Origin of the sequence: Nocardia sp. NBC_01388, from assembly GCF_045040085.1 — a bacterium.
Lineage (GTDB): Bacteria > Actinomycetota > Actinomycetes > Mycobacteriales > Mycobacteriaceae > Nocardia.
The window spans coordinates 3,924,930-3,981,022 of sequence record NZ_CP109553.1 but is presented as its reverse complement, the minus strand read 5'-3'; the positions used below and the strand labels follow the sequence as shown (position 1 = coordinate 3,981,022).

Genomic DNA, 56,093 nt, shown 5'->3' with positions numbered 1-56,093 from the left:
GGCCCGACGGTCACCCGGTACGAGGTCGAGCTCGGCCCCGGCGTGAAGGTCGAGAAGATCACCGCGCTGGCCCGCAATATCGCGTATGCGGTCGCCACCGAGAATGTGCGCCTGCTCGCCCCGATCCCGGGCAAGTCGGCGGTCGGCATCGAAGTCCCCAATGCCGACCGGGAATTGGTGCGCCTGGCCGATGTGCTCAAGGCGCCCACCACCCGCGCCGACCACCATCCGCTGGTCATCGGCCTCGGCAAGAATATCGAGGGCGAGTTCGTCTCGGCGAACCTGGCGAAGATGCCGCACCTGCTGGTCGCCGGTTCCACCGGTTCCGGTAAGTCGAGTTTCGTGAACTCCATGCTGGTTTCGCTGCTGCACCGGGCGACGCCGGAAGAAGTGCGCATGATCCTCATCGACCCCAAGATGGTGGAACTCACGCCCTACGAAGGCATTCCGCATCTGATCACGCCCATCATCACCCAGCCGAAGAAGGCGGCCGCCGCGCTGACCTGGCTGGTGGAGGAGATGGAACAGCGGTATATGGACATGCAGGCCAATAAGGTTCGCCATGTCGACGATTTCAACCGCAAGGTGAAGTCCGGCCAGATCACCGCACCCCTGGGCAGTGAACGCGTCTACCGCCCCTACCCGTACATCCTCGCCATCGTCGACGAGCTCGCCGACCTCATGATGACCGCTCCCCGCGACGTCGAGGACGCCATCGTCCGCATCACCCAGAAGGCCCGTGCCGCAGGCATTCACCTGGTCCTGGCCACCCAGCGCCCCTCGGTGGACGTGGTCACCGGCCTGATCAAGACCAATGTCCCGTCCCGCCTGGCCTTCGCCACCTCCTCGCTGACCGACTCCCGAGTCATCCTCGATCAGCCCGGCGCCGAAAAGCTCATCGGCATGGGTGACGCCCTCTTCCTCCCCATGGGCGCCAGCAAGCCCACCCGCCTGCAGGGCGCATTCATCTCCGACGAAGAGATCTCCGCCGTAGTCGAATTCGCCAAGACCCAGGCCGAACCCGAATACCAGGAAGGCGTCACCGCCGCCAAGGCGGGGGAGAAGAAGGAGGTGGACGCCGATATCGGCGACGACCTCGAACTGCTGGTCCAGGCAATCGAACTGGTCGTCACCTCCCAATTCGGTTCCACCTCAATGCTGCAGCGCAAACTCCGCGTTGGTTTCGCCAAGGCCGGCCGCCTCATGGACCTCATGGAAACCCGCGGCGTAGTGGGCCCCAGCGAAGGCTCCAAGGCCCGCGACGTCCTCATCAAGTCCGACGAACTCGACGGCCTGCTGTGGACCATCCGCGGCGGCGGGGGAGAGCCTCCGGCGGACGACGAAGCCCCGGAAGAAGAGTGAGCTGAAACGCCAGGATTCGCCGCAGAGGCTGTGCGGGTCCCGCCCGCCTGGTCAGGCGATATCGCGAATATTGTGTTGCCGCAACTCAGGTGCATGGCGAGAGACCGTGGCGTAGTCGTTGTCGTCGTGGAGAACAGTCAATCCGTGATGGGCCGCAGTCGCGGCGATGATGAGGTCGATTGCCGATGCGCTGCGGTGCTCGCCCGCGCGCGACATCCGGTATTGCGTTGCCGCGACCCAACGATCGGCGTGTTTCGGAACGCCGACATCGGGATACAGGTCCGAGAACATGTCGGCGATTTCGTCGTACTCGGCTCGATTGCGGGCGCTGAAGAGAAATTCGGCTCGCTGTGGGAAACACGAGCCGATCGACTCTGCGTCGATGGCATCGAACCACGCACGCTGCAGCTTCTCCTCCGACAGCAGCCGGACCAGGGCTGAGGTATCGAGCAGATAGATCATCGTGTCTTTTCGGCCTCGTGCCTGCGTTCGGCGTCACCGACCGCACCCCAGTGCCGTGCTCGGTCGAAATGCTGGGCGATTCGGGCAGCGCGCTCCTGCTTCTCGGCGTAGAACCGCAGTGCGAGGTTGACCGCTTCCTTCTTCGTCTTGGCATTGGACAGCGTCATAGCCCGCTGTAGTGCGTCGTCGTCGAGGTCGATTTGCGTGACGGTCATGGAAACCTCCGTGCATGTTGGTGATGTACAAGCAACTATACATTACCAACATTAAGGCCGTCTGAATACTATCGTCACTCCGTCTCCGACGTCGACGGGGTGACGAAGCAACCTACGAAGGAGGTGTCGCTCCAAGGATCTCGACGAGACGATCGCGGATGCGTATTCTGCGTTGCTGGAAGAAGGACGTTGCTGGAAGAAGGAAGTGAAGTCCGCTGAGCCCAGTGGCAGACCGTCCAGATCATTGTCGTGGAGATAGGTGTTGCGCTTGTTCTCGAGCGGAAACGCAGTCACGATCCAGTCGGTCGGCAGTGCATCCTGCTTCTCGATGTTTGCCGTGCCGGGTATGAGTTGGAGGTTGGGAAGCAGATCGAAGACCGCCATGTAGTGGTCGATCTTGTCAGCGGCGATCCCGGCTGCGGCGAGCTTCTTCTTGGTGAAGCGGGACTTGGGAAAGATGTGATCCTCGTGGAACTTCTTGCTGAAATCCAAGCCCGGTTAGAGCACGGACAGCACTGAGAAGGTGCGCTGCCCTGCGTATTTGAGGTTGAGCAGTTCGTCGATCTCCGCGGCGTCGAACGACAGGCTCTTGCCGACTGCCGCCACGGCGGCCTCGATCTCGACTGCGGGGAAGCTGCCGATCGTGTTGCCGGTCAGCACCTCGCGCAGCCGGGTGAGCGTGGTATCGAGGCCGGAACCCCAGATACCTCGTTTGATCAGCGAGCGAGTAACCCATCCTTGAAGGACTGATCGATCAGCCGCGTCTGCACTGGAGTTCAGGTAAGAGTCCGTCGCACCGCGAAGGTGAAGGTAGTGGGCGACGGGGATGATGACGCTGTTGGCGGTGAGGTTGCGGTCGGTGAAGCCGAACTGCTGCAGAAGAGTCGCAGCTTGTAGCAGTGCTCCCTTGATCTGAGGCCAAGCTGCCTCGACCTTCGCCATGTTCCCCTGGGTGAAGTTGGTGACTTTGAACCGGACATCGACGTCGGCAATTGCCAGTGCAGTCTTCAGCACAACATCTTTGGAGAAGGAGAACTGTCGACCGGCGTTGCTGTTCAGTTCCGTGACCAGTGAGCGGACCTCCTCACGTGCGTCGAGTTCCTTCCACTGATTCGTCGCCATCGACAGCAACAGGTCAGAATAGGACAGGGTGGTGCCACCACTGTTTACTCGGACGAAAATCTCCAGCACCTTGTCGGGATCCTGATCATCGACAAGGAAGTAATTCATCGGCTTGGGCACACGCACCGCTTCGTACAGCCTGTAGAGCCGACCGAAGGCATCACTACTGTTGCTGATGATGCCTCGCCGCTCGAGTTCCTTCATGATCGCGGGACCCGCGTCCGCGAGGTCCAGCACGGCACCGATGCGAAACCACATGTCTTCGGCGTTCTGATCGGGCGCGGCTTCCTCCTTGGTGAGGAATCTCAGGTCGTATCTCAGACCGAGTTCCTCGTCCGCGGGGTCTTCGGCGAGGTAGTGGTCGACCGAGCTGATGGGCGAATACTTCTGAGCTGCTGTGGGTTTGGCCGTACTTCTATGAAATGACCTGGGAGCCCAGGTAGTTCAGGAGTATCTGGGCGTCGTCGCCGTAGTCCACGTGAGCGTTCGAGGCGTAGAACTTGGCCATGGCAATGCCCTGGCGGCTCAGTTGCACCAGGTCGTTGATGCATTGGGGGCCACCGATATTGAGCAGGGCGCGCACGGCTACCCGGAGGTCGCCGCGCACTGCGGTGGCGAACGGGCCGACGACGGCGCCGGCCAGATCCAGTCCGGCCGGGGCCAGGGTAGCGACGTCCGCGGCGGCGGTGAATGAGTCGCCCCGGGTGAGGGATTCAACTGCGCGCCAGAGGGTTTCCTGCATCTGGCCGACGTCTCCGGCGATGCGCATGATGTCGATCCGGGTCAGGACGTCGGCGATGACACTTTCGGCGGCGGTCCACCCCGAGGGGTCGACGGTGCCGGCCGCGCGGATGACCGAGGCGATGAGGGGCAGGTCCACGCCCGCCGCCGCCTGGACCATCGGGGCCAGATCGGCATTGAGGTCGCTCGCGATCTGATGCGCACCGCGGATATCGCCGGATTCGATCGCCGCCGGGAGGCCGGTGAGGCCGTCGAGAATGGTGGGCAGCTTCGCCGCGGTCGCCGTCCAGCCCGCGCCCATCTTCACGGCCTGCGCGATGAGCGTGCCGGGGTCGGTGGTGGCCGGGATCAGCGAGGCGATGGGTGCGGGATCGCCGCTGAGCACCCGGCCGAGCGCCGCGAGGAACGGCGAGGCGGTGGCATTGAGCGAGCAGTACAGATCACCGTCGGCGCACAGGGTGCGCACCCGGTCGGTCAGCGCACCGAAATCCCGACTGCGGGTTCCGGCGATACCGTGACCGGGTTGCGGATCACCCAGTGAGAGTGTGGTATTCGGGTTGCGGTGCGGATCGGCCAGCAGCCCGACGCCGACCACCCGATCGGCTCGGATGGGGCCTTCGCCATTGCCGATTTCGGTGGCGACATCGCCGATGCCGTCCGCGCCCTGGCTGTACCCGGCGAGAATGATCCGCGTCGAGCCGCACAGGCCGCTGATCATGATGTGCAATCGATTTTCCAGGGTGCTCAGCGATTGCGCATAGCTCAATCCCTGATCGAAAGCGCTTGCGGCATACGGGGCGTAGAGCACGGTGATATCGCTGCCGAATTGCCGCTGCAGACCGTCACCGATCGGTCTGAGCATGCCGACCGGCACGGTGGGATCCGCGTCGGAACGCGTCTCCCAGGTCCCCGGGGCGAAAATCGCGGTGTAGGGAGTGCAGTGCTGCGCGCCGCGCGTCTGCGCGCGCGCCTCGCCGGCCACCACGGTCCCGACCAGGACGGCCACGGCGACCAGGGTCGCCGCGCACGAGGTCGCCAGCCTGCTCATCGTTGAATTCCTCTGTTGCCGATGGAGATTCGGTCCTGCGCGGCAGGTGTTCGGTCCCGCCACACAGTCATGGCCAATTGTCGCCACTCGGCGTCGAATCCGCAGGGTTTTCAGACACATATCCGTTTCAGAATTTGCTAAGTGAAACTTATAAGTTAGCCTTAGTGGATGGATGATCTGGACCCCGCCGAGGTCGCCGCCGTGCTGCTGGCAAGTGTCAGCGTGCTGGTGCGACGGATTCGCCAGGTGCCGACGCCGGGTGAGCTCACGATGCCCGAGCGCGCCGCGCTCTCGCACCTGGATCGCTCCGGCCCCACCACCTCCGCGGCGCTCGCCCGGGCGATGCAGATCACCGCCCAGTCCATGGGGGCGACGATCGGCGCACTGCGCGGGCGGGGTCTGGTCGAACGCCGGCCCGACCCGGACGACGGCAGGCGCGTCGTGCTGACAGTCACCGACGCCGGCCTCCAGGCGCTGCAGAACAAGCGCGACGCACGCACCGAACTCATCGCACACGCCCTGACCAGCGGCACATTCACTCCGACGGAGCTGGAGCAACTCGCCTCGGCCGCAGCGCTTCTCGAGCGACTGGCCCAGAACATCTGAACGGAACCATGAGCACCAACCTGATGACGGAGACTCCCGCTCCACCCCGCGTGACCGGTGACCGGTACAAGTGGACGGCACTGACGAATACCACCGCCGCCGTCTTCATGTCCGCGCTGGACGGTTCCATCGTGCTGATCGCCCTGCCGGCGATCTTCCAGGGCATCCACCTGGACCCGCTGGCGCCGGGCAATATCGCCTACCTGCTGTGGATGATCATGGGATACCGGCTGGTCCAAGCCGTTCTGGTGGTCACGGTCGGCCGGCTGGGCGATATGTACGGCCGGGTCCGCATCTACAACTCCGGGTTCGCGGTCTTCACCTTCGCCTCGATCCTGCTGTCCTTCGATCCGCTGGACGGCGGCCACGCGGCGATGTGGCTGATCGGGTGGCGGGTGCTGCAGGCCGTCGGCGGATCGATGCTGACCGCGAACTCGGCCGCGATCCTGACCGATGCCTTTCCCGAGGAGCAGCGTGGCTTCGCCCTCGGTGTCAACCAGGTCGCCGCCCTGGCCGGGATGTTCATCGGCCTGGTTGCCGGCGGGCTGCTGGCGGCCTGGGACTGGCGGGCGGTGTTCTGGGTGAATGTGCCTGTCGGACTGTTCTTTACGGTGTGGGCCTACCGGACGCTGCGCGAGACCGGCAAGCGTGACGGCGGCCGAATCGACTGGTGGGGCAATATCACCTTCGCGGTAGGTCTGAGCTCGATCCTGATCGCGGTCACCTTCGGCCTGCAGCCCTACGGCGGGCACACCATGGGCTGGACCAACCCGCTGGTCGACGGATTGATCATCGGCGGGCTCGCGTTGCTGGCGGCCTTTGTCGTCATCGAGAACCGGGTCAGCGCGCCGATGATCCAGATGAGCCTGTTTCGCCTGCGCGCCTTCACTTTCGGCAATCTGGCGGGTCTGGCCATCTCGATCGGGCGCGGCGGCATGCAGTTCGTGCTGATCATCTGGCTACAGGGCATCTGGCTGCCCTTGCACGGCTACGACTTCGAGAGCACACCGCTGTGGGCGGGCATCTTCATGCTGCCGCTGACCGCCGGATTCCTTGCGGCAGGACCGGTTTCCGGATATCTGTCCGATCGCCTCGGCTCCCGGGGCCTGGCCACCGGCGGTGCGCTGCTGTTCGGCGCCAGCTTCCTGGGCTTGATGGTGCTGCCGATCGACTTCAGCTACTGGGTCTTCGCATTGCTGATCGCGCTCAATGGAATTGCCAGCGGCATGTTCGCCTCCCCGAATTCCTCCTCGATCATGGGCAGCGTGCCGGCACGGGCCCGCGGTGTCGCCTCCGGTATGCGGGCCACCTTCCAGAACTCCGGCACCGCCGTCTCCATCGGAGTGTTCTTCTCCCTCATGATCGCCGGGCTGGCCAGCAGCCTTCCGCACACCCTCACCAGCGGTCTGCAACAGCAGGGCGTGCCGGCCGGCGTCGCCGCCCAGGTCGGCAACCTGCCCCCGGTGTCGTCCCTGTTCGCCGCGCAATTGGGTGTCAATCCGATCCAGAATCTGCTGCAGCCCAGCGGTGCGCTGACCCATCTGACGGCGGCGCAGCAACAGACCCTGACCGGACGTGAGTTCTTCCCGACCCTGATCTCCGGTCCGTTCCACTCGGGTCTGGTCATCGTGTTCGGCTTCGGCGCCGTCCTCGCGGTTCTTGCCGCGATCGCCTCCATGCTGCGCGGAACCACTTCCGCTCCGACCTCCCCAGGAGAAGCAAATATGACACTGACAACGATCGACTCCACCTCCGCGCTGATCGTGATCGACCTGCAGCAGGGCATCGTCTCCGCCCAGAGCGACCCCGCGGTCACCGATGTCGTCGAACAGGCGACGCAGCTGACCGCCGAGTTCCGCCGGCACAACCTGCCCGTGGTGCTGGTCAATGTCACCGGGCGTGCTCCGGGACGCACCGAGGCCGGACGGCCCGGGGGACTGGGCGCACTGCCGCCCGGCTGGGCCGACCTCATCGACGAACTCGATGTGCAGCCGACCGACCACCTCATCACCAAGCGGCGGCGCAGCGCATTCCACGACACCGGGCTCGACACCCTGCTGCGGGATCTGGGCGTCACCCAGATCGTGCTCGCCGGTATCTCGACCAGCGCGGGCGTCGAATCGACCGCGCGCTCGGGCGCCGACTACGGGTACCACGTCGTCCTGGCCACCGACGCAATGCTCGATCCGGATGCCGATTCGCACCGGCACAGCATCGACCGCGTCTTCCCCAAGCTCGGCGAAACCGCCACCACCGCAGAGGTTATCGGCATGGTCGGGGCTACCCGATGACCCTGATCGGCCGACTCCTGCACAATCGCAGAGCAGGCGATACCCACACGGCATGGAACCTGCCCAATCTGCACGGCCCCGAGCTGCTGACGCTGACCAGCGAGCATTTCGCCCACGGTGCCGCCATACCGCTGCAGCAGTGCGCGAAGGCCATCGGCGGAGACGACCTGTCGCCCCACTTGGCCTGGACCCCACCGCCTCCGGGTACCGCGCAACTTCTCCTGGTCGTCGAGGACATCGATGTCCCGATCGCCAAGCCCGCCGTGCACTGCGCCGCCCTGATCGACCCGTCCCTCGCACACCTGGACCCCGGCGCCCTCAGCGCCAAGCGGCCAGCCGCCGGAGTGCAGCTGCTGCGGTCCACCATCGGACGCGGCTACCACGGTCCCGCACCCCTCAAAGGCCATGGGCCGCACCACTACATCTTCCAGCTCTTCGCCCTGTCCGACCCCGTGGGCAGCGCCACCGACGCACCGCACCGAGCACGGCCCCGCGTCCTCCTGCCTCGCATCACCGCGCCCGTCCTCGACCGCGCCCGGCTGACCGGAATCGTCGAACGGTGAACGAGCGGAATACCAGCTTCGCCAACGCAGACTCCGACGTGAACTGCGTACAGCTGGAGAGGGTGTTCCCGACCCAGTCCGACGTGATCGACTCCGCCGCTTTCATCCAGAGTCTCAACCCATAACCGCGGCCGGACACCCTCCGAGTCGACGGTGATGCCACGAGATATGCAGCGAGACAGAGTATTTCGGTGCGGTGGGCCTACCGGGACAGCGCCGCCCGCAGCTTGGCCAGAAATCGGGGGAGATGCGGGTCGGTTTCGGAGGTCGAGAAATCGTCGATGCTCCACCAGCGCTGGTCGCTGAATTCCCTGGGATCGAGTTGGTAGGGGTGTGTTCGGTCGCCTCTGATCACGTACCAGAGGGAGACGTCCTCGTGGCAGGCGCCGATGCCCACCGTGGTGGTGATGGTCAGGAAGAGCGGTTCCGGGCCGACGACGGAGAATTCGGCCGTGATACCGATCTCCTCCGCGGCCTCGCGCCCGGCGGTCGCGAAGGGATGCTCGCCGGGGTCGGCATGGCCACCCGTGGGCAGCCACAAACCCGCTTTCCGGTGGTGGCCCAACAGAATTGCGCGCGCGTCGGGATCGATCAACACCACGTAGCTGACCAGGTGGCGGGCGGGCGTGGCGGGCTTGGCGCGGCGGAAGATGTCGTCGGTCTGCCCGAGCCAGCGCAGCGTCTCGTCGAGGTGCCGGCGTTCGAGGTCGTCGAGTGAAGCGACATTCCGGACGATCTCGGCGATCACGGCCGTGGCAGCTTCCATGGCCGGGCACCCTAATCCTGTGCACCGACAACCGATTCGCGCACTCGAGTGCGCGTCGCCTTGTGCATCGACCAGGAACTGGCGGCGGCGGTTTGTCGCGTTATGCCGCCACCAGTTCCTGGTGATCTTGTCGCTGGACTTCTGTGCGAGCGATAGCCTGCGCGGCTCGGGGCGGTCATGGTGAAAGGATGTGCGGGTGCGAGTGCTTGTGACTGGGGCGGGCGGCTATCTGGGGCGGGCTGTGGTGGCGGCGCTGGGCGCGGCCGGGCATGAGCCGATCGCGATGGTGAGTGCTCGCGGGGGCGCCGTTCCCGGCGCGAGCGAGGTGCGGACAGCCGATCTCCTCGATCCCGGGGCGCTGCGGCGCGCAGTGGCCGGTGTCGAGGTGGTGTGCCATCTGGCCGGACTCGGCCGGGCGCGCGAATCTGTGCGGGATCCCCTGCCGTTCTTCCGGGTGAATACCGCAGGGACCGTCGCGCTGCTCGAGGCGATGGCCGCCGAGGGGGTGTCGCGGATCGTGTTCTCCTCGACCGGAGCGATCTACGGATCGCCGGAGCGTCAGCCGATGAGCGAGGACCTACCCGATTTCCCGCCGCATCCGTACGCGGCCAGCAAGCTCGCCGCCGAACTCGCCATCGAAGCGCAAGCCCGAGCGGGGAACCTCGGCGCGGTGATCGTGCGCCTGCTGAACGTCGCCGGTGGAGCGGACCCGGACCCCACCCGCCTCATTCCCCGCGTAATTGCCGCAGCGGCAGGCGAAAGCGTGCTGCACATCAATGGCGACGGTGCAGCGGTACGTGACTACCTCCACGTCGACGACGCGGCCGCAGCCTTCGTATCCTGCATCGAACAGGTCCCAGCACCGGGCGCCCACACCCGCTACAACATCGGAAGCGGCTGCGGAACAAGCATTCTCGACGTAGTCGCCGCGGTCGAACGGGTAACCGGCCGAACCGTCGCCCGCCTCCACGGCCCCGCCGCCCCCGAACCCGCCGCTTTGATCAGCAATCCGGCGAAGGCCCAGACCGAACTCGGTTGGTCACCAAAGCATTCCGGCATCGATGAGATCGTCACCGCCACCTGGCAGGCTGTGGTGCGAAGCTGATGACGGGCAGTCCGCCGCGCAGGCTGACGGTTGACAGGCCGCCGTGCACGGCTGACGGCCTGCGGGACGGTCGCGTACGGCTGACGGGGCAGTCACGCACAGCTTTTCAGTATCGAATAGTCAAGCCGTCCAGGACAATTCGCAGGTTGCGGTTCCATTGGTCGTCGTCGGCGCGCAGCCCGATGGTGTGGGGGTCGGTGGCCACGCCGGCGAGGGCGAATGCGACGTCTTGCCAGGTGACATCGGTGCGCAGGGAGCCGCTGGATTGGGCTCGTTCGACCAAGGTGCGGAGACCTTCTCGGAGGGTGGTGATGGTGGCGTCGAGGTCGCAGGCGCCGGTGCCGCCCAGAGCCTCGTTGACGCCGCAGCTTTCGGCGCGCAGGCGGACGTAGGTGGCGGCGAAGTCGCGGAAACCGTTCCAGGGGTCGGGATCTGCGAGGGCGCGGTCGGCGGCGGCGATGCCTTCTTCGAGTACTTCTTCGAGGACTGCCTGCAGGAGCGCCTCGAGCGAGGGGACTCGGCGGTAGAAGGTGCCTTTGCCGACGCCTGCGCGCTGGGCGATCTCCTGAGCGGTCACCGCGACGCCGGTGTCCGCGATGGCCGAGCGGGCCGCGACGACCAGGCGCTCCAGATTGCGGCGGGCATCCGCGCGGGGAGCCGGTCCCGATTCGCGGGTCAGCAGGCGATCTACGGCGGTCATGAGTCCGATCCTAACAAAAGTGGACTCATAGAGTCCGTTTAGCTACCGTGGTAAACGGACTGAGCGAGTCCGTTTATGGATGGGAGCGGCACATGTCGGACAGGATTCGAGTCGGAATCATCGGCGCCAGCCCGGATCGAGGCTGGGCGGCGCGGGCGCATATCCCGGCCCTGCGGGCACTGCCCGACTTCGAGCTCACCGCGGTCGGGACCAGTCGGCAGGAGAGCGCGGACGCGGCGGCCCGGCTGTTCGGCGCCGCGCATGCCTTCACCGATGCGCGGCGGCTGGCCGAGCATCCGGACGTCGATCTGGTGGCGATCACGGTGAAAGTCCCCGCGCACGCCGAACTGATCGAGGCGGCGCTGGCCGCGGGCAAGCACGTCTACTCGGAGTGGCCGCTGACCAGAACGACCGAGGAAGCCGAATCTGTGATCGCGCTCGGCGGTGACGGTCATCGAGTGGTCGGGCTGCAAGCCCGATTCTCACCGGCCATCCATAAGGCCAAGCGCCTGATCGCCGAAGGCTATGTGGGGCAGGTGGTTTCAGCGACCGTGTACGCCGCCCGGGGGAAGGGCGCGGGCGGGCTGATCCCGGAATGGGCGGCCTACACCCTGGACCGCCGCAGTGGCGCAGGCTTACTGGAGGTCGCGGGCGGGCACACACTGGACCCGCTCGAACATCTGCTCGGCGAGATCGCCGAACTCTCCGCAGACCTGGCGATCCGTAACTCGCACAACGCGATTGCGGAAACAGGAGAACGCATCACGGTGACCAGCCCGGACCACCTGCTGCTCAATGCCACATTGACGAGCGGCACAGTCATCTCGGCCCACATCCACGACGCCAAGCTCACCGATGGCCGCACCCGCATCGAAATCGCGGGTACCGAAGGCGATTTGGCGATCATCTCCGCAGGCCCGCACGGCCCCGGCGGTATTCAGATGAGCGAACTGCGCCTGCTGGGCGCACAGGGCGCAGGAGGCGTCTGGCAGGACCTCACCGAATCCGATGGGCAGCCCATCTCCGAGCTGCCCGTCGAATCCGAGAACGTGGCCCGGCTGTATCGGCAACTGGCTGAAGACATCCGCACCGGCACGCACACCGCCCCCACCTTCGAGAGCGGCCTGCACCTGCACCGCCTGCTCGACACCATCCGCCGATCGGCCGAGACCGGCACGCGGGTGCGAACCCGCTGACCGCTTACGCCGCGCCGGGGAACCCGTCCGTCGGCAGCCACTCCACGATCCGGGTGTCGTCGATGAGGTTCGCCAGCGCGAACGGATCGTCGGCCAGCAGCTTCGATACCGCGCCGGCATCGTCGGCCTGGAAGATGAGCAGCGCACCGGACCCGTCCGGGTACGGCCCGCGCGCGAGGATGATGCCCTGCTCGGACAGGCCGCCCAGGTAGGCGCGGTGCACGGGGCGGACCTCGTCGCGACCGGGAACGGTGGCGTCGGAGTAGGTGTAGTGGACGGCGAAGATCGGCACGGTTCCGCTTTCTGGGTTCGAAGGAGGGGGTCGAATGAATCAGAGTGTCAACAGCATTCGGGTATTGCCGAGCGTATTCGGCTTCACATAGCTGAGGTCGAGGAACTCGGCGACGCCGGTGTCGTAGGACCGGCACATCTCGGCGTACACCTCGGCGGTGACCGGCGTCCCCTCGATCTCGACGAAGCCGTGCCGGGAGAAGAAGTCCACCTCGAAGGTCAGCACGAAGACCCGTCCCAGCGCCAACTCGTGCGCGACGGTGATCAATTGCTGCACCAGCAGGTGTCCCGCGCCGGTGCCCTTGATTTCCGGATGCACCGCAACGGTGCGCACCTCACCGAGGTCGGCCCACAGCACATGCAGTGCCCCGCAGCCGACGAGTTCCCCATCGCGTTCGGCGACCCAGAACTCCTGGATCGACTCGTACAGCGTGACCAGGTTCTTTTCCAGCAGGATCTTGCCGGCGTAGTAGTCGATGAGTCGTTTTATCCCGGGTACATCAGAGGTTCGGGCACGGCGGATGGTCGGTTGTGTCCCCGACTCGCCGCCGACCGAACCGCTGTGAGGCACCCGTGTTGTCATGGGGTGCACAGTAGTCGGCCCCGGTACCGATAGGCTTGAGGTGTGTCGTACATCCAGCCTCCCCGCATACCGGAATGGTCCGGAAACCCTCGCGGGTTTCGCGGCCGGTGGGGGCGCTGGTGACGGTGCAGCGCGATGAGGTGGAAGGTCGCTGGGCCGATGCCGGTCCAGCGCGATCGGGATTCGTGCCCAATCCCGGCGTAGTGGAACCGGCGGCGGTGCCGCTGATGAATATCGCCAATATCCTGACGATCCTGCGGATTCTGATCGTTCCGATTTTCCTGGCCGCCCTGTTCGCCGCCGACGGCCACAATGCCCATTGGCGCTGGGGCGCCGCGGCGCTGTTCGGCGTCGCCGCCATCACCGATCGCATCGACGGTCAGCTGGCCCGCAAATACGGCCTGGTCACCGACTTCGGCAAGCTCGCGGATCCGATCGCGGACAAGGCGCTCATCGGCGCCGCCCTGATCGGGCTGTCCATGCTGGGTGATCTGCCGTGGTGGATGACCATTGTGATCGTGGCCCGCGAACTCGGCGTGACCCTGCTGCGGCTGGCTGTCGTCCGCCGCGGCGTGATCCCGGCCGGACGCGGCGGCAAGCTCAAGACCCTGGTGCAGTCGGTTGCGATTGCGGTTATTTTGCTACCCCTTTCCGGCGGATTCGCCAGTGCCGGAATGGCATTGATGTATGTGGCCGTGGTGCTCACCGTGGTGACCGGCCTCGACTATGTGGTGCAGGCGGCCCGGTTGTGGTTCGGCTCGCCCGGCGGCAGTCGTGCCGTCTGAGTCGGCGCCCGCCGCGCTCGATTCGGACCCGGTGCCCGTACCGGGAGATCCACTCACCTCGCTCGTCCCCGCCGCGGACCTGGTCGCTGCCCTGAAGTCCGCCGGGCAGACAGTCGCGACCGCGGAATCGCTGACCGCCGGTCTGCTGGCCGCCACCATCGCGGGAATTCCGGGCGCGAGCACGGTGTTGCGGGGTGGACTGATCGTCTACGCCACCGAGCTCAAACACGATCTGGCCGGTGTGAGCGCGGACACTCTCGCTACCGACGGACCGGTTGCCGCGAGCACCGCCGAGCAGCTTGCTGTGGGAGCGCGGTCGCGCTGCGGAGCGGACTGGGGAATCGGCCTGACCGGTGTCGCCGGACCCGATCCGCAGGACGGACGTGAGGTCGGCACCGTGTTCCTCGGCATCGCCGGTGCGGAGGGCACGGAGGTCATCCGGTTGAAACTGTCGGGCGACCGGTGGACTATCAGGGTGGGCGCGGTCCGCGCCGCGGTCGCAGAGCTCGTCCGGAGTGTTCGAAACGGGTGAAGCGGCCGGGAACGCGCGGCCGACGCCGGACGTTGTCCAGTCAAACGCTGGGTCCGGCGAGACGAGTGTGAGGAGAACGGGATGACGCTGCTGCGAGAAGCGATCGGGGACAGTTTGCGGCGCGCTCGGGTCGCTCAGAGCCGGACGCTGCGTGAGGTTTCGACCTCGGCGCGGGTCAGTCTCGGGTATCTGTCCGAAGTGGAACGCGGTCGTAAGGAGGCTTCCAGCGAGCTGCTGGCGGCCATCTGCACGGCCCTGGACGTGCCACTGGCGCAGGTGCTCTTCGATGTCAGTTCGGCCCTGGCCGATGCCGACCGGGCTACCATCAAAAAGTCTGTGGCCACGGCGAATGCCTCGCTCGCGACCGCCGGTGCGGGTGTCCGCCCGCGTGGCGGCGACGGCGATACGCCGCGGTCCGGGGAGGCCGGTTTCGGCCCCCGCATCGTCATTCCGGCACCCAAGTCGGATCGCCTGGTTTTGGTGGCCGCCAAGTGATCGCTGTGCACAGGACTCGAAAGGGATAAATTCTCTGTAGGCTTTGAGCCGGAGGCGCCATACAGGTGCGGGTTTTTCCGGTTCTCTGCCGCGCAGTGGAGGATAGGGACAACCGGGTGCGTGACGGTCGCGCACTATGTCGCGCGATGGCGCGTGGCACGTCAGATGGAGGCGGGATCAATCGATGGCTAATCCGTTCGTGAAGGCCTGGAAGTACCTGATGGCCCTCTTCGATTCGAAGATCGAAGAGCATGCGGATCCGAAGGTCCAGATCCAGCAGGCCATCGAAGAGGCCCAGCGGCAGCACCAGGCGCTGTCGCAGCAGGCGGCGTCGGTGATCGGCAACCAGCGTCAGCTGGAGATGAAGCTGAACCGCCAGCTCGACGAGGTCGAGAAGCTCAATGCCAATGCGCGCCAGGCGGTCATGCTGGCCGATCAGGCGGGCACCGCGGGGGATACCGAGAAGGCGATCCAGTACACCAATGCCGCTGAGGCTTTCGCCGCTCAGCTGGTGACCGCCGAGCAGGCGGTGGAGGACCTGAAGGTACTGCACGACCAGTCGCTGCAGGCCGCATCGCAGGCCAAGAAGGCCGTCGAGCAGAACGCCATGCTGCTGCAGCAGAAGGTCGCCGAGCGCACCAAGCTGCTGTCCCAGCTGGAGCAGGCCAAGATGCAGGAGCAGGTTTCGGCCTCGCTGCAGCAGATGGACTCCACACTTTCCGCGCCGGGCACCACCCCGAGCCTGGATGCGGTGCGCGAGAAGATCGAACGCCGCTACGCCAATGCACTCGGTTCGGCCGAGCTGGCTCAGAACACCGTCCAGGGTCGAATGATGGAGGTGCAGCAGGCCAGCGTCCAGATGGCCGGCCACAGCCGCCTCGAGCAGATCCGCGCCTCCATGCGCGGTGACGCGCTGCCCGCCGGCGGAAACAACCAGCCGCAGGCCGTCCCGAATCCTGCGGCCGCGCCGCAGATCAACACCAACAAGGGCCAGGCCGCCCAGCAGTAGTGCTGGTCCCTTGGAACGAAGGCGATTGCTGATGGGGAGTTCGCGGGCGCAAGACAACCCCGCGACCTCCCCTGCCCGTTTCCGCCGCCGCTCCCGCACCAAGGAAGCCGCCCCCATCCCCGGCTTCCCCTCGCCCTTCGGCCCCGCCGCCGACAGCGCGTCACCCCAACCCGATTCACCCGCCCCCGAAACCGGTCATTCGGCACCGGGTCCCGTCTCGGCAGCCGGATCGGCCCCCTCATCCGAGGCAAAGCCATCCGGTGTCGGCCCACGGCCTGAATCCGGCTATCCGGCACCGAATTTCATCCCGGCGACGGGATGGTCTTCCGCGAGTACAGCCCCGGGCGGTACCGCGCCTCGGCCCGAATCCAGGGCGTCCGGACCGGCCGCTGCCGAAGCGGTCAGCGGCGGGCAGTCACCGGATACGCAGCCGCAGTACGGGTTCGGTGCCCCGGTGGCTGGGCCCGGTCAGAACACCGCGTCGCGAGAGCGGCGCGCAACGACTTCACCGCGTGCGGCGTCGCAGCCGGGCGCGAATTCCAGGGGTAGTGCCGCAACGCACCGGACTGGTGACTTTCCAGGACGATCCGAATCGGGCGCGCCCTGGCCGACGGCCGTGAATTCCGCGGGCGGCTGGGTGCCGCCCGCGGCGGATGCGCGGCCGCAGTACGGGTTCGGCGGTCCGGCAGGCGGATTCGATCCCGGCTGGGCGCAGACTGTGCCGGATGGGCAGGGCCGGTTTGCCGGTCCGGCGGCTGGATCCGAGCAGTGGCGGACAGCGGATGCTGCTGCCGGGAAGGGCTCGTCGAGACGCGGTAAGCGCGCACGGGCCGCCCAGGCGGCGCGGGAGATGTTGGCCCCCACCGGGATCGGTCCGGAAGAACTGGCACAGCGGTTGCCCGACACTCTGCGAGGGGTGGGGGAGCAGGCGCTGGTCGCGGTGCGGAAGTGGGCGGATCCGCGGGAGCGGGAGTTGCGCAAGCGGCGCCGGACTCGGCGGCGGAGTTTGCGACTGGGCACGGCGTCGGGGCTGACCACCGCGGGAACGGTTGGGCTGGTGCTGATTTCGGCGCCTGCCTGGGCGGTGATCGTGGTCGGTGGCGGTGCCGTCGCACTGGTGACCGGTACTGCCGTCACGGCCAAGCGCTATTTGCAGCTGCGCCGGGAACCCTTGCCGCAGGCGACATTCGTGCCCCGGCGGCTACCACCGCTCCGTTCAGCGGCGCGAGCCTCGATCGCCAGATTGGTCCGCGCGGAACGGGCGTTGCACGGCCTGGGCGCGCAGATCGCCAGATCCGGTCGACTACCCGCCGACGATCTGACCGACATGATGGAAACAGCTTCCTCAGGCGCCGCGGCCCTGCACGCACTCTCCACCGACGTGGTCGCCATGGAGCAGGCCGCCGGCGCCCTCGGCCCCCGCAATTCCCCACTGGCCGAACATGTCCGCTCGGTCTCGATCCGCCTAGACGTCGGTGTGGTCGAATTCGAAGGCATGGTAGCCGCCGCCGCCCGCGTCCTCGCCGTCCCGGAAAGCGCCGCCATAACCGACGACCTCGGCTGGGCCATGGTGAACCTCCGCGACGCCGCCGACCGCCTCGACGGCTGGGCCCAAGCCCTCACCGACCTGGCCGACACCCGCTACCGCGCCAATCCTTGACCCCGGCCTCCGGGACAACCCTGAACTTTCCCCGATATTGGTGCTGACCAGGTGATTTTCGCTGGAGCAGGGGTCAGTATTGAGGAGTCGGATCGCAATGATGGTGATTCGGAACTTATGGGAGGCACGGAATGCTTTGGAAGATCATCGGCGTCGTCGCGGTTGTCTGGATCGCGCTCGCCATCATCGGCGCCCTGATCAAAGGGCTTTTCCCGATCCTCATGATCAGCGCGGTCGTTTTCGGGCTGTACCTGCTCTACAAGGCGGTATCGGGCTCGAACAAGTCCCCTATCAGCAAGTTGTAGCAGCGGCGGAGCCGCATTGAATGGGCCATCCGGAGATATCCGGGTGGCCCGTTGTCGTGTCTTTCGGAAAAGCGCGGTGGGGGGAATCCTGTGGGGCGGCGGTTCGTTGAGGCGGCTATGGCTACCGCGATCGTTGCCGCCGAATACGGTGGTCCTGAAGTACTGACTCCTGTCGAAGTAGACGTACCCGAACCCGGTCCGGGCGAGGTGACCGTGCAGGTCCGCGCGGCGGGCGTGAACCCCTTCGATTACAAGATCTACAGCGGCGCCTTCGGCACCGATGATTCCAAGCTTCCGCTTCGGATCGGCCTGGAATCCTCCGGTGTGGTCACCGCGGTCGGCCCGGATGCGCTCGGGCCCTCCGGTCCGATCCAGGTCGGCGAAGAGGTCATCGTGCGCGGGGGCGGGTACGTCACCGAATTGACGGTGCCTGCCGCCCGCGTTCTGCCCAAGCCCGCCGAGGTGAGCTGGGAGGTGGCGGCAGGGCTGCTGGCGGTCGGCGGTACCGCGGTGCATCTGGTTGTCGCGACCGGTGTCGGTCCGGGCGATACCGTTCTGATCCACGGCGCCGCGGGCAGTGTGGGTTCCCTTGCCGCCCAGCTCGCGGTCGCGCGCGGCGCCCGGGTGATCGGTACCGCCGCGCCCGCGCGCCACGAACGGCTGCGGAGCTACGGCGTGGAGCCGGTTGAGTACGGCCCCGGGCTGGCCGATCGGGTGCGGGCCTTGGCGCCGGACGGCGTGGACGCGGCGATCGACACCATCGGAACCGATGAGGCCGTGGATGTTTCGCTGGAACTGGTTGCCGACCACACCCGGATCGCCACCATTGCCGCCTTCGGCCGCGCGGCGGCGGACGGCTTCCAGGCGCTCGGTGGCGGGCCCGGTGCGGATCCCGGTACCGAGGTCCGGGACAACGCCTGGCGCGAACTGCTGCCCCTGATCGCCTCGGGCAAGCTGGAATTGGTGATCACCGCGACCTATCCGCTCACCGAGGCGGCCGCGGCACACGAGTTCGTGCTCGGCGGACACGCCGGTGGAAAGGTCATCCTGCTGCCCTGATTCAGCGAATTGTCCCGTCTCGGTGACCCGGCTGGCATATGTTGTTGCCCACAACATATCGGTGTGCGGCCGCAATCCAGTGGCTGCCGCTCGGAAGGGTCACCCTGATGAGGACGAAAAGCTCGCTCCTGCCCAAGAATTCACGTCGCCTCTCGCGAACCGGCTGCGTGGCGGTGGCAGTGGCGCTATCGGGCGTACTGACGCTCACCGCCTGCGGATCGAATTCGACCAGCAGCTCCGGATCCACCTCGGCCGCGCCGTCCGGCGGCGGCGCCAATGGCACGGTCGGCGTCATCCTGCCGGAGACCGCCACCTCCGCCCGCTGGGAGTCGTTCGACAAACCCATGCTGGAACAAGCCCTGCAGGCACAGGGTTTCGACGCCGATGTGCAGAACGCGCAGGGCGACGTCCAGAAGTTCAGCACCCTCGCCGACGGCATGATCGCCAAGGGCGTGAAGGTGCTGGTCGTCGCTTCGATCAATAGTGAGGTCGGCAGTGCGGTCGCCGCCAAGGCGAAGAAGGCCGGCATTCCGACCATCGACTACGACCGGCTCAATCTCGGCGGATCCTCCGACTACTACGTCTCTTTCGACAATGTGCGGGTCGGTGAACTCCAGGGCCAGGCGCTGATCACGGCGCTGAAGGACAAGCCGGGCGCGCAGGTGATCGAGATCGAGGGCGCGCCGACCGACAATAATGCGACCCTGTTCCACCAGGGACAGGAGCAGGCGCTCAAGCCGCTCTACGATTCGGGCGCCCTGAAACTGGTGCGCAGCCAGGCCATCGACGGCTGGGACAATCAGACCGGCGGCAATACCTTCGAGCAGATCCTCACCGGCAACGGCGGCAAGGTCGACGGTGTGGTGGCCGCCAATGACGGTCTGGCGGGCGCGGTGATCACCGTGCTGAAAAAGAACGGGCTCAATGGCCATGTGCCGGTGACCGGTCAGGACGCCACCGCCGACGGGCTCAAGGCGGTGCTGCGCGGCGATCAGTACATGACGGTGTTCAAGCCGATCAAGGATGAGGCCGAATCGGCCGCGAAACTCGCTGCGGCACTGGCCAAGGGCGATACCGCCGCGGCGAATGCGCTGGCGCAGGCCGTGAGTCAGGATCCCAAGGGCAATCGTCAGGTGAAATCGGTCCTGCTGCCGCCGCAGACGATCACCCGCAACGAGGTCAAGCAGGTGACGGATTCGGGCTTTGTGAAGGCCTCCGATATCTGCACCGGCGATGTGAAGGCCGCCTGCACCCAACTCGGCATCGCCTGAGCCATGACCGAGCCGCTGCTCCAGATCACCGGGCTGAACAAGAGTTTCGGCCCGGTGCACGTACTGCACGATGTGGATCTGACCGTGCCCGCCGGTGAGGTCACCGCGCTTGTCGGCGACAATGGCGCGGGCAAGACCACCCTGGTGAAATGTGTTGCCGGAATTCATCCTTCGGATTCGGGCGAGGTGCGGTTCCGTGGCGAACCGGTGCATCTGCGCAGTCCCAAGGATGCGGCGGCGCTCGGCATCGAGGTCGTCTACCAGGATCTGGCCCTCGCCGACAATCTCGACATCGTGGCCAATATGTTCCTCGGCCGTGAGCGCGGGAAACCGTGGCTGCTGGACGAGGCGAGCATGGAGGAGGCGGCGCGTACAACCCTGGCCTCGCTGGGAGTGCGCACCGTGAAATCGGTGCGCACGCCGGTCTCGTCGCTGTCCGGCGGACAGCGGCAGACCGTGGCCATCGCCAAAGCCGTGCTGTGGAACAGCAATCTGGTGCTGCTGGACGAACCGACCGCGGCACTGGGCGTGGCACAGACCCGGCAGGTGCTGGACCTGGTGCGGCGGCTCGCCGAACAGGGTCTGGGCGTGGTGCTCATCAGTCACAATCTGGCCGATGTCTTCGAGGTCGCCGACCGGATAGCGGTGCTGTACCTGGGCCGGATGGCCGCGCAGGTGCGCACCGCCGATGTCACCCACAGCCAGGTGGTGGAGCTGATCACCGCCGGACGCTCCGGCGATCTGGGGCTGGCCCGACCGGAAGCGGTGGTGTTGTGAACGAGAAAGCTCCTGATATGAGCAAGGTTTCGGAGCCGGCGGCCCCGTCCGCGGATACGGTGATCACCGATTTCGGGATCGACACTACGACGCGCTCGACGCGAGAGGCGCTGGGGGAGTACCTGGTACGACTCAGGTCCGGCGAGATCGGCTCGCTCCCAGCACTGCTCGGTCTGGTCGCACTGGTCATCCTGTTCTCGGTGCAGTCGGATGTGTTCTTCTCGCTCAACAACATCGCCAATCTGCTGGCGCAGGGTGCGGGACAGACCATCATCGCGATCGGCATCGTGTACGTCCTGCTGATCGGTGAGATCGACCTGTCGGCGGGCACCGCGTCCGGGGTGGCCGGTGCGGTGCTGGCCATGCACTACGTGAAGGACGGAAACCTGCTGACGGGCATGGGTTCCACGGTGTTCTTCCTCTTCAACGGCCTGTTGGTACTGGCGGCGATACTCGCTGCGCTGCTGCGGATCTGGCCGGGTGTGGCGCTGTCACTGCTCGGCGTGCTGATCACGGTCGTCGGGTTCAAGGCGAATCCGTGGGTGGAGATGGTGCTCGCGGTCTGCGTGGGCGCGGCCATCGGCTGCATCACCGGCTTCCTCATAGCCAAGATCGGCATGCCGTCTTTCGTGGTTACCCTGGCGCTGTTCCTGGCCTGGCAGGGCGTGATTCTGCAGCTCATCGGCGAGGGCGGCGTGCTCGGCATCAGCTCCTCGCATGTGCTCGATCAGGTGGCGAATGGGAATCTGTCCACGATCGGCAGTTGGGCGCTGTGCGTGGTGGCGGCCGGAGGCTATGCGGCAATAACGCTGGGCGGCCACGCATTACGCCGCAGAAGGGGACTGGTAGCGCAGCCGACACCGCTGGTGGTGGCGAAAGTAGTGGTGCTCACCGTGCTCGCCGTGGTGGTGACGGCGCTGCTGACCGTCAATCGATCGCCGAGCAAGCTGATCGTCATTTCCGGTGTGCCGTACGTGGTTCCGATCGTGCTGGTGCTACTGGTGGCCGGAACCTTCGTGCTCGAGCGCACCCGATACGGCCGGCACATCTACGCGGTCGGCGGCAATGTGGAGGCGGCGCGGCGGGCGGGCATCAATGTCACCCAGTTGCGGGCAAGCGTTTTCGTCATCTGCTCCTCGTGCGCGGCGGTCGGGGCCATCGTCTACTCGTCGAAGGTCGGCTCGGTCGATCCGCAGGCGGGCGGGCTCAATACCCTGCTGTTCGCGGTGGGTGCGGCGGTGATCGGCGGCACCTCGCTGTTCGGCGGTAAGGGCCGGGTCGCGGACGCGGTGATCGGCGGCGCCGTGCTGGCGGTGGTATCCAATGGTCTGGGTCTGCTGCGCCAGCCCGCTGCCGTCGTCTCCATTGTCACCGGACTGGTATTGCTGCTGGCCGCGACGGTCGACGCGCTGTCGCGGCGGCGGGCGGTGGCACAGCGATGAGCACGCGGGGACGCCGCGATGGACGACGGCGGAGGCGCCAATGGTATTCCTGAGTCCATGACCGTCGCTCGACCGGACGAGGCGCGCCGCTCCAACCGGTCCAGTCTGCTGCGGGCGCTGCACACCGGGGGCCCCGCCACCCGGGCAGCACTCGCGACCGAGTTGGGGCTCAACCGATCCACCATCAAGATGCTGGTCGACGGCTTGGCCGAGGCCGGACTGGTGGAGGAGCGGGTGCCGCGATTGGCGCGAGGTGCGGGGCGGCCGTCGCTGCTGGTGCTGCCGCAGCCGCAGGCGGTGGTGGTGCTGGCGGTGGATGTGCGGGCCGAGCACGCGGGCATTGCCATAGTCGGATTCGGCGGGCAGATCCTGGGGCGCAACAGCTGGAATCTGCATGGGCGGCAACGGGAACCGCAGGAGGTGATCACCCACGTCGCCGAATCGGCGGCGCTACTGGCCGAGGATCTGGGACTCTCTCCGGTGGCGGCCGGGGTGTCGGTGCCGGGGGTGGTGCGCCGCGCCGACGGCCTGGTGCGCAGCTCGGAGAATCTGCGCTGGGCCGAAGTAGCGCTCGGACAGCGCATGACCGCGGTGCTGGATGTGCCCGTCGTAGTCGGCAACGATGCCGAATTCGGTGCTCTCGCAGAGCATTTGCGCGGTGCGGGCCGGGGTGCGGGTGATGCGGTCTTCGTCTCCGCGGATGTCGGTGTCGGTGGCGGCCTCATCGCCCAGGGCGCGCTGCTGCGCGGATCCGCGGGCTATCTCGGCGAAATCGGCCATATGACAGTGCGACCGGGTGGTCGCCCCTGCCACTGCGGTAATGAGGGCTGCTGGGAGACCGAGGTCGGTGAGGCCGCGCTGTGCCGTGCGCTGGGGTTGTCCGAATACGGACCGCGCGGCGCGATCGTCGCGGAATTGCGTGCGCTGCAGGACGATAGCGAGGGCAGGCTCGCCGACTACCTGGACTGGCTGATCCTCGGACTGGTCAATGTGGTGAATATTCTCGGCCCGGAACTGGTGGTCCTCGGAGACCTGTTCACCGCTCTGCCGGATGCGCTGGTGGCGCGCGTCGGCGATCAGGTGCGCCGGCGCAGCATGGTCAGCCGGGCGCACGGCGGGGTGCGCATCGAAAAGTCCCGGCTGGGAGCGGATCTGCAGCTGCTCGGCGCGGCCGAAGCCGCCTTCGAGGGCGTGCTGACGGCTTTGTGAGCCGCCGAAATGCGCGGTGGTGTTGAATTCCAGACATGGAGCGGCTCCCCGAAGACTGGCAGCGCGGACTTGTCATCGTCGCGCACCCCGATGACATCGAATACGGCGCGGCCGCCGCGGTGGCGCGGTGGACGCGGCAGGGCAAGGACATTCGCTACGTGCTGGTCAGCAGTGGTGAGGCGGGCATTGCGGGCCTGCCGCCCGCGGAGTCCGGACCACTGCGCGAAGCCGAGGAGCGCGCGGGCGCGAAGATCGTCGGCGTCACCGAGATCGACTTCCTCGGCTACCCCGACGGCCGCATCGAGGAGAGCCTCGCACTGCGCCGCGATCTGGCCGCCGCCATCCGCCGCCACCGCCCGGAACTGGTGGTGCTGTTCAACTTCGGCGACGTCTGGGCCCGCGGCTACGCCAATAGCGCCGACCACCGCGCCGTCGGCCGCGCCGCCCTCGACGCCGTCTCCGACGCCGGCAACGAATGGATCCACCCGGACCTCGCCGACCTCCCCCCGCACTCTCCCCGCTGGGCCGCCGTCTTCGGCGTAGCCGACGGCAGCCACGCCGTAGATGTCACCGACACCATCGACCTGGCCGTCGAATCCCTGACGGCCCACGCCCGCTACCTCGAAGCCCTCAGCTCCGACCCGGTAGCCACCCAGGCCCGCGCCGTCCTCGACATGGCCGCGGGCCGGAAAGAAGGCTTCCCGGCCGCCCACGCCATCAGCTTCGAGCTCTACCACTTCAGCAACTGAACCCGGTTCGGAGAGCGAGACCGATTCGGCTGGGCCGACTTGCCCGCGGTCGACTTGCCCGCGGTGTAGCGACAGCTCGCGGCGTCGATGGCGGTCTGCCAGGCCGGCGTTGTGAACAGTCGTGTTGGGCCGAGTGCCGTGGTGCGGTTGTTTGCGCGGCATGACCGCGGTGGAATGACTACCCCGATGAACTCGCAGTTCGCGGGTCCGAGGTCTGGTGGGGAAGTGCTGGAGGTGATGTGGCCCCGGCGAATCCGCTGGCTGTCGGCGTGCTTACCAGTGTTCGGGATGTTGGCGGTGGTGGTGACGCTGTGGGGGCGGCGGTGTGACATGGTGGGCTCGTGCGAGTAGCGGTGGTGGCCGGGCCTGATCCGGGACATGCGTTTCCGGCGATCGCGATGTGCCTGCGGTTGCAGGCTGCCGGTGATGATGCGGTGCTGTTCACCAGTCCGCGCTGGTTCGATGCGGCGCGCAAGGCTGGGATCGGGGTGCGGCGGCTGAAGGGGCTGGCGCCGCGGGCCGAGGATGACGATATGGATGCCGGGGCGCGGATCCACCAGCGGGCTGCGCATATTTCTACCGAGATCCTGCCGGAGCTCAGTGCCATGCTGCCGGACATGGTGGTGTCCGATGTGCTCACCGCGGGTGGCGGGATGGCGGCCGAGCGGTTGGGGTTGCCATGGGTGGAGCTGTCGCCGCATCCGCTCTATCTGCCGTCGAAAGCCTTGCCGCCCATCGGAAGTGGTCTGGCACCGGGGGAGGGCGTGCGCGGGCGGGTACGGGATTCGGTGTTGCGCACCATGACCGCGCGCGATATTCGGCGCGGTGGTGTGCAGCGGGAGCAGGCGCGTGCGAGTATCGGCCTGCCCGCGGAGGATCCGGGTCCGGCGGCTCGGCTGATCGCGACCCTGCCGGCGCTCGAGGTGCCGCGCCCGGACTGGCCCGAGGATGCGCACCTGGTCGGGCCGCTGCTGTGGGAGCCGACCGATAAGATCCTGGACCTGCCGCCGGGTGACGAACCCCTGGTCATGGTCGCGCCCTCCACGGCGCACACCGGCATCGCGGATATGGTCGCGACCGTCCTCGCGGGCCTGGAGGGCGCGGGCGTCCGCGTCGCCGTCTCCACTCTCGACACCCCGCCCGTCGGCCTCCCGCCCTGGGCCACAGCAGGTTTGGGCCGTCAGGACGAACTGCTGCGCCATGCCTCCGTCGTCATCGGCGGCGGCGGGCACGGCCTGCTCGCCAAATCCCTGCTGGCGGGCGTACCCATCGTCACCATCCCCGGCGGCGGCGACCAATGGGAACTCGCTAATCGCGCTGTCCGCCAAGGCAGTTCGATCCTGGTACGCCCGCTCACCCCGGAAGCCGTCCGCGACGCCATCAAGCAGATCCTCGACGACCCGGCCTACACCACCGCGGCCAAGTCCGCCGCCGCCGGTGCGGCAGTGGTCTCCGATCCGGTCCAGATCTGTCACGACATAGCCGAGGCGGCCCGCTAGCGACCGGCTCGGCTTCGGTGGTGGGTGGTTGCGCTGAATCAGGTGCCATCCCGGTGCGATCGGCCCCTGTTTCGCGAGTACGGCCGGTCCATCGCGGAATATTGGCGCGATCCTACGGTCGGATCGGCAGCGTTCGAGGTGGAATTCGATGCTGCGCGAAGGTTGTCGGCCTCTGCATGTCAGCCGCGGCGGGACGACGTGTACTGCGGCTTCGCTCTCGTGGCGTAGGCTCGCGGCCGTGCGATTGACGGAATTCCAGGAGCTGTTGCATACCGAATTCGGTACGGCGCGCGGGGATGCGCTGCTCATCGACCATGTATTACCGCGTATCGGGAAGACGGGGGCGCAGGCCATCGATGCCGGGGTGGATCCGCGTGAGGTGTGGCGGGCGCTGTGCTCGGAGTTCGATGTGCCGCGCGGGAGATGGTGACCGGCTAGCTGCCGGGATGCGCCTTCTTGGCGTAGTGCCGGGTCGCCTTGGCCCGATTTCCGCAGGTGGCCATGGAATGCCAGCGGCGGGCGCCGTTCTTCGAGGTGTCGTGGAACCACAGCACGCAGTGCGGATGGTCGCACTGTTTGATGCGGCCGGGCGTGGTGGCCAGCAGGTGCAGGAGATTGTCGGCGGCCAGCCAGGCCGGTAGCCATTCCGGATGCCGGACATCGGGTTCGTCGGCGGGACCGTCGGCGGTCAGCGTGCGGCGGATGCGCCCGTGCTCCAGCACCTTGTTGAGATCATCGATGGATTCACCGCGCACCGTGCGCAGAATGGCCTCGCGGGCGGTGACGACCGCACGCAATGTCGGTTCGTCGGCCACGGCGGTGAGGTTGTTGTCGGCCAGCCACCGGCGCAGTCCGTCCACATCGGTGAGCAGATCCTGCTGTCCCGCGGGAGTCATCCAGCGGGTGTTGAGCAGGTCCACGGCGAGCGGTTCGCCGAGGTGGGGGCGTGAATCGGGCACGCCCGAGGATAACCGTCCAGGACCCGGCATCGGCGGATCACCTCCCTTCTAACCGGTAACAACGAACATGGGGGTTGACAGAGGGAGAGCCCTGACCTTAAATTCTAACCAGTTAACGCAGAAATGACAGTTAAATCTTCCGGAGGGGTCCTCATGACCGCACCAGCACTCGCCACCGGCCACATCGGTCTCAATGTCACAGTTCTGGACCGCTCGGTGGACTTCTACGTCCGCGCCCTCGGGCTGGAGCAGCTCGGTTCGGGCGGCGAAGGCGCGCAGCGCTTCGCCTTCCTGGGCACGGCAGGTCAGCTCCAGCTGACGCTGTGGCAGCAGAGTGACGGTGAATTCTCGACGAAAACACCGGGCCTGCACCATCTTTCATTTCAGGTCGACAGCATCGACAAGGTCCGCGAGGTGGAAACGGTGCTGAAGGAATTGCAGGTGACCTTCGCCCACGACGGTGTTGTCGCGCACGGTGAGGGCTCGGCGTCTGGTGGCATCTTCTTCACCGATCCGGACGGCATCCGGCTCGAGGTATTCGCGCCCACCGGCGCCGAGCGGGCTCCCGCGCCGAGCGGCGCGGCCCCGACGTGTGGGTTCTTCTGAATCGAAATATCTTCGGCTGCTGCGGAATTCGCAGTCGACGCTGACAGGAGTGCACAGTGACCGTCGCCTATCACCCGGGAGAACTGGCCGTCCAGCAGCGGATGGGCCAGGCCGATACCGCGCAGCGGGTCGGGCGGATGATCAGTCCCCACATTCCTGATGCCGCAGCCGATTTCCTGGCCCGGCAGCCGATGGTCGTGGTGGCCGCCACCGATGACGCGGGCCGGCTGTGGGCGAGCCAGCTCACCGGGCTGCCGGGATTCGCGAGGGCGCTCGACGACCGGATCATCGAGATCGACGCGCGCCCGGTACCGGGCGACCCGCTGGCCGAAGCACTGCGCAGCCCAAGGTATCTCGGCATGATCGCGCTGCAACCGCAGCTGCGGCGGCGCATGCGGGTGAACGGCACCGCGGAACCCACCGCGACGGGGCTGCGCGTAATCACCGATCAGGTGTACTCCAACTGCCCGAAATACATCTCTCGCCGCAATGTCGAGCAGTGGTCGGAGAGCGGGCCGGTGGCTGTGCGGCGAGCAGGCGCTCTCGATACCGCGCAACAGCAGGCGATCTCGGCGGCGGACGCCTTCTTCATCGCCTCCGCCGATCCGGACGGCAATGCCGATGCCTCCCATCGCGGCGGCAATCCCGGCTTCCTGCAGGTGCTTTCCCCGATCCACCTGCGCTGGCCGGACTACCGCGGCAACTCCATGTTCATGACCCTGGGCAATATCGCCGCCGACCCGCGCTGCGGACTGCTGGTCCCGGATTGGCGTACCGGTGGCACCTTGCAGCTCACCGGCACCGCCGAAATAACCTGGGAAGAAACCGCATTCACCCCCGGCGCGCAGTGCGCCATCGACTTCACCCTCACCCGGGTGATCGAGATCTCCGGCGCGAGCTCACTGCGCTGGAGTGCGCCCGAACTCTCGCCCGCCAATCCCTGAGAGGATTCCCCTCATGCGTCCCCCACTGCCACCCTTCGATATGGAATCGGCCACGATCAAGGTCCGTGCCGCCGAGAATGCCTGGAACACCCGCGATCCCGAGATCGTCGCGCAGGCGTACACCGAGGATTCGGTGTGGCGCAATCGCGATGAGTTCATCACCGGCCGCGCGGAGATCGTGGAGTTCCTGAAGCGTAAGTGGGCCACCGAAAACGGCTATGCACTGCGCAAGGAACTGTGGGGCACCCGCAACAATCGCATGGCCGTGCGCTTCCAGTACGAGTGGCACGACGACTCCGGGCAGTGGTGGCGCAGTTACGGCAATGAGCTGTGGGAGTTCAGCCCCGAGGGTCTCATGTCCCGGCGTGAGGCCAGTATCAACGACACCCGGATCGAGGAATCCGAGCGGCGCATCTTCGGCCCGCGCAGCGCGGAGGACACAGAGTGGTCGCTACCGCTCGAATAGTACTGAGCCCGCTCGAGTAGGGCTGACACGGAAACAGGGACCCCAGCGTACTTCGAAGCAGGGGCCTCCCAGCATATTTCGCTGCTGGGAGGCCCCTGCCCGGTCTCAGTCGGCGGGTGGGCGCATCGGTCTGCGACAGCACCGCCTGAAGCTGCCTCAGTCGATGAGCACCGCGTCCGCCGGGATTGCCGCGGGTACGTCTACCCGTGCCCGCCGGAACAGGGCGAATGCGGCTACACCGAGGGTCAGTCCGACAGCTGCCGCAACCGTCACCGCGGCGTCGAGCCCACTCACGAAGTCCGACAGCGGCATTCGTCCCGCATCACCGGCGACATCGCGGAATACGGTGCCCAGCACCGCGACTCCCAGTGCGAGCCCCAGTTGCCGTGCCGTATTCACCGCACCGGCGGCGGTTCCGCCCTGCTGCGGTGACACGGCGGCCATGCCGGTCGAGACCAGGGCCGGGGCATTGACGCCGATGCCCGCGCCGATCACCACGAAGCCGGGAACCATGGCGACCCAGGAGGATCCGGTGCCGATCAGGGTCAGCAGGCCGGAGCCCGCGCCGACCACGATCAGGCCCGCGCCGATGGTCCATTCGGGGCGTGCGTCGTGCAGTACCCGGCCGGTGAGCCCGGCGACCAGGAATGCGGTCGCGGCCATGGGCAGCATGGCCAGGCCCGCGTTCAACGGGGTCATGTGCAACTGCTGCTGCAACCACAGCGAGAGCAGCGGCATGGTCGCGAAGGCGGCGAAGGTCTGGCCCGAGGCGCTGAGCAGAGTCGCCCCCAGCGTCCGGTTGCGCAGCAGCGACAGCGGGAACATCGGTGCGGCAACCCGGGATTCGATCATCGCGAAGATCACCACGGCGGCCACGCCGGCCGCCAGCGCCAGCAGTGCGCCGCCATCGCCCCAGCCGTGTTCGCCGCCGCGGATGATGCCGAAGGTCACGCCCGCGGCCGCGAGGGTGAAGGCCAGCATGCCGGGCACATCCACATCACGACCCGGATGCCGCTGCGAAGCGGGAAACACCATGGCGGACAACACGATCGTCACCGCCGCGATGGGCAGGTTCACGAAGAAGATCCAGCGCCAGGACAGCAGATCGGTCAGCACGCCGCCGAGGACCACGCCGATTCCGGCCGCCGCACCCGAGACCGCACCCCAGGTGCCGAAGGCGACGCCACGATCACGCCCGGTGTAAGTGGCGTGCAGCAGCGACAGCGTGGTCGCGAACATCGCCGCGCCGCCGACGCCCTGGAAGATGCGCGCGGCCACCAGCACCGGTGCATTGTCGGCGATGCCGCAGATCAGCGAGGCGATCGCGAACAGCGCGAGTCCGGCCAGATAGACCTGCTTGGCACCTACCCGGTCGGCGAGCGAGCCGAGTGCCAGCAGCAGTGCGGCCAGCGCCAGCGCGTAGCAGTCGACGATCCACTGCAGTCCGGACAGGCCGGTGCCGAGATCGGCGGACATGTCCGGTAGTGCCACATTCACGATGGTCACGTCTATGAGCAGCATCAAGGTGCCGAGGCACGCCGCGAACAGGGGTAGCCATTTCCGCACGGGAACCTCCAAAAGAGAACGAACGATTTCGTCTCCTAGCCTCCGCGATGGTTGGTATATCTACCTAGCAGTGGCGGCAAATCCGCTAGAATCCTCCTATGGAGGATGAATACATCGAAGATTCCGACATGCTCGATGTCCTCGACAAGCAGATCGTGCACGCACTGACCGCCGATGCGCGGATCCCTTTCGCCAGGCTCGGCGCGATCCTCGACATCTCGGAGCAGACCGCCGCGCGCCGGTATCGATCACTGCGCCGCCGCGGCATGATTCACGTTTCCGGGCAGGTGAATTCGGTGCCGCTCGGGCACACCAAATGGCTGCTGCGGATCAGGTCCACGCCCAGCCGCGCGCCGGTGCTGGCCGAAACGCTCGCTCGGGTACCGGATCTCAGCTGGGTTTCCCTGCTCTCCACCGGCTACGAGGTGTTCTGCACCGGCCGGCCGCGCTCGGCCGAGCGCCGAGATGAACTGCTGTTGCGCCTGATTCCCCGCGTCAGCGATGTGCTCGAACTGAGTGTGCACGAATCGATGCGGCAGTTTCCGCTCGCCGATGAGTGGCCACGCTATGGGCGGCTGCTCAGTGCTCGGCAATTGAGCGAACTCGGTCCCCGGCCCAGTCTGTGGGAGCCCTCCGGGCCGGAATCGCCGGTGACGCTCTCCCGCGAGGACGGGATCATGCTGACCATCCTCGGTCGCGACGGCCGCGCGCCCTATGCGCAGATCTCCGCGGCCACCGGGTGGAGCGCGACCCGGGTGGCGCGGCGTATGAGCGAGCTCGTCGAATCGGGGGTGCTGTACTTCGATCTCGACTTCGCCATGGGGGCAATGGGTTACAACGCCCGCGCACTGCTGTGGATGCGGGTGCGCCCGGGGGATCTGGAGAAGGCGGGCCTCACCATTGCCGCCTATTCGGAGGTCGCCTTTCTCTCGGCGATCAGCGGGCCCGCGAATCTCTTCGCCTCCGTGGCCTGTCGCGATACCGCTCATCTGTACCGGTTCGTCACCGAGCGGCTCGGCTCGCTCGAGGGGATCGGCGATGTCGAGGTGACGCCTGCGCTACGGACCTACAAGCAGTCGCAGACGCTGCTCGACGTGCACCGCCCCGGCGTCGTGCCGTCACTATGAGGTGTCCACCCGATGACTTCGAGGTGAGATCCGCGTGTCGGGTGGCGCGTTGCTTGCGTCGAACACCTGTTCGTCTAAGCTCGGCGTCGGAACTTGTCGGTGCCGCCCTCTAACGTGGGCGCCAACCACAGAATGAGACTCACCCGTCGAGAAGGGGACCACGATGGCACCACAGGCATTCGATCGCGACAAGGCACTCGAGTTGGCGTTGGCGCAGATTGAGAAGGGCTTCGGCAAGGGCGCCGTCATGCGCCTGGGCGATGAGACCCGCCAGCCCATCGCCGTGATTCCGACGGGATCCATCGCGCTGGACGTCGCGCTCGGCATCGGCGGTCTGCCGCGCGGCCGCATCGTCGAGGTCTACGGTCCGGAATCCTCCGGTAAGACCACCGTCGCCCTGCACGCGGTGGCGAACGCGCAGGCTCAGGGCGGTGTGGCGGCGTTCATCGACGCCGAGCACGCGCTGGATCCCGATTACGCCAAGAAGCTCGGCGTCGATACCGACGCACTGCTGGTCTCCCAGCCCGACACCGGTGAGCAGGCGCTGGAAATCGCCGACATGCTGGTCCGCTCCGGCGCCATCGACATCATCGTCATCGACTCGGTCGCCGCCCTGGTGCCGCGGGCCGAGATCGAGGGCGAGATGGGTGACAGCCACGTCGGCCTGCAGGCCCGCCTCATGAGCCAGGCGCTGCGCAAGATGACGGGCGCCCTGAACAATTCGGGCACCACCGCCATCTTCATCAACCAGCTGCGCGAGAAGATCGGCGTCATGTTCGGCTCGCCCGAGACCACCACCGGTGGTAAGGCGCTGAAGTTCTACGCCACCATCCGTCTGGACGTCCGCCGCATCGAGACTCTCAAGGACGGCACCGACGCGGTCGGTAACCGCACCCGCGTGAAGGTCGTCAAGAACAAGGTGGCCCCGCCGTTCAAGCAGGCCGAGTTCGACATCCTCTACGGGCACGGCATCTCCAAGGAGGGCTCGCTCATCGATATGGGTGTCGAGCACGGCTTCGTCCGCAAGTCCGGCTCCTGGTACACCTACGAGGGCGATCAGCTCGGCCAGGGCAAGGAGAACGCCCGCAAGTTCCTGCTCGAGAACACCGATGTGCGTGACGAGATCGAGAAGAAGATCAAGGAGAAGCTCGGCATCGGCGCAGTCGTCACCGCCGACGCCGCCGAGGCCCCGGCCGACTTCTAGTCGATGACCGATCGGAACGCCTCCGGGTCCCGGCCCACTTCGCCGGGACCCGAAAGTTCCCGCCTCGACGCGGTGGAACGCCTGCGCCGCCAACTGGATTCACTGGCAGCCCGCGGCCGCACCCCCGCCTCGAAGCGCTACGACTCCGACCCCTGGGCCGCCTCCAGCCGCTGGACCGAGTCCGCCCCACCCGCCCAGCCCAGCACTCCCGAAGAGCCCGCGCCACGAGAAGACTCCCGCATCCGCGAGGAGTTCTCCTCCCGCAGCGCGGCGGACTTCCGCGACGGGTCCAACTCGCGCGACCGGTCCGGTTCTCGTGGCGGATCCGGTTCTCGTGCCGGGTCTGACTCGCACGATAGGTCTGAGTCGCGTGGCGGGTCCGGTCTTCGTGACGAGTCCGAATCGCGTGGTGGGTCCGCGCCGCGCCGCGGGTCCAAGTCTCGCGATGGGTCCAAGTCGCGTGATGGGTTCGGCGATGAGGCCGATTTCTGTGAAGAGCCCGGTGATCGCAGGCAGTCCGCGGGCCGCGGCAGATCGCGCTCTCGCGCCGAGGCTGATTCCGGCATCGGGCCGGATTCCGATGCGGGATTCGACTCCGAAGAGCAGTCGTCACAACGTCGTTCGCCGGATGCCGGTCGGCATCGGCCGGATGGGCAGCGAGAGGAAGCGCCGCCCACTTCGGGCGATGCCGGCCGGTCCATTACCGACCCCGACTCCTACTTCGCGGATGACCGCTCGCGCCGACGCGGGCGATCCAGGAACTCGCGGGACGCGGAAACCGGTATCGGCGAAGCGAATTCCGGCTTCTCCGACGACGAGGAATCCTCGCGCGACCGTCGTCCCCGCCGTGGCCGCGGCCGTCCCGGTGTTGTCGAACCGCTGCCCGGCGGCGGCACCGATGCGCAGGCCAAAGAAATCTGCCTGCGCCTACTCACCGACCGTGCCCGCAGCCGCTTCGAGCTGTCGGATCGCCTGGCCGCCAAGGGTTTCTCCGTCGAGGTGGCGAACCGCGCCCTCGACCGCCTCACCGAGGTCGGCCTGGTAGACGACGCCGCCTTCGCCCAGCAGTGGGTCTACTCCCGCCACACCTACTCCGGCAAGGGCAAAAAGGTCCTCACCGAGGAACTCCGCCGCAAAGGCATAGCCCCCAACCTCATCGAAGAGTCCCTCTCCACCATCACCCCCGACGACGAGCGCGCCCGAGCCATAGACCTGGTAGCCCGCAAAGCCCGCACCCTCCCCGCCGGCCTGCCCCGAGACAAGGCCACCAGCCGCCTGGTAGGCATGCTCGCCCGCAAAGGCTACGACCCCTCCACCGCCTACTCGGTAGTCTCCGCCGAACTCTCCACAGCCGCCTTCCCCGAACCCCGCGGGCAGGAAAAACCCCGCCGACTCGCGAGGCCGAACCGCCCACAAACTCGCACCACCAGCGACTCGGACGACGGCGCCCCCACCCACGATTCGAACCCATCGCCAGACCTCGCCTCGGACGATGCAGACCCCTCGGCAACCTCAGCTGCCGATGATCAGGAAGCCGCCGCCGCCCTGATCCGCCGCAAAATCCGCTCCCTCCCCCCAAACCTCGACCGCGACAAAGCAACCCGCCGCCTCGTAGCCATGCTCGCCCGCCGCGGCTACACCCCCTCCACCGCCTACTCCGTAGTAAAACAAGAGCTCGCAGCCGCCAACTTCGTGTAGCCAAATTCCGCGAGAGCCACTGGCAGCCGGAACCAAGCAGCGCGTGACCATCCCCACCCCGCACAGCTCACGCCACCAGCAACGCGCGAACTCCCGGCGTCGGCCCTCTCTCATCGAGCAGGAACTGACGGCAGAGTCTTCTCGCACAACGCCGCCACCAGTTCCTGATGATCTTGACCATCGAGAGGGCTCTCAGGTGGCCTTCCACGTGTCGCCACCACCAGTGCCCTCTCGATGCAATGGGCGACTGTCTGCGGCTAATTCTGTTGTGGTGCGGCTGGATTCTATATATGAGTGGGTTGTGCAGCAGTTGCTAACGCTGGCGGGGGTCGTGCTCGGTGCGGGGGCGACGTTCGTGGTGACGATGATGAACGAGCGGGCGAAGTGGCGGAGGGGGCAGGACACTCGGTGGGATGACAAGCGGCTTGCCGCCTACAGCGAGTACGCGAATTCGCTGAAACAGTATGTGCAGGTTTCGTATCGACTGGCAGCAGCGCGCGATTACCCTGCGGTGGCGCTGCCGATCGATATCGATACGGGTATGCGGCTATTGGCTGAGGCGGAAGCGGACAAGACCGTCAAGTGGGAAACCGTTCTGCTGCTGGGGTCTCCAGAAGCGGTGGCTGCGGCACGCAGTTGGAACCGGGCGGCATGGGAGCTCGGCTGGCCGGCGCGGGGGCATGCCATCGAGCATGCGGAATACGTTCGCCTGTACTCCGAAATGGGGCGAAGGAGAAACGAATTCTATGAGTGCGCTCGTGCGGATCTCGGTGTGCGGAGCGGAACTCTCCCGCCTGGCGATCGGCCGTGGCTGCCCCCGGCTGTTGCTGAGCAAACGGCTTGATGGGTGGACGATGCGGCGCCAGGATTGCCCATGTGGTTGATGATTTGGCAGCGGCGTTCGGGGCGTATCCCCGCAAGGCGGTGCTGGATCGGTGCCCGCACTGTGGGCCGCCGGTGCGGGTGGATGAGTGTGATCTGTTCTGGCTCACCATCAAGCTCGGCAATACGGTCGGTGGGCGTCAGGATGTGAAGGCGCTGCTACCGATGTTGTTCGAGCGATTGATTACCTCGGATGAGCTGGATGCCGGGATTGTTTTGGGGAAGTTGGGGCAGGAGCAGTGGGGGAGTTGGCCGTTGGGGGAGCAGCGGGCGGTTGAAGAGTTTCTGGATGCGGTGTGGCATCGGGTGCTGGGTGAGTTTCCGGCTCGGGTCGGAGTGTTCACGGGCGCACGGGAGTTCCTCGATGGGGTGGCGTCGGCGGGGATCGGCCCGGCGCGGTATCTGGTCGCGTGGGAGAACATTGCCGGTTGCTCGGCGGACCGCCATCTGGCCGCGCTGGTGAACGAGATGGTTCGGATATCGGACTCGAAGGATGCGATAGCCGCGTGGGTCCGGCGAGAAGCTGTGCGGGAGAGGTTGTTCCGGGCCTACGAGCGCGATCACGCGGCTGCATGGGCGGATGACTTCGCGCGAGCGTATGACCTCGCGTGCCTGTTGTGAAGCGCGGCGCTGTGGCAGGGTGGTGAAAGCTGGCGGCTCAGTGGACTATTCGGCCGCGGAGACGGGCCACGGCGGGGCCACGGCGGGGGTGGCGGGTGCCGGCTGGGCTCACAGGGCGAGGGGTGGCCACGCGGGGGAGGGGGAGGCGTGGAGAGGATGCGGGCTCGCGGCGGAGGGCGTTGGCCAGGCGGGTGCGGGCGTCTTGCATCAGCAACGTGCCCAGGGCTGCGGCGAGGGCGGTGCAGAGAGCCGCGAGGGGGGTGAGGACCGCGACCGTGATCAGGCCGAGGAGGAATTGTCTTCGGGCTCTGTCCTCTTCGCTCATATAGAGCAGTATGCGAGGAAAGATTGCCGGTTGTCCGAGGCTCGGGGACATTGGCCCCAACTCGGAGCTGACGTGAGCTGCAACATGCCCCAGCCCCCGGGGTAGCGGCGCACCGGCCCCAGTACGAGCGATGCGCGAGCGGGGAGAGCGGGTGCACGAGTCTCGGGTGCGACGGTGCACGGGTGAGGGCGGACAGTCGTTCGGGGAGAACGAGATGTGCCTCAGTGGCATTCGGCAGGGGCTGGGCATGAGGAACTGCGGAGCGGGATGTGCCCCAGCCCGGGAATCACACTCCCCCCCGGGCTGAGGCACGGGGAGCTAGGGGCGGGTTGCGCCGGTCAGGTCCATGCCCGGTGCGCCGGTGGTGATGTTGGCGCTCACTACGGTCGATCCGCGTTTGCGGGTGCGCAGCCAGCGTTCGAGCTGGGTGGCTACGACGCTGAGGGTGTAGTTGAGGGTGATCATGATGGCGGCGATCACCAGTAGGGCGGGGACGGTGTTCTGTTCGGCGGCACCGAGTTGTTTGCCGGCGCGGACCACTTCCACGAACGTGATCTGGTAGCCCAGCGCCGAATCCTTCAGTGCCACCACCATTTGCGAGACCAGCGCGGGCAGCATGGCGGTAATGGCCTGGGGGAGCAGGATTACGCGCATGACCTGGTTCTTGCGCAGGCCCAGCGCGACGGCCGCCTCGGACTGCCCCTTCGGCAGCGAGCGAATGCCCGAGCGCACGATCTCGGCGATGACCGACCCGTTGTAGATGGTCAGCGCGGTCACCACCGCCGCCAGCGCCAGCTGATCGGAGGGGAAGAGGTTCTTGGTCGAGAACAGTGCGAACAGGAAGATCATCAGGATCAGCACGGGGATGGCCCGCGCGATCTCGACCACGGCGCCCGCGACCACCCGCACGATCCGATGCTCGGACAGGCGCAGAATGCCGAACACCATGCCGATCACCAGTGCGAAGACGATCGACAGCACCGCCGCCTCGATGGTCCCGCGCAGACCCGGCAGCAGGTACGTGGACCAGATCTGCCCGTCCACGAACGGTTTCCACTTGGCGGCCTCGAACTGGCCCTTGCTGTCGAGGGCGTGCAGCACGAACCAGGCGGCCGCGGCCAGCACCACCACCACGCCGACCGAGTACAGCCGGTAGCGCAGCCGGGCCTTGGGCCCCGGGGCGTCGTAGAGGACCGAAGCCGAGCTCATCGGGCTACCTCGTATCGTTTGGCCAGCCAGCCGAAGAGCAGGCCGGTGGGCAGGGTGAGGACGACGAAGCCGAGCGCGAAGATCGCGCCGATGGCCAGCGGAGCGGCCTCGTTCTCGTTCATGGTGTCCATGAGCAGCGCGGCCTCCCCGACACCGATCACCGATGCGACGGTCGAATTCTTGGTGAGCGCGATGAACACGCTGCCCAGCGGCGCGATGACGGCGCGAAAAGCCTGCGGCAGCACCACGAGTCGCAGATTCTGCAGGAAGGTGAAGCCCAGCGAGCGCCCCGCCTCCGACTGCCCCAGCGATACCGTATTGATGCCGGCGCGCAGCGATTCGCAGACGAAAGCCGCTGTGTACACACTCAATCCGAGAACGGCGAACCGGAAGTTGTTTTCCGCCAAATCATTCGGCCCGGCCGGCGCCAGTTTCACACCGAGCGTGGTGTACAGCCCGATCGAGCAGAAGATGATGATCAGCGTCAGCGGCGTATTGCGAAAGGTATTCACGTACGCCGTGCCGAGCCAGCGGGCGACCGGCATCGGCGACACCCGCATGGCGGCGATGATCGTGCCGAGAATCAGCGCCAGCACCGCGGAATACGCCGTCAGTTTGATGGTCACCCAGAACGAATCCAGCAGCTGGGTCTGATATTTCGAGATCAAGTCGAACACGGCGTCCGCGCCCCTCCGATCGCAGTAACTCTGAGTGCAGTAACTACTGAAAGCCGAAGCGTGCCGGGCGAATCACCGCCCGGCACGCGATATCAACTCAGTACCGATCGACCTGCGGCGGCGCGGGAACCTGGAATCCGGTTCCGGCGAAGTTCTTTTCGAGCGCCGTCTTCCACGCACCGGTGGAGATCATGGCGTCGATTGCGTCATTGATCTTGGTGCGGGATTCGGTATCGCCCTTCTTGACGCCGATGCCGTACTTCTCGACGGTGAACGGCGCGCCGACCACCTTCAGCGCACCCGGATTCTGCGCCGCATAACCGCGCAGAATCACATCATCGGTGGTGACAGCATCCACCGAACCGGACTTGAGCGCCTCCACACACAGCGAGTAGGTGTCGTACTCCTGCAGCTGAACTTCCTTGGCGTACTTGTCCTTCACATTCTGCGCCGGGGTCGAGCCCTTCACCGAGCACAGCTTCTTATTGCCGTTCAGCGAGTCCGCGCCGGTGATATCGGTATTGTCCGCACGCACCAGCAGCGACTGCCCGGTCAGCAGATAGGGCCCCGCGAAATCGACCTTCTCCTTGCGCGTATCGGTGATCGAGTAGGTGGCGGCGATGAAATCGACCTGCCCGTTCTGGATCAGCGTTTCGCGCTGCGCGGACGGCGCCTCCTTGAACGTGATGTTCTCCGGCTTCACGCCCATCTTGTCGGCGACGAACTTGGCCACATCCACATCGAAGCCGCTGAACGAGCCGTCCTTATTGTGCAGGCCCAGACCCGGCTGATCGTATTTGATTCCGACGGTGAGCTTTCCGTCGGCGGCGTGCTGACTGGCGGTCTTATCGCTGCCGCCACCACATCCGGTGGCGACGACCGCCAGGGCAACCGCCCCGGCGGCAACCTTGAGCACGTTATTGAGCCTCATCGAAAATCCTATTCTGTAGGGAGAGCAGGTCAGTGGCTGAGGATCTTGCCGAGGAAATCCCTGGCGCGTTCCGATTTCGGTGCGGTGAAGAATGATTCGGGCTCGGTGTCCTCGACGATCTGCCCGTCGGCCATGAACAGCACCCGATTGCCGGCCCGGCGCGCGAACCCCATTTCGTGGGTGACCACCACCATGGTCATGCCGTCCTTGGCGAGCTGCACCATCACATCCAGGACCTCCGACACCATTTCCGGGTCGAGTGCGGAGGTCGGCTCGTCGAACAGCATCACCTTGGGATCCATGGCGAGCGCCCGCGCGATGGCAACACGCTGCTGCTGTCCGCCGGACAGCTGCGCCGGATACTTGTCCGCCTGTTCGGCGATGCCCACCCGCTCCAGCAATTCCATGGCGCGGGCGCGGGCGGTCGTCTTGTCCAGGCCGCGCACCTTCACCGGCGCCAGCATGACGTTTTCGACAATCGTCTTGTGCGCGAACAGATTGAAGGACTGGAACACCATGCCGACATCGGCCCGCAGCTTGGCCAGGGCCTTGCCCTCATCGGGCAGCCGCACCCCGTCGATGGCGACCTCACCGGAGTCGATCGTCTCCAATCGATTGATGGTGCGGCACAGGGTCGACTTGCCGGAACCGGAGGGTCCCACCACGATCACGACCTGCCCGGCGGGCACTTCGAGATTGATGTCACGCAGCACGTGCAGCGAGCCGAAGTGCTTGTCCACACTCCGCATCGAAATCATCGGCGCGGACTTGCTGACGGATACAGGCGCGTCGGTCATGAATTGTGACCTTAGAGGCACTGTGCCCGAAATGCTCGTCTTTGGTTCCAGCATCGGTACCTTGCGCCGAGTCGACACCCGCCCGTAACCCCGGCTGGGCAGCGATTACCCTGGTTGGGTGAATTCGTTGGGGCAGGTTTCAGCACGTGGCGCGGTAGCCGAGCGCGATAGCGAGCAGGAAGCGCGAACCTATGAGGTGCGCACGCACGGCTGCCAGATGAACGTGCACGATTCCGAACGCCTTTCCGGACTGCTCGAAGACGCCGGATATGTGCAGGCCAACCCCGGTGTGATCGCGGATCTGGTGGTCTTCAACACCTGTGCGGTGCGCGAGAACGCCGACAACAAGCTGTACGGCACGCTCAGCCATCTCGCGCCGATCAAGGCCGAGCGCCCCGGCATGCAGATCGCGGTCGGCGGCTGTCTCGCGCAGAAGGACCGCGACACCGTCGTCAAGAAGGCGCCGTACGTGGATGTGGTGTTCGGCACCCACAACATCGGCTCGCTGCCGGTGCTGCTGGAGCGGGCCCGCCACAATGAAGAAGCCCAGGTCGAGATTATCGAATCCCTGGAAGCCTTCCCCTCCACGCTGCCCGCCAAGCGCGAATCCGCGTACGCCGGCTGGGTGTCGATCTCGGTGGGCTGCAACAACACCTGCACCTTCTGCATCGTCCCGGCCCTGCGCGGCAAGGAGGTCGACCGCCGCCCCGGTGATGTGCTCGCCGAGGTGCAGGCGCTGGTCGACCAGGGTGTGCTCGAGGTGACCCTGCTGGGTCAGAACGTCAATTCCTACGGTGTCTCCTTCGCCGACCCGAACGAGGAGCGCGACCGCGGCGCCTTCGCCAAACTGCTGCGCGCCTGCGGCACGATCGAGGGCCTGGAGCGGGTGCGCTTCACCTCCCCGCATCCGGCCGAATTCACCGATGACGTCATCGAGGCCATGGCCGCCACCCCGAATGTCTGCCCGCAGCTGCACATGCCGCTGCAATCGGGCTCCGACCGGGTGCTCAAGGCCATGAAGCGGTCGTACCGCAGCGCCAAATTCCTCGGCATCATCGACAAGGTGCGTGCCGCCATGCCGCACGCCGCCATCACCACCGACATTATTGTGGGCTTCCCCGGCGAGACCGAGGAGGACTTCCAGGCGACCCTGGATGTGGTGCGGCAGGCGCGGTTCACCAGCGCCTTCACCTTCCAGTACTCCATCCGCCCCGGCACTCCCGCCGCGGATATGCCCGATCAGCTGCCGAAGGAAGTCGTGCAGGAGCGCTATATGCGACTCATCGAACTGCAGGAGCAGGTCTCCCTCGAAGGCAATCAGGCGATGGTCGGCACCACGGTCGAGCTGCTGGTCGCCGAGGGCGCGGGCAAGAAGAACGCGGCCACCGCGCGCATGAGCGGTCGCGCCCGGGACGGCCGTCTGGTGCACTTCCGCCCGACGGCGGACCTGCCCGCGGGTGCGGAGATTCGCCCTGGCGACATCATCACCGTCGAGATCACCGGTGCCGCCCCGCACCATCTGATCGCCGACGCCCCCGTGCAGACCCACCGCCGCACCCGCGCCGGTGACGCGCACGAGCTGGGCATCACCCCGAAGACCGCACCCATCGGCGTCGGCCTCGGCCTGCCGCAGATCGGCGCGCCGATCGTGGTGGAAACCGCCGCGGCGGGCTGCGGTTCCGAGTGTGGAGCCTGACGGGTCGAGTGCGGTCGGTGGTCCGCAATCACGCGGTCGATCGGCAGCGCCCCGCGGTCAATCCGACACCGCGTAGTAGGGCGGATCGGTGCGGGAGCATGATGGGTCGACACCCCTCCAGGACGACTCAGGATCACAGCGTATGACCGAGCATCAGCCCACCGGCCCCGACGAGGCTCGCGAGCCGAGCGACGCGCGACCGGAAGATCAAGCCGCACAGCCCGATTCGGCGTCGACACCGGCGCCCGAAGCGAACGAGGAGAGCATGAAGCCGGCCGAGAACAGTCAGGACTTCGAGCAGTTCCGGGACGACCTCGAAGCGGTGGAGCGCAAGATCGCGGGCGAGATCGATCCGGGCGTGCGCGCCATGGTGGTCGCCGGTGCGGTGTTCGTGCTGCTGCTCTCGATGGTGCTGCCGCATGCCGGTCATGCCCGCGGCTTCGACGTCATCATGTACGACGCCGCCGCCAAGGCCGAGCACATCGGGCTGCCGTCCCGCGTTTTCGAATGGTTCGTGCTGGTCTTCGGCATCGGCTTCTCACTGCTCGCCCTGATGACCCGCCGCTGGGCACTGGCCTGGATCGCGGTCGCCGGGTCCGCCGTCGGCAGTGTGTTCGGCGTCTTCTCCATCTGGCATCGCAACACCCCGGGCCTGAACAACTATCACGGTGCGGGACCCGGCTTCGGCCTGATCCTGTCCGCCATCGCCATTGTGGTGCTGACCTTCCACTGGGTGCGCGTGGTGTGGGGCCGCACCTCCGTGCACCTGGCCGCCGAGGAGCAGCGCCGCCTGGCCGCCGCCGCAGCCGAGGAAGCCAGTCGCCGCCGCCTGTTCGGCGAATAAGCGAACAAAAGGCCCGGCGGTCACCGAATTCGGTGACCGCCGGGCCTTTTTCGTGCGCTACCCAGTTTTCGTGTGCTTCTCAGAGCGGCTCGGCCATGGTTTCCGGTCGATACGCCAGACCGGCGAACATGGCCGCGATGCCGACGACCACCATGTAGATCCAGCCCGCCCGGAATTCCCCCAGGGTCCGCTGCGTGCCCTCGCCGAGTATCGCCATGAGGATCGCGACGCCGAGCGCCGAAGCGGTCTGCCGCGCCATCATGAGGGTCCCCGACCCCAGCGAGATCTGATCGGCGGGCAGCAGCGCCGCGGATCCGAACAGCGGCGGCTGCAGCAGTGCGGTGCTGGCTCCGGCGAGCACACTGCCGGGCAGTATGACCAGCGCATACGAATCGGTGAACCCACTGCTCACCACCCACCACGCGCAGCCCACCGCCAGACTCGCACCACCCAGTGCGGCCGAGGCGCGAGCCCCGACCCAGGCGATGAAGCGCCCGGAGAACGGTGAGAGCACCAGGCAGCTGATCGGCATGGGCGCGACGCCGAGGCTGGCCTCCAGCACCGAGTAGTGCCAGTGCTCGGTCAGGAACAGTGTCGCCTCCAGAATCATGGCGGCGAAAGCCAGGTAGTAGCAGAACACTCCGAAGGTGGCGGTGCGGAAAAGCTTGTGCCGCAAGACGACCGGACTCACCACCGGATCCGGATGGTGCTGCACGTGCCAGGCGAACCAACCCGTCAGCACGACGGCGGCAGCGAGACAGCCGAGCGTGGCCGGACCGGTGTACCCCCAGGTGGAGGCCTGTACGAACACCGTCGTGAAGCCCGCGGTCGCGCCGAGAATCAACAGCGCGCCGAGCAGATCCAGCCGTCGCTCGGCGTGCAGCTTGATATCGGGCAGCACCACCATGCCGAGAATGAAGGCCACCAGCGTGAATGGCACATTCAGGAAGAAGATCCAGCGCCACCCGGCCTGGAGGAGCAGGCCGCCCAGCACCGGTCCGCTGGCCGCACCGGCGGCCGCGATGGCGGTCCAGATGCCCATGACGGTGGCGTGTTCCCGGCGCGGGAAGCTGGGGAGCACCAGCCCCAGGCCGGTCGGCACCAGGAGTGCGGCGGCCGCGGCCTGCACCACCCGTGCCGCGATGAGCGTCCCCAGTGTGGGGGCGAAACCGCAGGCGATCGAGGCGAGCCCGAAAAGTGCTATGCCGATGAGGAATCCGCGCTTGCGGCCGGTGTCGTCGGCCAGTCGCCCGGCCGGTACGAGCAGCGCCGCCATCACGATGGTGTAGGCGTTCAGCGTCCACGACACCGCGCTGGTGGAGGTCCCGAAGGTCGCCTGCAGGGTCGGGAAGGCGACGGTCACCGCGAAAAGGTCGAGGATGGCGAGGAATTGGGCAATGCCGGCGATGGCCAGGATCTGCCACCGCCGGGAGTTCGGCGCATCCTGCGGTTGCTGCCGCAGCGCTGCTTCCCGTTCGGTCGTTGTCGTCATGATTCGACTATGCGACCTGGGGATTCCCGCGAACAGTGGCAGGAATGCCATGATGCGCTAGGATTCTGACATGGACCAGAACGGCTCCGGAACCCGAACCGCCCCCGGCACGCTCGCGGTCGCCGTGGCGCCGGGTATGCCGATTTTCGAGGTAGCCATTCCCTATCAGGTGTTCTACGAGCCGCCGCTGGGCGTCGATCCGGACTCCTGGTATCGCTTCCAGCTCTGCGGCCCGTGTGGCACCCGGTCGGCGGAACTGCGCGATCCGTTCGTGGCATTGACCGATCACGATTACGACGATCTGGTCCGCGCGGATACCGTCATCGTCCCGTCCGTGCCGAATGTGCGCGAGGACCCGCCCGCCGATCTGGTGGAGGCCGTTCGCGCGGCCTACGAGGCCGGCGCCCGCGTCGCCTCGCTGTGCACCGGAGCGTTCGTCCTGGCGGCCGCGGGGCTGCTCGACGGGCGGCGCATGACCACGCACTGGCGGCATATCAGCGCGCTCTCCGAACGCTTTCCGCACCTCGAGGTCGATCCGTCGGTGCTCTATATCGACGATGGCCGCATTCTCACCAGTGCGGGCACCATGGCGGGAATGGACCTGTGCATCCACCTGATTCGCAAGGATCTGGGTTCGGGGGCCGCCAATGCCGCCGCCCGCTATCTGGTGGTGCCGCCGCACCGGGCGGGCGGCCAAGCGCAGTATCTGGAATCGCCGGTCCCGGTCTACCCCGACGACAGCGGCCTGTCGGCCACGCTGCAGTGGGCCATTCACCGCCTGGATCAGCCGCTCACCGTCTCGGATCTGGCCAAGCACGCCAATACCAGCGAACGTACCCTCGCCCGCCGTTTCCATGCCGAACTGGGCGGCACCCCGCTGCAGTGGCTGCTCACCCAGCGGCTGATCCGGGCCCGGGAACTGCTGGAGGCCAGTGACTTTCCCGTCGACGCCGTGGCCGAACGCTGCGGTCTCGGCACCGCCGCCAACCTGCGCGCGCATTTCGGCCGCGAGGTGGGTGTCTCACCGAGTGAGTACCGCCGCTCTCATCGCGCCAGCAGGCATGAGGTCGTCACCGGTTGAGATCGGTTGCGTCGCTGAGAGAGTCGGCCAGGATGTAATCGGCCAGCAGCCCGTACCTGTCAGGATCGATGCCGTCGTCCAGCGGCACCGCCACGGCGACCGTGCCCTCCTCCTCGCCGACGAACAGGGCCGGATCATTGCAGTCCGCGAAACCGATCGCATCCAGACCCGCCTGTGCCGCTCCGCCGCACCAACCATGATCGGCGACAACAAGATCCGGCATCTGTGCGCCGGTGTGCGCCAGCTCCGCGAGCACGATCTGCACCGGCTCGGCCGAGTGCGTATGGATCGGGCCGCCCGGATCGTGCAGCGTCGCGACCCCCAGAAAGAAGTCGACCTCCAGCCGCTGCATGCCGTACCGCGTCTCACCGTTGTAGCCAAGTCCCGCACCGGCATTCACCACCGTGCCGCCCGCCTCCTCCAGCGCCGCGGCCAGTAGCTGATAGAACGGCCCCAGCGTGCGCGGATGCCCGGTCGCGAACAGCACCCGCTGCCGATCCCGCAGCGCCACCCGGAATCTCGCGGCATACCGGTCCAGCGCCGCGGCCGTCAGCTCCGGATCGATGGTGTCCACCCCCCGCCGAAAATTCAGTCGCGGACTCACCCCCACCTTTCGCGCCATCAACTCCAGCACCGCATCCGCGGTCCACTGCGGCCCCGGATCCAGCCCGAACAAATAATCCGGATCCCGATGCGCCAGCAGCAGATAATGCAGCAGATTGTTCTCCCGAGGCGTGGCCACCCGCCCCGCCATTCCGGTCGCCAGCAGATGCGCGATAAGTGCTTCCCGGTTCGGTGCCATTCCGCGAGCCTAGCGCCGCTCCCCAACCAGCGCTGGTTTCATTTGCCCCCCAAGGGAATCCACCTGCCCCGCCGACCGGTGGGAACGCGCATCGCGCCGCCGCCAGTCGTCTCGCGCTGGATGCTAGCCCCTCCGATGACATCGACGAGGGAGCTCGCCGCGCTGGCCGCAGGGGCGCAGCCGAGCAGTGCCGGCGCTCGCGCCAGGCCGACAGCGCGCGCTTGCGTCCCTGGCCGTCAAAGGAAATGCCTGCCCCGTCATCCCGGCATGCTTTTGGCCGGGATCCAACACCGGCTGCGCTCCAACAGGTTTCTGTGGATCCCGGCCAAAAGCGCGCCGGGATGACGAGGGGCTTTGACTCGCCGGGATGACGAGGAGCTTGCACCCGCCGGGATGACGAGGGGCTTTGACTCGCCGGGATGCCGAGGAGCTTGCACCCGCCTGGATGACGAGGGGCTTTGACTCGCCGGGATGCCGAGGGGCTTGGACTCGCCGGGATGACGAAGGGCTTCGACCCGCCGTGATTGCGAGGAGCTTGGACCCGCTCGTATGACGGGTGCTTCTCGCCGGGCAGGCCGACGAAACCGCCCGGGTTGCCGAGGGCGTCGAGCCGCGCGAACCGACGAAAAGGGCCTGGGCCGACCGTATTCGGTCGCCCAGGCCCTTCTCGTGGTTGTGCTCAGCGCTGGCTGACGGCGCCTTCGGCGGCTTCGGCCCATTCGCGCCACTGCTTGGCCTGTTCCAGGGCCTTTTCGGCATCGCGGGTCTTGCCTGCGGCCTGGGCTTTTGCGGCCTGTTCCTCGAATTGGGCTACGCGCTCGCGGAATTGGGCGGCACGGGCCATGGCTTCGGGGTCCGAGCGGCGCCACTGGGCGTCCACGGCGTCGCGGACGCGCTTTTCGACGGCACGCAGGCGGGCCTCGAGATCGTGGATGCGCTCGCGCGGGACCTTGCCGATGGCGTCCCACTTCTCCTGCAGATCGCGCAGGGAAGCGCGGGCGGCGTCCAGATGCGTTTCGGGATCGAGCCTTTCGTAGTGCAGCAGCAGCTCTTCCTTGGCTGTCGCATTGTCCTCGAATTCGGCATCACGCTCGGAGGCGGCAGAATTGCGGGCCGCGAAGAACACGTCCTGTGCGGCCTTGAAGCGCTTCCACAGCTGCTCGTCCGCCTCGCGGGGGGCGCGGCCGGCGGCCTTCCACTCGGCCAGCAGATCTCGGAAGACGGCGGCGGTGCCGGCCCAGTCGGTGGAACTGGAGAGCTCCTCGGCCCGGACGCACAGCCCTTCCTTGTGGGTCTTGGCGGACGCGCGCTCACGATCGAGTTCGGCGAAGTGCGCGCCCCGGCGGCGGTTGAATGCCTCGCGCGCCTTGGAGAAGCGCCGCCACAGCGCATCGTCGACCTTGCGATCCACGCCGCGAATGGTCTTCCACTCGTCGAGGATCTCGCGCAGCCGATCGCCCGCGACCTTCCACTGAGTGGATTCGGCGGCGATCTGCTCGGCTTCGGCGGCCAGCGCCTCTTTGCGCTCGGTTTGCTCGTGCCGGGAGCGGTCCTTCTCCTCCTTGGCGTGTGCGGCTGCCTCGTCGGAGTGCTCGATAATGGCCCGCAGCCGGGTAGTGAGGCCGTCGATATCACCGATGACAGCAGCGGTCGGCAATGTTTCGGCAAGCGCGGTCGCGGCGGCCTTGGTCTTGCGGGCGTCGGTACCGGCCGCGAGCCGGGCCTCCAGCAGTGCCACCTCGGTGGCGATATCGTCGAAGCGGCGGCCGAAGTGGGCCAGGCCCTCGGCGGTATCGCCGGCCTGCCAGGAGCCGACCACCCGCTCGCCCTCGATGGTCTTGACCCAGGCGGTGCCGTCCTCGTCGACCCGTCCCCACTGGCTGGGGTCGCTCACGGCGGGGACCACCACCGGATGCGGATGCGGAGTCGCCGCGCCGGGAGTGGGCTTGACGGCGTGTGGTTTCGGGGCTTCCGGCTTGCGCGGCCCGGGCCCCGGACGGGGACCGGCGACAGTGGCCGGTGACGGTCGAGCGGCGGCGCCGGGCACAGGCGTCGGGGCCGACTCCGGTTGGGTAGCCTTTTCGTTTCCGCTGTTCTCGGTCATCGCTCCTCGTCCCTGCCGCGCGTCACGGCTGCCTGGTTACGCCCTAGCTCATCTGTCTAGCTGACCCCATTCAACCAGGCTGGGGTGCGAAATGCTGTCTTTGAGGCCACCTGGGTGGCGCGGCGACCCGGGCGGGGTGGGGCTGGTGAGGCACGGTAGCGCTACGGTTGACGGCGTGTTCTGTGTTGCGTCGCTGGTTCCCTCACCGCCCGCCCTGGTGCCCGAACTCGGGGGCGCGGCGGGCGCAGCGACCGATGGTGAACCCGCTGTGCTGCGCAGGGCTGTTTTGTCCGCCGCGGGAGCGCTTGCCGAGCAGGTCTCGCGCTGGATCGTGGTCGGTGCGGCCGAGTCCGATCTGGTACTGGGCCCGGAGACGGCGGGCACGTTCCGGGGCTACGGCGTCGATGTGCGGGTGGGTTTGTCAAGGGCCGTGGCATCGACGACGGCGGACCCGGCGCTGCCGCTGGCGATGCTGATCGGTGGCTGGCTCCGCGAACAGGTCGCTCCTGAAGCGTCGGCACAGGCTCGCCTGATCGCCGCCGGCAGCACGCCCGCGGAGTGTGCGGCCTTCGGCGCCCGGCTGCGCGCCGAGCTCGATGCCGAGACCGACCGGTATGGCGTCCTGGTCGTCGGCGACGGTGCGGCAACCATGTCCACCACAGCCCCCCGATACCTCGATACGCGCGCGGAAGCGGTGCAGGCGGATATCGATCGAGCGCTCACGGCGGGGGACCGGGCCGCACTGGCCGCCCTCGACCCGCAATTGTGCGCCGACCTGGATGTGGCCGGCCGCCCCGCCTACCAGATCCTGGCCGGGCTCTTCAGCGCCGACGACACCGACCCGAAGGTCGAAACCCGCTACGCCGCAGCCCCGTTCGGTGTGGCGTACCACGTGAGCGTCTGGTACCCGGACGGCGTCGCATGATCACCCCCATCGCCGTTGTCGGCCCCACCGCCACCGGAAAATCCGATCTGGCACTGGATCTGGCGGAGCGGCTACACGGCGAGATCGTGAATATCGATGCCATGCAGCTGTATCGGGGCATGGATGTCGGCACCGCGAAACTGCCCGTCGCGGAACGCCGCGGCATTGTGCACCACCAGCTGGACGTTCTCGATATCACCGAGACCGCCACGGTCGCCGCCTACCAGACCGCGGCGCGCGCGGATGTCGAGGCGATTATGGCGCGCGGCCACACACCGGTCATCGTCGGTGGTTCGATGATGTACGTGCAAGCGCTACTGGATGATTGGGACTTCCCGGCCACCGACCCGTCGGTTCGCGCCAAATGGGAAGCCCTGTTGGACGAGCGCGGTGTGGTGGTCGTGCACGAAGCGCTGCGGGCCGCCGATCCGGTCGCCGCCGCCACCATTCTCCCCACCGACGGCCGCCGCATGGTGCGCGCCCTCGAGGTGGTCGAACTGACCGGCAAACCCTTCGCCGCCTCGGCCCCGCAGATCGGTGAACCCCGCTGGGGCACGGTCATTCTGGGCGTGGACCGCGAGACCGCCGAACTCGACGCCCGCATCGAACTGCGCACCGCGGGCATGTTCGAATCCGGTTTGGTCGAGGAGGTGCACACCCTCATCGACCAGGGCCTGCGTGAAGGCCAGACCGCCCGCCGCGCAATCGGTTACGCACAAGTCCTGGACTACCTGGACAACGAATACGACCTGAACGAAGCACAGGAGCGCACCTTCATCGGTACCCGGCGCTATGTCCGGCGACAGCGCTCCTGGTTCCGCCGCGATACGCGGGTGCGATGGGTGAACGGCGCGGATCCCGATCTGGCGGCGACGGCACTGGCGCTCATCGACTCCTCGACCGAGAAGGATGAACAGGAAGTGCGGTAAGTGACCCGTCGCGCGAACGCCCGCAACGCCTCGGTACAGGTGTGGCAGGCGTACCTGAACAATCGCGCCAGCCGGCTTCGGGACAATCGGTTTCTGGTGCACGGTATGCGTCCGATCGCCCAGGCGCTCGAATGTCGTTGGCCGCTGGAGACTCTCGTCTACCGCCTGGGCGGCCCGGAGCCGTCGGCCTGGGCCCGGGAGGTGCTCGATTCCAGCGGTGTGCCGAGCGTCGGACTGGTGCCGGAGGTGATGTCCGAGCTGGCCGAACCCTCGCAGCAGGTGCCGGAACTGGTGGCGGTGGCCATCGCGCGGCGCATGGAGCTCGAGGATTTCGCACCCGGCACACCCGATCACCCGCCGAATGTGGTGGTCATCGACCGCCCGGCCTCGCCCGCGCGCCTGGGTGGGCTCATTCGTTCGGCGGCGGCCTTCGGGGCGGGCGGAGTGATCATTACCGGTACCGGCGCGGACCATTACGATCCGCGCAGCGTGCAGGCGTCCGACGGAGCCCTCTTCGCGGTGCCCGTGCTGCGCGCCTCCGGACCCGCGCAGGTGCTCGCATTCCGGGACCGGCAGCGCCGCCGCGGTATCGCCACCCGTATCGTCGGCAGTGACGATCACGGCGGAATCGCCCTCGACGAGCTCGAATTCGACGGCGGGACCGTGCTGGTCCTCGGCGATGAAAGCGAGACGCTCGGCCCTGCCTGGCAGCAGGCGTGCGACGAGCTGGTGTGCATTCCGTCCGACGGCACGCTCGGTGCGCCGTCGGCGGCGGCGGTGGCCCTGTACGAAATTTCCCGGCAGCGCCGGGCGTTGCGGTGAAAACTTCGGGTCCGGGTGCGGACGACGGTGTGGGTGAGGACGACATGGTGAACGAGAGCGCGGCTGATATCGAATTCAGCAAAGGGCACGGCACTCAGAACGATTTTGTGGTGCTGCCCGATCCGGACGCGTGGCTGGAACTGACCGAGTCGCGTATCGCGGCCCTGTGCGATCGCCAGCGCGGCATCGGCGCGGACGGTGTCCTGCGCGTGGCACGTGCGGGCGCACTCTTCGAGAACGGCACCCTGCCGGTGCTGCCCGAGGGCGTGAGCGCGAGCGACTGGTTCATGGACTACCGCAATGCCGACGGCTCGATCGCCGAGATGTGCGGCAACGGCGTCCGTGTCTTCGCTCACTATCTGGTCGCCACCGGTCTCGAACAGAGCGAAGAGTTCGTGGTCGGCAGCCGCGCGGGCGCACGCCCGGTGGTCGTGCACCACGCCGATCCCGTACATGGTGAGGTCACCGTCGCCATGGGCACGGTTCGCGTGCTCGGTGAGTCGACCGCCACCCTGGCCGGCCGCGAATTCACCGGTCTCGGCATCGACGTCGGCAACCCGCACCTGGCCTGCGTAGATGCCACCCTCACCCATCAGGAACTGGGCGAACTCGACTTCACCCACGCCCCGTCCTTCGACCACACCGTCTTCCCGAAGGGTGTGAACGTGGAAATCCTCACCGCCCTCGGCGTCGCCTCCGACGGTCAGCGCGGTGTGGACATGCGCGTCTTCGAACGCGGCGTAGGCGAAACCCGTTCCTGCGGAACAGGAACCGTCGCCGCGGCCGCCGCCGCCCTGGCCCGCGACGGCTTCGACCTCGCCACCGACTCCGGCCACGTCCAGGTCCACATCCCAGGCGGAACAGTCACCGTGGGCATCGAAAACGGCGCAGCCTGGCTCCGCGGCCCCTCGGTCCTGGTGGCAGCAGGCCGAATAGCCGCCAAATGGTGGCAAGACGCGTAGGGCGCTTTCGGGGGTTCGGGGGCCTGGCCCCCGAATTCTCTTCGGGGGTGTGGGGCGGAGCCCCCACTCTTCCCTCGCGGCGAGAATCGCCGTGAAATAACCGAATGCGCCATTCGGTTGGTCCGTGGGACCATGGAAGGCGTATGAGTAAACAAGAGACGTACGAGTTCACTCCCGCTGAGGAGAACACCGGCGACGCCGAGGCCGAGACCGGTTGGTCCGAGTCCGCGTCGCCGACAGTCGGTGAGATGCAGCTCGACGAGCGCGCCGCTTTGCGCCGCACCGCCGGGCTGTCCACCGAACTCGAGGATGTCACCGAGGTCGAGTACCGGCAGCTGCGCCTGGAGCGTGTGGTGCTGGTCGGCGTCTGGACCGAGGGCAGCACCGCCCAGGTCGACGCACGCATGGCCGAGCTGGCCGCCCTCGCCGAGACCGCCGGTTCGGAGGTGCTCGATTCGCTGATCCAGCGCCGCGATAAACCGGACAAGGCCACCTACATCGGCTCCGGCAAGACCGAGGAGCTGCGGGCCATGGTCCTCGAGACCGGCGCCGATACGGTCATCCTCGACGGTGAACTGAGCCCCGCGCAGCTGACCGCGCTGGAGAAGATCGTCAAGGTGAAGGTCATCGACCGCACCGCCCTGATTCTGGACATCTTCGCCCAGCACGCCACCTCCCGTGAGGGCAAGGCGCAGGTCGCACTGGCGCAGATGCAGTACATGATGCCGCGACTGCGCGGCTGGGGTGAGTCCATGTCCCGGCAGGCCGGTGGTCGTGCCGGCGCCAATGGTGGTGTCGGTACCCGTGGTCCCGGTGAGACCAAGATCGAGACCGACCGGCAGCGCATTCGTGAGCGCATGGCCAAGCTGCGCCGCGAGATTCGCGAGATGAAGACCTCCCGCGATACCAAGCGCGCCCGCCGCGTCGAGAGCGGCGTACCGCAGGTGGCCATTGTCGGCTACACCAATGCGGGCAAGTCGAGCCTGATGAACGCGCTCACCGGCGCCGGACTGCTGGTGCAGGACGCACTGTTCGCGACCCTGGATCCGACCACCCGTCGGGCCGCGCTGGAAGACGGGCGTGAGGTCGTCTTCACCGATACCGTCGGTTTTGTGCGGCATCTGCCCACCCAGCTGGTCGAGGCTTTCCGCTCCACCCTCGAAGAGGTCACCGGCGCGGATCTGCTGCTGCATGTGGTGGACGGCTCCGACCCGCTGCCCGACGGGCAGATCAAGGCGGTGCGCGAGGTCATTGCGGATGTGCTGCGCGATACCAAGACTACGGCGCCGCGAGAACTGCTGGTGGTCAACAAGATCGACGCCCTGGCACCGATGGAGCTGACCGAGCTGCGCGGCTGGCTGCCGGATGCGGTCTTCGTCTCCGCCCAGACCGGCGAGGGCATCGAGACCCTGCGCGCCCAGCTCGCAAATATCCTCGGTGGTCTGGATGTGGAGGTCAGCGTGCTACTGCCCTACACCCGCGGTGATCTGCTCGCCCGTATTCACGCCGACGGTCGCATCATCAACTCCGAGCATGTCGAGTCCGGAACCCGGGTCCGCGCCCGCGTGCCCCAGTTCCTGGCCGCCGTACTCACAGAATTCGTCTCCGCCGGTACGGAGCCGGTCGAAATCGACTGAGCCGCAACGGATCCACTAGGGGTGGACTCACCCGGCCGAGTCGCCTGCGGGGATTTTCGTTAGCATGCTGCTATCGAAATCTCTGCAGGGAGGGATGTCTTGTCTCGAAATGACGCTCGAGAATCCGAGGCTCAGGGGCTCACCGATGGGGCCCCACTACATGTCGCGCTGACCGAGCTGGATCGGCGCGCGATCGAACTTCTGGTGGCGCCGTCGCGGGCCTGGTTCAGCCCGCGCTTCTACGGGCTGGAGAATTTCCCGGCCGAGGGTCCGGTGCTGCTGGTCGGCAACCACACCCTGGCCGGTGGCACGGATGCGCCGGTGCTGGCGCACGAAATCCTCGTCAAACATGACCGGCTGGTGCGGGGCCTGGCCGAGAATGTCCTCATCGATGTGCCGGTGCTGCGAGATGGCTTGCACCGCTTGGGAGTTGTGCGCGGCAATCGGCACAATTGCTATTCGCTGCTGGAGGCGGGCGAGGCGGTGGCGGTATTCCCCGGCGGTGGCCGGGAGGCCATGCGCGGCAAGGGGCAGAAGTACAAGCTGCTGTGGGAGGGGCGAACGGGCTTCGCGCGCATGGCAATCGAGACCGGTGCGCCGATCGTTCCCATCGCCATGGTCGGCGGTGACGATATCTACGACATCGTCTTCGACGGCAACCATCCGGTCATGCGCCCGCTGCGCAAGGCGGTCACGGGTCTGGGTCTGCGCGCGAACCTCACACCGCCGCTGATTCGCGGCCTCGGCCCGACGCTGGTGCCCAAGCCGGAGCGCTTCTACTACGCACTGGGCACGCCGATCGATACCAGCCCGTGGCGTGATGCCCCGGATCTCGAAGCCGCCGCGGTCGAACTGCAGGTGGTGACGCGTAAGGCGCTCGAGGGTGAGCTCGATTTCCTGCTCACCGAGCGGTCTCGCGATCGCGGCCGGCATCTGCTCGGCCGCACCCTCTCCGCCGTCGGTCTCTGACCGCTCGGGCCGTGCTGTCCCCGACCGCTCAGGCCGCCCGGTAGTTTACCGGGGTTCATCTGCTTCGACCGGCGACGTCAAAGGCGACTGTCGCAGTTCGAACCACTTTTCCGGGGTTCGAAGTTAACCCTGATTCGACTTTCTAGTACCGTATGTGGCAGAGCATGTGCCGATGTGGTCACTCAGGAGGTTGGCGTGGAACGCACTATTTTCGAACCTGAACACGATCTGTTCCGGGAGTCGTTCCGAAAGTTTCTCGATCAGCATGTCGCTGCCAACCACGAGCAGTGGGAGCACGACGGCATTGTCGATCGCACGGTCTGGCTGGAGGCCGGCAAGCAGGGCTTCCTGGGTATGGCGGTGCCCGAGGAGTACGGCGGCGGTGGCGTGAAGGACTTCCGCTACAACGCCGTCGTCACCGAAGAGGTCACCTACGGCCAGTACTCGGGTCTCGGCTTCGGCCTGCACAATGACGTGATCGCCCCCTACCTCCTGGAGCTCGCGAACGAGGAGCAGAAGCAGCGGTGGCTGCCCGGTTTCTGCTCCGGCGAGATCATTACCGCCATTGCCATGACCGAGCCCGGCACCGGCTCCGACCTGCAGGGCATCAAGACCCGCGCGGTCAAGGACGGCGATGACTGGGTGCTCAACGGCTCCAAGACCTTCATCACCAATGGCATCAATGCCGATATCGTCATCGTGGTCGCCCAGACCGATCCGGCCAAGGGCGCCATGGGCTTCTCGCTGCTGGTGGTCGAGCGCGGCATGGCCGGTTTCGAGCGCGGCCGCAATCTGGACAAGATCGGTCTCAAGGCGCAGGACACCGCGGAACTCTCGTTCCAGGACGTGCGCGTCCCAGGCAAGAACCTGTTCGGCACCGAGGGCCAGGGTTTCATCCACCTCATGCAGAACCTGCCGCAGGAGCGGCTGTCCATCGCCGTCATGGCGGCGGCGGCCATGGAGGGCTCGCTGAAGGGCACCATCCAGTACGTGCGCGATCGCAAGGCGTTCGGCAAACCCATTGGCGCCCAGCAGAACACCCGCTTCGTGCTGGCCGAGCTGGCCACCAAGACCACGGCCGTGCGCGTGTTCGTCGACCGCTGCATCGAGCTGCTCAATCAGGAGAAGCTCACCGTGGAGGAGGCCGCCATGGCCAAGTACTGGAGCACCGAGGAGCAGCTCGACCTCATCACCAAATGCCTGCAGCTGCACGGCGGTTACGGGTACATGCGTGAGTACCCGATCGCCAAGGCGTACATGGATGCCCGGGTGCAGACCATCTACGGCGGCACCACCGAGATCATGAAGGAGATCATCGGGCGCAGTCTGAAACTGGCCTGATTAGACCCGGTTTCGGCGCCTCGCGCCGACCGTACCGGAATTCGTCTTCACGAGACCCTCGTTACTCCTTACGGAGTGGCGAGGGTCTCGGCATAATTGACTGTGGCGCAACGTTATCAAGGGTTGTGCCGGGGGTGGGCGGTCCGAAGGTCCGACCAAAGGAGTACCCGGGCAGTGACCTCCGGGCGATGCCCGGGGCCGCCGAATCGCGCAGAATCGCTGGGGTGGTTCGTTACCGCAAGCATTCTGTAGGGAAGTTCCCAGCCTTGACGGATTTGACGCACAGGTTCGGAGACGAGGGTAGCTCTATCAACCCGAATCGTCCGTCACAGCGATGTGAGATCTGATCGACCTGGTGAAATGGAGAAGACAGTGCCCGCTACGTTTCCGAGATCAGTCGCCGTGGTTATGCCGGATGTCGCGCACGACTACAGCCGCCTCGGGTGGACGGTCGCCGCAACCGCCAATGGTTCCTGCCTGATCACCGATCAGGCGATAGCGGCAATCGAGGTCAGTGGTGTGCTCGCCGCGCGGGTGGGCCAGTTCCTGCGCGCGAACAAGCTGATCGGCCCGGTGATCGAGATGCCGGGGCCGCAGCGCCGCGAAATCCACCTGGTGGTCGGTATTGCCAAGG

General features: G+C 66.8%; 56 protein-coding genes and 3 pseudogenes (2 of these 59 cut by a window edge). 41 read left to right on the top strand and 18 right to left on the bottom strand.

The genetic code is table 11. The features are described 5' to 3' along the window. Window positions 1–1,362, top strand: the 3' portion of a protein-coding gene (locus OG716_RS19750) for a DNA translocase FtsK (RefSeq protein WP_405138975.1). 1,257 nt of this gene lie to the left of the window's left edge; the window shows 1,362 of its 2,619 coding nt (coding positions 1,258–2,619); its start codon lies beyond the left edge, outside the window; the stop codon is at window positions 1,360–1,362. A 51-nt stretch (window positions 1,363–1,413) separates the two neighbouring features. Here the strand turns inward: OG716_RS19750 and OG716_RS19745 are convergent, their stop codons facing one another. The 5 genes from OG716_RS19745 to OG716_RS19725 form a co-directional block, all read right to left on the bottom strand. Further along, window positions 1,414–1,824, bottom strand: coding sequence for a PIN domain-containing protein (locus OG716_RS19745; RefSeq protein ID WP_405138974.1), 411 nt, complete (start codon window positions 1,822–1,824; stop codon window positions 1,414–1,416). Then, window positions 1,821–2,039 (bottom strand): type II toxin-antitoxin system VapB family antitoxin, encoded by a 219-nt coding sequence (locus OG716_RS19740; protein ID WP_405138973.1) that lies wholly within the window; start codon window positions 2,037–2,039, stop codon window positions 1,821–1,823. The genes OG716_RS19745 and OG716_RS19740 overlap by 4 nt, the downstream gene beginning before the upstream one ends. Window positions 2,040–2,090: 51 nt before the next feature. Next, entirely contained in the window at window positions 2,091–2,531 is a 441-nt protein-coding gene (locus OG716_RS19735; protein WP_405138972.1) for a hypothetical protein, read from the bottom strand. Window positions 2,532–2,537: 6 nt separating this feature from the next. After that, window positions 2,538–3,419, bottom strand: a complete 882-nt coding sequence (locus OG716_RS19730; protein ID WP_405138971.1) for a hypothetical protein — start codon at window positions 3,417–3,419, stop codon at window positions 2,538–2,540. 157 nt (window positions 3,420–3,576) lie between these two features. Next, window positions 3,577–4,950 carry a cutinase family protein gene (locus OG716_RS19725; RefSeq protein ID WP_405138970.1) on the bottom strand — a complete coding sequence of 458 codons (1,374 nt, stop codon included), beginning with the start codon at window positions 4,948–4,950 and terminating at the stop codon, window positions 3,577–3,579. 168 nt (window positions 4,951–5,118) lie between these two features. Between OG716_RS19725 and OG716_RS19720 the strand changes: the two genes are divergently transcribed. The 4 genes and pseudogenes from OG716_RS19720 to OG716_RS19705 all read left to right on the top strand — a co-directional run bounded on the left by OG716_RS19720 (window position 5,119) and on the right by OG716_RS19705 (window position 8,410). Next, on the top strand, window positions 5,119–5,556 hold the full coding sequence (locus OG716_RS19720; RefSeq protein WP_405138969.1) for a MarR family winged helix-turn-helix transcriptional regulator: 438 nt from the start codon (window positions 5,119–5,121) through the stop codon (window positions 5,554–5,556). A 23-nt stretch (window positions 5,557–5,579) separates the two neighbouring features. Beyond that, window positions 5,580–7,244, top strand: a pseudogene (locus OG716_RS19715) (MFS transporter); the annotation flags it as partial. Further along, the gene (locus tag OG716_RS19710) at window positions 7,233–7,847 is read left to right on the top strand and encodes an isochorismatase family protein (protein WP_405139784.1); all 615 of its coding nucleotides are present in this window, start codon (window positions 7,233–7,235) and stop codon (window positions 7,845–7,847) included. The pseudogene OG716_RS19715 and the gene OG716_RS19710, both read left to right, overlap by 12 nt. Next, on the top strand, window positions 7,844–8,410 hold the full coding sequence (locus OG716_RS19705; RefSeq protein ID WP_405138968.1) for a YbhB/YbcL family Raf kinase inhibitor-like protein: 567 nt from the start codon (window positions 7,844–7,846) through the stop codon (window positions 8,408–8,410). The genes OG716_RS19710 and OG716_RS19705 overlap by 4 nt, the downstream gene beginning before the upstream one ends. A gap of 202 nt (window positions 8,411–8,612) precedes the next feature. Here OG716_RS19705 and OG716_RS19700 read toward each other — a convergent pair whose 3' ends face one another. Next, the gene (locus OG716_RS19700; RefSeq protein WP_405138967.1) at window positions 8,613–9,176 is read right to left on the bottom strand and encodes an NUDIX hydrolase; all 564 of its coding nucleotides are present in this window, start codon (window positions 9,174–9,176) and stop codon (window positions 8,613–8,615) included. A 196-nt stretch (window positions 9,177–9,372) separates the two neighbouring features. Between OG716_RS19700 and OG716_RS19695 the strand changes: the two genes are divergently transcribed. Next, on the top strand, window positions 9,373–10,281 hold the full coding sequence (locus tag OG716_RS19695) for an NAD-dependent epimerase/dehydratase family protein (RefSeq protein ID WP_405138966.1): 909 nt from the start codon (window positions 9,373–9,375) through the stop codon (window positions 10,279–10,281). Window positions 10,282–10,387: 106 nt separating this feature from the next. Here OG716_RS19695 and OG716_RS19690 read toward each other — a convergent pair whose 3' ends face one another. Next, on the bottom strand, window positions 10,388–10,981 hold the full coding sequence (locus tag OG716_RS19690) for a TetR/AcrR family transcriptional regulator (protein WP_405138965.1): 594 nt from the start codon (window positions 10,979–10,981) through the stop codon (window positions 10,388–10,390). Between the two features lie 92 nt (window positions 10,982–11,073). Between OG716_RS19690 and OG716_RS19685 the strand changes: the two genes are divergently transcribed. Beyond that, entirely contained in the window at window positions 11,074–12,177 is a 1,104-nt protein-coding gene (locus OG716_RS19685; protein WP_405138964.1) for a Gfo/Idh/MocA family protein, read from the top strand. 4 nt (window positions 12,178–12,181) lie between these two features. Here OG716_RS19685 and OG716_RS19680 read toward each other — a convergent pair whose 3' ends face one another. Together OG716_RS19680 and OG716_RS19675 are read right to left on the bottom strand one after the other, a co-directional pair. Beyond that, window positions 12,182–12,469: a YciI family protein gene (locus tag OG716_RS19680; protein ID WP_405138963.1), complete on the bottom strand. Its 288-nt coding sequence runs from the start codon at window positions 12,467–12,469 to the stop codon at window positions 12,182–12,184. A 39-nt stretch (window positions 12,470–12,508) separates the two neighbouring features. Next, the gene (locus OG716_RS19675) at window positions 12,509–13,051 is read right to left on the bottom strand and encodes an amino-acid N-acetyltransferase (RefSeq protein WP_355129593.1); all 543 of its coding nucleotides are present in this window, start codon (window positions 13,049–13,051) and stop codon (window positions 12,509–12,511) included. 119 nt (window positions 13,052–13,170) lie between these two features. On the opposite strand from OG716_RS19675, the gene pgsA reads away from it, so the two are divergent. The 14 genes from pgsA (at window position 13,171) to OG716_RS19605 (ending at window position 26,273) form a co-directional block, all read left to right on the top strand. After that, window positions 13,171–13,836: a CDP-diacylglycerol--glycerol-3-phosphate 3-phosphatidyltransferase gene (gene pgsA, locus OG716_RS19670; RefSeq protein ID WP_405139782.1), complete on the top strand. Its 666-nt coding sequence runs from the start codon at window positions 13,171–13,173 to the stop codon at window positions 13,834–13,836. Beyond that, window positions 13,826–14,368: a CinA family protein gene (locus OG716_RS19665; RefSeq protein WP_405138962.1), complete on the top strand. Its 543-nt coding sequence runs from the start codon at window positions 13,826–13,828 to the stop codon at window positions 14,366–14,368. Before pgsA ends, OG716_RS19665 begins: the two co-directional genes overlap by 11 nt. Window positions 14,369–14,449: 81 nt before the next feature. Further along, window positions 14,450–14,863, top strand: coding sequence for a helix-turn-helix domain-containing protein (locus tag OG716_RS19660; protein WP_405138961.1), 414 nt, complete (start codon window positions 14,450–14,452; stop codon window positions 14,861–14,863). 184 nt (window positions 14,864–15,047) lie between these two features. Beyond that, a complete protein-coding gene (locus tag OG716_RS19655; RefSeq protein ID WP_297620068.1) occupies window positions 15,048–15,872 on the top strand; it encodes a PspA/IM30 family protein in 825 nt (274 codons plus the stop codon). Window positions 15,873–16,488: 616 nt separating this feature from the next. Next, window positions 16,489–17,532, top strand: coding sequence for a hypothetical protein (locus tag OG716_RS19650; RefSeq protein WP_405138960.1), 1,044 nt, complete (start codon window positions 16,489–16,491; stop codon window positions 17,530–17,532). Window positions 17,533–17,663: 131 nt separating this feature from the next. Continuing rightward, window positions 17,664–17,837 (top strand): hypothetical protein, encoded by a 174-nt coding sequence (locus OG716_RS19645; RefSeq protein ID WP_355129601.1) that lies wholly within the window; start codon window positions 17,664–17,666, stop codon window positions 17,835–17,837. 117 nt (window positions 17,838–17,954) lie between these two features. Beyond that, window positions 17,955–18,896, top strand: a complete 942-nt coding sequence (locus tag OG716_RS19640; protein WP_405138959.1) for a zinc-binding alcohol dehydrogenase family protein — start codon at window positions 17,955–17,957, stop codon at window positions 18,894–18,896. A 107-nt stretch (window positions 18,897–19,003) separates the two neighbouring features. Continuing rightward, on the top strand, window positions 19,004–20,167 hold the full coding sequence (locus OG716_RS19635; protein ID WP_355129605.1) for a substrate-binding domain-containing protein: 1,164 nt from the start codon (window positions 19,004–19,006) through the stop codon (window positions 20,165–20,167). A gap of 3 nt (window positions 20,168–20,170) precedes the next feature. Further along, entirely contained in the window at window positions 20,171–20,944 is a 774-nt protein-coding gene (locus tag OG716_RS19630; RefSeq protein WP_355129607.1) for an ATP-binding cassette domain-containing protein, read from the top strand. A 17-nt stretch (window positions 20,945–20,961) separates the two neighbouring features. Beyond that, complete coding sequence (locus OG716_RS19625) at window positions 20,962–22,386, top strand: ABC transporter permease subunit (protein ID WP_355129609.1); 1,425 nt, start codon at window positions 20,962–20,964, stop codon at window positions 22,384–22,386. Between the two features lie 57 nt (window positions 22,387–22,443). Beyond that, window positions 22,444–23,595 carry an ROK family protein gene (locus tag OG716_RS19620; RefSeq protein WP_405138958.1) on the top strand — a complete coding sequence of 384 codons (1,152 nt, stop codon included), beginning with the start codon at window positions 22,444–22,446 and terminating at the stop codon, window positions 23,593–23,595. 35 nt (window positions 23,596–23,630) lie between these two features. Continuing rightward, complete coding sequence (locus OG716_RS19615; protein ID WP_405138957.1) at window positions 23,631–24,344, top strand: PIG-L deacetylase family protein; 714 nt, start codon at window positions 23,631–23,633, stop codon at window positions 24,342–24,344. A gap of 341 nt (window positions 24,345–24,685) precedes the next feature. After that, the gene (locus OG716_RS19610; protein ID WP_405138956.1) at window positions 24,686–25,843 is read left to right on the top strand and encodes a glycosyltransferase; all 1,158 of its coding nucleotides are present in this window, start codon (window positions 24,686–24,688) and stop codon (window positions 25,841–25,843) included. A 238-nt stretch (window positions 25,844–26,081) separates the two neighbouring features. After that, window positions 26,082–26,273, top strand: coding sequence for a DUF3046 domain-containing protein (locus tag OG716_RS19605; protein ID WP_327145005.1), 192 nt, complete (start codon window positions 26,082–26,084; stop codon window positions 26,271–26,273). A 4-nt stretch (window positions 26,274–26,277) separates the two neighbouring features. Here the strand turns inward: OG716_RS19605 and OG716_RS19600 are convergent, their stop codons facing one another. Beyond that, on the bottom strand, window positions 26,278–26,802 hold the full coding sequence (locus OG716_RS19600) for a CGNR zinc finger domain-containing protein (protein WP_405138955.1): 525 nt from the start codon (window positions 26,800–26,802) through the stop codon (window positions 26,278–26,280). Window positions 26,803–26,955: 153 nt separating this feature from the next. Between OG716_RS19600 and OG716_RS19595 the strand changes: the two genes are divergently transcribed. From OG716_RS19595 to OG716_RS19585, 3 genes are all read left to right on the top strand, one after another. Next, window positions 26,956–27,408 (top strand): VOC family protein, encoded by a 453-nt coding sequence (locus OG716_RS19595; RefSeq protein WP_405138954.1) that lies wholly within the window; start codon window positions 26,956–26,958, stop codon window positions 27,406–27,408. A 101-nt stretch (window positions 27,409–27,509) separates the two neighbouring features. Then, complete coding sequence (locus OG716_RS19590) at window positions 27,510–28,352, top strand: pyridoxamine 5'-phosphate oxidase family protein (protein WP_405139780.1); 843 nt, start codon at window positions 27,510–27,512, stop codon at window positions 28,350–28,352. A 13-nt stretch (window positions 28,353–28,365) separates the two neighbouring features. Beyond that, on the top strand, window positions 28,366–28,818 hold the full coding sequence (locus OG716_RS19585) for a nuclear transport factor 2 family protein (RefSeq protein ID WP_405138953.1): 453 nt from the start codon (window positions 28,366–28,368) through the stop codon (window positions 28,816–28,818). A 156-nt stretch (window positions 28,819–28,974) separates the two neighbouring features. Here the strand turns inward: OG716_RS19585 and OG716_RS19580 are convergent, their stop codons facing one another. Continuing rightward, window positions 28,975–30,384, bottom strand: a complete 1,410-nt coding sequence (locus OG716_RS19580; RefSeq protein WP_405138952.1) for an MFS transporter — start codon at window positions 30,382–30,384, stop codon at window positions 28,975–28,977. A 98-nt stretch (window positions 30,385–30,482) separates the two neighbouring features. Between OG716_RS19580 and OG716_RS19575 the strand changes: the two genes are divergently transcribed. The 6 genes and pseudogenes from OG716_RS19575 to OG716_RS19550 all read left to right on the top strand — a co-directional run bounded on the left by OG716_RS19575 (window position 30,483) and on the right by OG716_RS19550 (window position 35,916). Further along, window positions 30,483–31,511, top strand: coding sequence for an Lrp/AsnC family transcriptional regulator (locus tag OG716_RS19575; protein ID WP_405138951.1), 1,029 nt, complete (start codon window positions 30,483–30,485; stop codon window positions 31,509–31,511). A 163-nt stretch (window positions 31,512–31,674) separates the two neighbouring features. Further along, window positions 31,675–32,715: a recombinase RecA gene (recA, locus tag OG716_RS19570; RefSeq protein WP_355129631.1), complete on the top strand. Its 1,041-nt coding sequence runs from the start codon at window positions 31,675–31,677 to the stop codon at window positions 32,713–32,715. Window positions 32,716–33,498: 783 nt separating this feature from the next. Next, window positions 33,499–34,065 (top strand): annotated as a pseudogene (gene recX, locus OG716_RS19565) (recombination regulator RecX); the annotation flags it as partial. A gap of 183 nt (window positions 34,066–34,248) precedes the next feature. Further along, window positions 34,249–34,413, top strand: a pseudogene (locus OG716_RS19560) (recombination regulator RecX); the annotation flags it as partial. A 301-nt stretch (window positions 34,414–34,714) separates the two neighbouring features. Then, on the top strand, window positions 34,715–35,257 hold the full coding sequence (locus tag OG716_RS19555) for a hypothetical protein (protein ID WP_405138950.1): 543 nt from the start codon (window positions 34,715–34,717) through the stop codon (window positions 35,255–35,257). Continuing rightward, entirely contained in the window at window positions 35,254–35,916 is a 663-nt protein-coding gene (locus tag OG716_RS19550; protein WP_405138949.1) for a hypothetical protein, read from the top strand. The genes OG716_RS19555 and OG716_RS19550 overlap by 4 nt, the downstream gene beginning before the upstream one ends. Before the next feature lie 643 nt (window positions 35,917–36,559). Here the strand turns inward: OG716_RS19550 and OG716_RS19545 are convergent. The 4 genes from OG716_RS19545 to OG716_RS19530 all read right to left on the bottom strand — a co-directional run bounded on the left by OG716_RS19545 (window position 36,560) and on the right by OG716_RS19530 (window position 39,816). Next, window positions 36,560–37,450 (bottom strand): amino acid ABC transporter permease, encoded by an 891-nt coding sequence (locus tag OG716_RS19545; protein WP_405138948.1) that lies wholly within the window; start codon window positions 37,448–37,450, stop codon window positions 36,560–36,562. Further along, window positions 37,447–38,127, bottom strand: coding sequence for an amino acid ABC transporter permease (locus OG716_RS19540; RefSeq protein ID WP_405138947.1), 681 nt, complete (start codon window positions 38,125–38,127; stop codon window positions 37,447–37,449). The genes OG716_RS19545 and OG716_RS19540 overlap by 4 nt, the downstream gene beginning before the upstream one ends. Window positions 38,128–38,224: 97 nt before the next feature. Further along, the gene (locus OG716_RS19535) at window positions 38,225–39,058 is read right to left on the bottom strand and encodes a glutamate ABC transporter substrate-binding protein (protein ID WP_355129641.1); all 834 of its coding nucleotides are present in this window, start codon (window positions 39,056–39,058) and stop codon (window positions 38,225–38,227) included. Window positions 39,059–39,087: 29 nt separating this feature from the next. Next, the gene (locus tag OG716_RS19530) at window positions 39,088–39,816 is read right to left on the bottom strand and encodes an amino acid ABC transporter ATP-binding protein (protein ID WP_327146478.1); all 729 of its coding nucleotides are present in this window, start codon (window positions 39,814–39,816) and stop codon (window positions 39,088–39,090) included. 166 nt (window positions 39,817–39,982) lie between these two features. On the opposite strand from OG716_RS19530, the gene miaB reads away from it, so the two are divergent. After that, window positions 39,983–41,551, top strand: coding sequence for a tRNA (N6-isopentenyl adenosine(37)-C2)-methylthiotransferase MiaB (gene miaB, locus OG716_RS19525; RefSeq protein ID WP_405139777.1), 1,569 nt, complete (start codon window positions 39,983–39,985; stop codon window positions 41,549–41,551). A 265-nt stretch (window positions 41,552–41,816) separates the two neighbouring features. Then, complete coding sequence (locus OG716_RS19520) at window positions 41,817–42,395, top strand: hypothetical protein (RefSeq protein ID WP_405139775.1); 579 nt, start codon at window positions 41,817–41,819, stop codon at window positions 42,393–42,395. 79 nt (window positions 42,396–42,474) lie between these two features. Here OG716_RS19520 and OG716_RS19515 read toward each other — a convergent pair whose 3' ends face one another. After that, complete coding sequence (locus OG716_RS19515; RefSeq protein ID WP_405138946.1) at window positions 42,475–43,887, bottom strand: MFS transporter; 1,413 nt, start codon at window positions 43,885–43,887, stop codon at window positions 42,475–42,477. Window positions 43,888–43,957: 70 nt separating this feature from the next. Here OG716_RS19515 and OG716_RS19510 point away from each other — a divergent pair, with 70 nt between their 5' ends. Then, the gene (locus OG716_RS19510) at window positions 43,958–44,968 is read left to right on the top strand and encodes a GlxA family transcriptional regulator (RefSeq protein WP_405138945.1); all 1,011 of its coding nucleotides are present in this window, start codon (window positions 43,958–43,960) and stop codon (window positions 44,966–44,968) included. On the opposite strand, the gene OG716_RS19505 is transcribed toward OG716_RS19510, so the two are convergent. Together OG716_RS19505 and OG716_RS19500 are read right to left on the bottom strand one after the other, a co-directional pair. Then, on the bottom strand, window positions 44,958–45,770 hold the full coding sequence (locus OG716_RS19505) for a phosphatase (RefSeq protein ID WP_405138944.1): 813 nt from the start codon (window positions 45,768–45,770) through the stop codon (window positions 44,958–44,960). The two genes, OG716_RS19510 and OG716_RS19505, sit on opposite strands and share 11 nt — an antisense overlap. Before the next feature lie 679 nt (window positions 45,771–46,449). Beyond that, window positions 46,450–47,874, bottom strand: coding sequence for a DUF349 domain-containing protein (locus OG716_RS19500; RefSeq protein ID WP_355129649.1), 1,425 nt, complete (start codon window positions 47,872–47,874; stop codon window positions 46,450–46,452). A gap of 175 nt (window positions 47,875–48,049) precedes the next feature. Here OG716_RS19500 and OG716_RS19495 point away from each other — a divergent pair, with 175 nt between their 5' ends. From OG716_RS19495 to OG716_RS19460, 8 genes are all read left to right on the top strand, one after another. Continuing rightward, complete coding sequence (locus OG716_RS19495) at window positions 48,050–48,799, top strand: hypothetical protein (RefSeq protein WP_405138943.1); 750 nt, start codon at window positions 48,050–48,052, stop codon at window positions 48,797–48,799. Next, window positions 48,796–49,728, top strand: coding sequence for a tRNA (adenosine(37)-N6)-dimethylallyltransferase MiaA (miaA, locus tag OG716_RS19490; RefSeq protein WP_405138942.1), 933 nt, complete (start codon window positions 48,796–48,798; stop codon window positions 49,726–49,728). Before OG716_RS19495 ends, miaA begins: the two co-directional genes overlap by 4 nt. Further along, window positions 49,729–50,550 carry a TrmH family RNA methyltransferase gene (locus OG716_RS19485; protein ID WP_405138941.1) on the top strand — a complete coding sequence of 274 codons (822 nt, stop codon included), beginning with the start codon at window positions 49,729–49,731 and terminating at the stop codon, window positions 50,548–50,550. Window positions 50,551–50,618: 68 nt separating this feature from the next. Then, complete coding sequence (dapF, locus tag OG716_RS19480; RefSeq protein ID WP_405139773.1) at window positions 50,619–51,512, top strand: diaminopimelate epimerase; 894 nt, start codon at window positions 50,619–50,621, stop codon at window positions 51,510–51,512. A 248-nt stretch (window positions 51,513–51,760) separates the two neighbouring features. Then, a complete protein-coding gene (gene hflX / locus OG716_RS19475; protein WP_405139771.1) occupies window positions 51,761–53,149 on the top strand; it encodes a GTPase HflX in 1,389 nt (462 codons plus the stop codon). Between the two features lie 99 nt (window positions 53,150–53,248). After that, complete coding sequence (locus OG716_RS19470; protein ID WP_405138940.1) at window positions 53,249–54,118, top strand: lysophospholipid acyltransferase family protein; 870 nt, start codon at window positions 53,249–53,251, stop codon at window positions 54,116–54,118. Window positions 54,119–54,313: 195 nt separating this feature from the next. Beyond that, entirely contained in the window at window positions 54,314–55,459 is a 1,146-nt protein-coding gene (locus tag OG716_RS19465) for an acyl-CoA dehydrogenase family protein (RefSeq protein WP_405138939.1), read from the top strand. 372 nt (window positions 55,460–55,831) lie between these two features. Continuing rightward, window positions 55,832–56,093, top strand: partial view of a hypothetical protein gene (locus OG716_RS19460; RefSeq protein ID WP_405138938.1) — the 5' portion only. It continues 239 nt past the right edge of the window; 262 of the gene's 501 nt are visible here — the first part of the coding sequence; the start codon lies at window positions 55,832–55,834; its stop codon lies beyond the right edge, outside the window.

What these genes read in the sequence shown, in the direction of transcription:
- OG716_RS19745 (WP_405138974.1), bottom strand. Translation starts at nt 1,824, where the DNA reads ATGATCTATCTGCTCGATACCTCAGCCCTGGTCCGGCTGCTGTCGGAG.
- OG716_RS19740 (WP_405138973.1), bottom strand. Translation starts at nt 2,039, where the DNA reads ATGACCGTCACGCAAATCGACCTCGACGACGACGCACTACAGCGGGCT.
- OG716_RS19730 (WP_405138971.1), bottom strand. Translation starts at nt 3,419, where the DNA reads ATGTGGTTTCGCATCGGTGCCGTGCTGGACCTCGCGGACGCGGGTCCC.
- OG716_RS19725 (WP_405138970.1), bottom strand. Translation starts at nt 4,950, where the DNA reads ATGAGCAGGCTGGCGACCTCGTGCGCGGCGACCCTGGTCGCCGTGGCC.
- OG716_RS19720 (WP_405138969.1), top strand. Translation starts at nt 5,119, where the DNA reads ATGGATGATCTGGACCCCGCCGAGGTCGCCGCCGTGCTGCTGGCAAGT.
- OG716_RS19710 (WP_405139784.1), top strand. Translation starts at nt 7,233, where the DNA reads ATGCTGCGCGGAACCACTTCCGCTCCGACCTCCCCAGGAGAAGCAAAT.
- OG716_RS19705 (WP_405138968.1), top strand. Translation starts at nt 7,844, where the DNA reads ATGACCCTGATCGGCCGACTCCTGCACAATCGCAGAGCAGGCGATACC.
- OG716_RS19700 (WP_405138967.1), bottom strand. Translation starts at nt 9,176, where the DNA reads ATGGAAGCTGCCACGGCCGTGATCGCCGAGATCGTCCGGAATGTCGCT.
- OG716_RS19690 (WP_405138965.1), bottom strand. Translation starts at nt 10,981, where the DNA reads ATGACCGCCGTAGATCGCCTGCTGACCCGCGAATCGGGACCGGCTCCC.
- OG716_RS19685 (WP_405138964.1), top strand. Translation starts at nt 11,074, where the DNA reads ATGTCGGACAGGATTCGAGTCGGAATCATCGGCGCCAGCCCGGATCGA.
- OG716_RS19675 (WP_355129593.1), bottom strand. Translation starts at nt 13,051, where the DNA reads ATGACAACACGGGTGCCTCACAGCGGTTCGGTCGGCGGCGAGTCGGGG.
- OG716_RS19660 (WP_405138961.1), top strand. Translation starts at nt 14,450, where the DNA reads ATGACGCTGCTGCGAGAAGCGATCGGGGACAGTTTGCGGCGCGCTCGG.
- OG716_RS19655 (WP_297620068.1), top strand. Translation starts at nt 15,048, where the DNA reads ATGGCTAATCCGTTCGTGAAGGCCTGGAAGTACCTGATGGCCCTCTTC.
- OG716_RS19645 (WP_355129601.1), top strand. Translation starts at nt 17,664, where the DNA reads ATGCTTTGGAAGATCATCGGCGTCGTCGCGGTTGTCTGGATCGCGCTC.
- OG716_RS19640 (WP_405138959.1), top strand. Translation starts at nt 17,955, where the DNA reads ATGGCTACCGCGATCGTTGCCGCCGAATACGGTGGTCCTGAAGTACTG.
- OG716_RS19635 (WP_355129605.1), top strand. Translation starts at nt 19,004, where the DNA reads ATGAGGACGAAAAGCTCGCTCCTGCCCAAGAATTCACGTCGCCTCTCG.
- OG716_RS19630 (WP_355129607.1), top strand. Translation starts at nt 20,171, where the DNA reads ATGACCGAGCCGCTGCTCCAGATCACCGGGCTGAACAAGAGTTTCGGC.
- OG716_RS19625 (WP_355129609.1), top strand. Translation starts at nt 20,962, where the DNA reads ATGAGCAAGGTTTCGGAGCCGGCGGCCCCGTCCGCGGATACGGTGATC.
- OG716_RS19620 (WP_405138958.1), top strand. Translation starts at nt 22,444, where the DNA reads ATGACCGTCGCTCGACCGGACGAGGCGCGCCGCTCCAACCGGTCCAGT.
- OG716_RS19615 (WP_405138957.1), top strand. Translation starts at nt 23,631, where the DNA reads ATGGAGCGGCTCCCCGAAGACTGGCAGCGCGGACTTGTCATCGTCGCG.
- OG716_RS19595 (WP_405138954.1), top strand. Translation starts at nt 26,956, where the DNA reads ATGACCGCACCAGCACTCGCCACCGGCCACATCGGTCTCAATGTCACA.
- OG716_RS19590 (WP_405139780.1), top strand. Translation starts at nt 27,510, where the DNA reads ATGGGCCAGGCCGATACCGCGCAGCGGGTCGGGCGGATGATCAGTCCC.
- OG716_RS19585 (WP_405138953.1), top strand. Translation starts at nt 28,366, where the DNA reads ATGCGTCCCCCACTGCCACCCTTCGATATGGAATCGGCCACGATCAAG.
- OG716_RS19575 (WP_405138951.1), top strand. Translation starts at nt 30,483, where the DNA reads ATGGAGGATGAATACATCGAAGATTCCGACATGCTCGATGTCCTCGAC.
- recA (WP_355129631.1), top strand. Translation starts at nt 31,675, where the DNA reads ATGGCACCACAGGCATTCGATCGCGACAAGGCACTCGAGTTGGCGTTG.
- OG716_RS19545 (WP_405138948.1), bottom strand. Translation starts at nt 37,450, where the DNA reads ATGAGCTCGGCTTCGGTCCTCTACGACGCCCCGGGGCCCAAGGCCCGG.
- OG716_RS19535 (WP_355129641.1), bottom strand. Translation starts at nt 39,058, where the DNA reads ATGAGGCTCAATAACGTGCTCAAGGTTGCCGCCGGGGCGGTTGCCCTG.
- OG716_RS19530 (WP_327146478.1), bottom strand. Translation starts at nt 39,816, where the DNA reads ATGATTTCGATGCGGAGTGTGGACAAGCACTTCGGCTCGCTGCACGTG.
- OG716_RS19520 (WP_405139775.1), top strand. Translation starts at nt 41,817, where the DNA reads ATGAAGCCGGCCGAGAACAGTCAGGACTTCGAGCAGTTCCGGGACGAC.
- OG716_RS19515 (WP_405138946.1), bottom strand. Translation starts at nt 43,887, where the DNA reads ATGACGACAACGACCGAACGGGAAGCAGCGCTGCGGCAGCAACCGCAG.
- OG716_RS19510 (WP_405138945.1), top strand. Translation starts at nt 43,958, where the DNA reads ATGGACCAGAACGGCTCCGGAACCCGAACCGCCCCCGGCACGCTCGCG.
- OG716_RS19505 (WP_405138944.1), bottom strand. Translation starts at nt 45,770, where the DNA reads ATGGCACCGAACCGGGAAGCACTTATCGCGCATCTGCTGGCGACCGGA.
- OG716_RS19500 (WP_355129649.1), bottom strand. Translation starts at nt 47,874, where the DNA reads ATGACCGAGAACAGCGGAAACGAAAAGGCTACCCAACCGGAGTCGGCC.
- miaA (WP_405138942.1), top strand. Translation starts at nt 48,796, where the DNA reads ATGATCACCCCCATCGCCGTTGTCGGCCCCACCGCCACCGGAAAATCC.
- hflX (WP_405139771.1), top strand. Translation starts at nt 51,761, where the DNA reads ATGCAGCTCGACGAGCGCGCCGCTTTGCGCCGCACCGCCGGGCTGTCC.